This is a genomic window from Marinomonas ushuaiensis DSM 15871 (assembly GCF_000521805.1).
In the GTDB taxonomy this organism is placed as follows: domain Bacteria; phylum Pseudomonadota; class Gammaproteobacteria; order Pseudomonadales; family Marinomonadaceae; genus Marinomonas; species Marinomonas ushuaiensis.
The window spans coordinates 115,343-173,013 of the sequence record NZ_JAMB01000002.1; the positions used below are offsets into that span (position 1 = coordinate 115,343).

Annotated in this window: 59 protein-coding genes and 1 pseudogene (2 of these 60 running past the window's edge); 19 read left to right on the forward strand and 41 right to left on the reverse strand. The window is 40.9% G+C overall.

Annotated elements, in window-relative coordinates; genetic code table 11:
* The 6 genes from MUS1_RS04000 to MUS1_RS04025 all read right to left on the reverse strand — a co-directional run.
* Positions 1 to 298 carry the beginning of a YhdP family protein gene (locus MUS1_RS04000; protein WP_036159432.1) on the reverse strand. 3,530 nt of this gene lie to the left of the window's left edge, so only the first 298 of its 3,828 coding nucleotides appear in the window; it begins with the start codon at positions 296 to 298; its stop codon lies off the left edge, out of view.
* A gap of 18 nt (positions 299 to 316) precedes the next feature.
* Entirely contained in the window at positions 317 to 1,771 is a 1,455-nt protein-coding gene (gene rng / locus MUS1_RS04005; protein WP_036159434.1) for a ribonuclease G, read from the reverse strand.
* Entirely contained in the window at positions 1,764 to 2,372 is a 609-nt protein-coding gene (locus MUS1_RS04010) for a Maf family protein (RefSeq protein WP_036159437.1), read from the reverse strand. Before MUS1_RS04010 ends, rng begins: the two co-directional genes overlap by 8 nt.
* Before the next feature lie 20 nt (positions 2,373 to 2,392).
* Complete coding sequence (mreD, locus tag MUS1_RS04015) at positions 2,393 to 2,866, reverse strand: rod shape-determining protein MreD (RefSeq protein ID WP_036159439.1); 474 nt, start codon at positions 2,864 to 2,866, stop codon at positions 2,393 to 2,395.
* 2 nt (positions 2,867 to 2,868) lie between these two features.
* Entirely contained in the window at positions 2,869 to 3,648 is a 780-nt protein-coding gene (mreC, locus tag MUS1_RS04020) for a rod shape-determining protein MreC (protein ID WP_245595736.1), read from the reverse strand.
* A 68-nt stretch (positions 3,649 to 3,716) separates the two neighbouring features.
* The gene (locus MUS1_RS04025) at positions 3,717 to 4,760 is read right to left on the reverse strand and encodes a rod shape-determining protein (protein WP_036159441.1); all 1,044 of its coding nucleotides are present in this window, start codon (positions 4,758 to 4,760) and stop codon (positions 3,717 to 3,719) included.
* Positions 4,761 to 4,995: 235 nt separating this feature from the next.
* Here MUS1_RS04025 and gatC point away from each other — a divergent pair, with 235 nt between their 5' ends.
* Genes gatC through gatB form a run of 3 tightly spaced genes read left to right on the forward strand, consistent with a single transcriptional unit; the run spans position 4,996 to position 8,203 of the window.
* Complete coding sequence (gene gatC / locus MUS1_RS04030) at positions 4,996 to 5,283, forward strand: Asp-tRNA(Asn)/Glu-tRNA(Gln) amidotransferase subunit GatC (protein WP_036159443.1); 288 nt, start codon at positions 4,996 to 4,998, stop codon at positions 5,281 to 5,283.
* A gap of 11 nt (positions 5,284 to 5,294) precedes the next feature.
* Positions 5,295 to 6,755 carry an Asp-tRNA(Asn)/Glu-tRNA(Gln) amidotransferase subunit GatA gene (gatA, locus tag MUS1_RS04035; protein WP_036159445.1) on the forward strand — a complete coding sequence of 487 codons (1,461 nt, stop codon included), beginning with the start codon at positions 5,295 to 5,297 and terminating at the stop codon, positions 6,753 to 6,755.
* Positions 6,756 to 6,757: 2 nt separating this feature from the next.
* Positions 6,758 to 8,203 (forward strand): Asp-tRNA(Asn)/Glu-tRNA(Gln) amidotransferase subunit GatB, encoded by a 1,446-nt coding sequence (gene gatB / locus MUS1_RS04040; protein WP_036159446.1) that lies wholly within the window; start codon positions 6,758 to 6,760, stop codon positions 8,201 to 8,203.
* Between the two features lie 164 nt (positions 8,204 to 8,367).
* On the opposite strand, the gene MUS1_RS16170 is transcribed toward gatB, so the two are convergent.
* Positions 8,368 to 8,550 (reverse strand): hypothetical protein, encoded by a 183-nt coding sequence (locus tag MUS1_RS16170; protein WP_051436094.1) that lies wholly within the window; start codon positions 8,548 to 8,550, stop codon positions 8,368 to 8,370.
* Between MUS1_RS16170 and MUS1_RS16210 the strand changes: the two genes are divergently transcribed.
* Positions 8,477 to 8,692 (forward strand): YkgJ family cysteine cluster protein, encoded by a 216-nt coding sequence (locus MUS1_RS16210; protein ID WP_245595748.1) that lies wholly within the window; start codon positions 8,477 to 8,479, stop codon positions 8,690 to 8,692. The genes MUS1_RS16170 and MUS1_RS16210 overlap by 74 nt on opposite strands.
* Positions 8,693 to 8,705: 13 nt before the next feature.
* The gene (locus tag MUS1_RS04050) at positions 8,706 to 10,379 is read left to right on the forward strand and encodes a L,D-transpeptidase family protein (RefSeq protein WP_036159448.1); all 1,674 of its coding nucleotides are present in this window, start codon (positions 8,706 to 8,708) and stop codon (positions 10,377 to 10,379) included.
* 121 nt (positions 10,380 to 10,500) lie between these two features.
* Here MUS1_RS04050 and rlmM read toward each other — a convergent pair whose 3' ends face one another.
* The 3 genes from rlmM to MUS1_RS04065 form a co-directional block, all read right to left on the reverse strand.
* On the reverse strand, positions 10,501 to 11,553 hold the full coding sequence (gene rlmM, locus MUS1_RS04055) for a 23S rRNA (cytidine(2498)-2'-O)-methyltransferase RlmM (RefSeq protein ID WP_036159450.1): 1,053 nt from the start codon (positions 11,551 to 11,553) through the stop codon (positions 10,501 to 10,503).
* Complete coding sequence (locus MUS1_RS04060; RefSeq protein ID WP_051436095.1) at positions 11,553 to 12,272, reverse strand: TIGR01621 family pseudouridine synthase; 720 nt, start codon at positions 12,270 to 12,272, stop codon at positions 11,553 to 11,555. The genes rlmM and MUS1_RS04060 overlap by 1 nt, the downstream gene beginning before the upstream one ends.
* Before the next feature lie 102 nt (positions 12,273 to 12,374).
* Complete coding sequence (locus MUS1_RS04065) at positions 12,375 to 13,466, reverse strand: GGDEF domain-containing protein (protein ID WP_036159452.1); 1,092 nt, start codon at positions 13,464 to 13,466, stop codon at positions 12,375 to 12,377.
* 524 nt (positions 13,467 to 13,990) lie between these two features.
* Between MUS1_RS04065 and MUS1_RS04070 the strand changes: the two genes are divergently transcribed.
* The 8 genes from MUS1_RS04070 (at position 13,991) to MUS1_RS16135 (ending at position 21,612) form a co-directional block, all read left to right on the forward strand.
* Positions 13,991 to 15,535 (forward strand): ABC transporter ATP-binding protein, encoded by a 1,545-nt coding sequence (locus tag MUS1_RS04070; protein ID WP_036159453.1) that lies wholly within the window; start codon positions 13,991 to 13,993, stop codon positions 15,533 to 15,535.
* Positions 15,532 to 16,599, forward strand: coding sequence for an ABC transporter permease (locus tag MUS1_RS04075; protein ID WP_036159455.1), 1,068 nt, complete (start codon positions 15,532 to 15,534; stop codon positions 16,597 to 16,599). The genes MUS1_RS04070 and MUS1_RS04075 overlap by 4 nt, the downstream gene beginning before the upstream one ends.
* 9 nt (positions 16,600 to 16,608) lie before the next feature.
* On the forward strand, positions 16,609 to 17,541 hold the full coding sequence (locus tag MUS1_RS04080) for an ABC transporter permease (protein WP_036159457.1): 933 nt from the start codon (positions 16,609 to 16,611) through the stop codon (positions 17,539 to 17,541).
* Positions 17,542 to 17,607: 66 nt separating this feature from the next.
* Positions 17,608 to 18,675, forward strand: a complete 1,068-nt coding sequence (locus tag MUS1_RS04085; protein ID WP_036159459.1) for a BMP family ABC transporter substrate-binding protein — start codon at positions 17,608 to 17,610, stop codon at positions 18,673 to 18,675.
* Positions 18,676 to 18,878: 203 nt separating this feature from the next.
* Entirely contained in the window at positions 18,879 to 19,895 is a 1,017-nt protein-coding gene (locus MUS1_RS04090; protein ID WP_036159461.1) for an adenosine deaminase, read from the forward strand.
* A gap of 126 nt (positions 19,896 to 20,021) precedes the next feature.
* Positions 20,022 to 20,393, forward strand: a complete 372-nt coding sequence (locus tag MUS1_RS04095; RefSeq protein ID WP_036159462.1) for a DUF2750 domain-containing protein — start codon at positions 20,022 to 20,024, stop codon at positions 20,391 to 20,393.
* Between the two features lie 44 nt (positions 20,394 to 20,437).
* Positions 20,438 to 21,391, forward strand: coding sequence for a class I SAM-dependent methyltransferase (locus tag MUS1_RS04100; protein WP_036159464.1), 954 nt, complete (start codon positions 20,438 to 20,440; stop codon positions 21,389 to 21,391).
* A gap of 50 nt (positions 21,392 to 21,441) precedes the next feature.
* A complete protein-coding gene (locus MUS1_RS16135; RefSeq protein WP_169731108.1) occupies positions 21,442 to 21,612 on the forward strand; it encodes a hypothetical protein in 171 nt (56 codons plus the stop codon).
* Between the two features lie 55 nt (positions 21,613 to 21,667).
* Here MUS1_RS16135 and MUS1_RS04105 read toward each other — a convergent pair whose 3' ends face one another.
* On the reverse strand, positions 21,668 to 22,576 hold the full coding sequence (locus MUS1_RS04105) for a DMT family transporter (RefSeq protein ID WP_036159466.1): 909 nt from the start codon (positions 22,574 to 22,576) through the stop codon (positions 21,668 to 21,670).
* 340 nt (positions 22,577 to 22,916) lie between these two features.
* Here MUS1_RS04105 and MUS1_RS04110 point away from each other — a divergent pair, with 340 nt between their 5' ends.
* Positions 22,917 to 24,431 carry an alanine/glycine:cation symporter family protein gene (locus MUS1_RS04110; protein WP_036159468.1) on the forward strand — a complete coding sequence of 505 codons (1,515 nt, stop codon included), beginning with the start codon at positions 22,917 to 22,919 and terminating at the stop codon, positions 24,429 to 24,431.
* Between the two features lie 106 nt (positions 24,432 to 24,537).
* On the opposite strand, the gene MUS1_RS04115 is transcribed toward MUS1_RS04110, so the two are convergent.
* From MUS1_RS04115 to MUS1_RS04125, 4 genes are all read right to left on the reverse strand, one after another.
* Positions 24,538 to 25,230, reverse strand: coding sequence for a GntR family transcriptional regulator (locus MUS1_RS04115; protein ID WP_036159470.1), 693 nt, complete (start codon positions 25,228 to 25,230; stop codon positions 24,538 to 24,540).
* 70 nt (positions 25,231 to 25,300) lie between these two features.
* Positions 25,301 to 25,453 carry a hypothetical protein gene (locus MUS1_RS16045; protein WP_156924858.1) on the reverse strand — a complete coding sequence of 51 codons (153 nt, stop codon included), beginning with the start codon at positions 25,451 to 25,453 and terminating at the stop codon, positions 25,301 to 25,303.
* A gap of 9 nt (positions 25,454 to 25,462) precedes the next feature.
* Positions 25,463 to 25,801 (reverse strand): TAXI family TRAP transporter solute-binding subunit, encoded by a 339-nt coding sequence (locus MUS1_RS04120; RefSeq protein ID WP_156924859.1) that lies wholly within the window; start codon positions 25,799 to 25,801, stop codon positions 25,463 to 25,465.
* Between the two features lie 126 nt (positions 25,802 to 25,927).
* Positions 25,928 to 26,791 (reverse strand): fumarylacetoacetate hydrolase family protein, encoded by an 864-nt coding sequence (locus MUS1_RS04125; protein ID WP_036159473.1) that lies wholly within the window; start codon positions 26,789 to 26,791, stop codon positions 25,928 to 25,930.
* Positions 26,792 to 26,900: 109 nt separating this feature from the next.
* Here MUS1_RS04125 and MUS1_RS16215 point away from each other — a divergent pair, with 109 nt between their 5' ends.
* The 4 genes from MUS1_RS16215 to MUS1_RS04140 all read left to right on the forward strand — a co-directional run bounded on the left by MUS1_RS16215 (position 26,901) and on the right by MUS1_RS04140 (position 30,762).
* On the forward strand, positions 26,901 to 27,113 hold the full coding sequence (locus MUS1_RS16215) for a hypothetical protein (RefSeq protein ID WP_245595737.1): 213 nt from the start codon (positions 26,901 to 26,903) through the stop codon (positions 27,111 to 27,113).
* Positions 27,103 to 27,444, forward strand: a complete 342-nt coding sequence (locus MUS1_RS04130) for a GlcG/HbpS family heme-binding protein (RefSeq protein ID WP_245595738.1) — start codon at positions 27,103 to 27,105, stop codon at positions 27,442 to 27,444. The genes MUS1_RS16215 and MUS1_RS04130 overlap by 11 nt, the downstream gene beginning before the upstream one ends.
* Before the next feature lie 450 nt (positions 27,445 to 27,894).
* A complete protein-coding gene (locus tag MUS1_RS04135) occupies positions 27,895 to 29,208 on the forward strand; it encodes a malonyl-CoA decarboxylase (RefSeq protein ID WP_036159475.1) in 1,314 nt (437 codons plus the stop codon).
* Between the two features lie 12 nt (positions 29,209 to 29,220).
* A complete protein-coding gene (locus tag MUS1_RS04140) occupies positions 29,221 to 30,762 on the forward strand; it encodes a malonate--CoA ligase (RefSeq protein ID WP_036159477.1) in 1,542 nt (513 codons plus the stop codon).
* A gap of 112 nt (positions 30,763 to 30,874) precedes the next feature.
* On the opposite strand, the gene hflX is transcribed toward MUS1_RS04140, so the two are convergent.
* The 10 genes and pseudogenes from hflX to MUS1_RS04190 all read right to left on the reverse strand — a co-directional run bounded on the left by hflX (position 30,875) and on the right by MUS1_RS04190 (position 41,842).
* Positions 30,875 to 32,215, reverse strand: a complete 1,341-nt coding sequence (hflX, locus tag MUS1_RS04145) for a GTPase HflX (RefSeq protein ID WP_036159723.1) — start codon at positions 32,213 to 32,215, stop codon at positions 30,875 to 30,877.
* A 255-nt stretch (positions 32,216 to 32,470) separates the two neighbouring features.
* A complete protein-coding gene (locus MUS1_RS04150) occupies positions 32,471 to 33,265 on the reverse strand; it encodes an ABC transporter ATP-binding protein (RefSeq protein WP_036159479.1) in 795 nt (264 codons plus the stop codon).
* On the reverse strand, positions 33,262 to 34,356 hold the full coding sequence (locus tag MUS1_RS04155; RefSeq protein ID WP_036159481.1) for a FecCD family ABC transporter permease: 1,095 nt from the start codon (positions 34,354 to 34,356) through the stop codon (positions 33,262 to 33,264). Before MUS1_RS04155 ends, MUS1_RS04150 begins: the two co-directional genes overlap by 4 nt.
* 163 nt (positions 34,357 to 34,519) lie before the next feature.
* Complete coding sequence (locus MUS1_RS04160; protein WP_036159483.1) at positions 34,520 to 35,656, reverse strand: ABC transporter substrate-binding protein; 1,137 nt, start codon at positions 35,654 to 35,656, stop codon at positions 34,520 to 34,522.
* A gap of 159 nt (positions 35,657 to 35,815) precedes the next feature.
* Positions 35,816 to 36,037, reverse strand: a pseudogene (locus MUS1_RS15645) (hypothetical protein); the annotation flags it as partial.
* A gap of 176 nt (positions 36,038 to 36,213) precedes the next feature.
* On the reverse strand, positions 36,214 to 36,558 hold the full coding sequence (locus MUS1_RS04170; RefSeq protein ID WP_051436097.1) for a hypothetical protein: 345 nt from the start codon (positions 36,556 to 36,558) through the stop codon (positions 36,214 to 36,216).
* 463 nt (positions 36,559 to 37,021) lie between these two features.
* Entirely contained in the window at positions 37,022 to 37,951 is a 930-nt protein-coding gene (arcC, locus tag MUS1_RS04175) for a carbamate kinase (protein ID WP_036159485.1), read from the reverse strand.
* 14 nt (positions 37,952 to 37,965) lie between these two features.
* On the reverse strand, positions 37,966 to 38,967 hold the full coding sequence (argF, locus tag MUS1_RS04180; protein WP_036159488.1) for an ornithine carbamoyltransferase: 1,002 nt from the start codon (positions 38,965 to 38,967) through the stop codon (positions 37,966 to 37,968).
* 121 nt (positions 38,968 to 39,088) lie between these two features.
* Positions 39,089 to 40,330: an arginine deiminase gene (locus tag MUS1_RS04185; protein ID WP_036159490.1), complete on the reverse strand. Its 1,242-nt coding sequence runs from the start codon at positions 40,328 to 40,330 to the stop codon at positions 39,089 to 39,091.
* A gap of 105 nt (positions 40,331 to 40,435) precedes the next feature.
* A complete protein-coding gene (locus MUS1_RS04190; protein WP_036159492.1) occupies positions 40,436 to 41,842 on the reverse strand; it encodes a YfcC family protein in 1,407 nt (468 codons plus the stop codon).
* 409 nt (positions 41,843 to 42,251) lie between these two features.
* Between MUS1_RS04190 and MUS1_RS04195 the strand changes: the two genes are divergently transcribed.
* Positions 42,252 to 43,820, forward strand: a complete 1,569-nt coding sequence (locus MUS1_RS04195) for an NAD(P)H-hydrate dehydratase (RefSeq protein WP_084035550.1) — start codon at positions 42,252 to 42,254, stop codon at positions 43,818 to 43,820.
* Positions 43,821 to 43,832: 12 nt separating this feature from the next.
* Here the strand turns inward: MUS1_RS04195 and MUS1_RS04200 are convergent, their stop codons facing one another.
* The 16 genes from MUS1_RS04200 to MUS1_RS04275 form a co-directional block, all read right to left on the reverse strand.
* A complete protein-coding gene (locus tag MUS1_RS04200) occupies positions 43,833 to 44,735 on the reverse strand; it encodes a F0F1 ATP synthase subunit gamma (RefSeq protein WP_036159493.1) in 903 nt (300 codons plus the stop codon).
* Positions 44,732 to 46,279, reverse strand: a complete 1,548-nt coding sequence (locus tag MUS1_RS04205; RefSeq protein WP_036159496.1) for an alternate F1F0 ATPase, F1 subunit alpha — start codon at positions 46,277 to 46,279, stop codon at positions 44,732 to 44,734. The genes MUS1_RS04200 and MUS1_RS04205 overlap by 4 nt, the downstream gene beginning before the upstream one ends.
* A complete protein-coding gene (locus MUS1_RS04210) occupies positions 46,276 to 47,094 on the reverse strand; it encodes a F0F1 ATP synthase subunit delta (RefSeq protein WP_036159497.1) in 819 nt (272 codons plus the stop codon). Before MUS1_RS04210 ends, MUS1_RS04205 begins: the two co-directional genes overlap by 4 nt.
* A gap of 3 nt (positions 47,095 to 47,097) precedes the next feature.
* Positions 47,098 to 47,400 (reverse strand): F0F1 ATP synthase subunit C, encoded by a 303-nt coding sequence (locus MUS1_RS04215; protein WP_245595739.1) that lies wholly within the window; start codon positions 47,398 to 47,400, stop codon positions 47,098 to 47,100.
* Complete coding sequence (locus tag MUS1_RS04220) at positions 47,397 to 48,095, reverse strand: F0F1 ATP synthase subunit A (RefSeq protein ID WP_036159503.1); 699 nt, start codon at positions 48,093 to 48,095, stop codon at positions 47,397 to 47,399. The genes MUS1_RS04215 and MUS1_RS04220 overlap by 4 nt, the downstream gene beginning before the upstream one ends.
* Positions 48,085 to 48,441 (reverse strand): ATP synthase subunit I, encoded by a 357-nt coding sequence (locus MUS1_RS04225; protein WP_245595740.1) that lies wholly within the window; start codon positions 48,439 to 48,441, stop codon positions 48,085 to 48,087. The genes MUS1_RS04220 and MUS1_RS04225 overlap by 11 nt, the downstream gene beginning before the upstream one ends.
* On the reverse strand, positions 48,425 to 48,820 hold the full coding sequence (locus MUS1_RS04230; RefSeq protein WP_036159506.1) for an AtpZ/AtpI family protein: 396 nt from the start codon (positions 48,818 to 48,820) through the stop codon (positions 48,425 to 48,427). The genes MUS1_RS04225 and MUS1_RS04230 overlap by 17 nt, the downstream gene beginning before the upstream one ends.
* Positions 48,817 to 49,233 (reverse strand): F0F1 ATP synthase subunit epsilon, encoded by a 417-nt coding sequence (locus MUS1_RS04235; protein WP_036159508.1) that lies wholly within the window; start codon positions 49,231 to 49,233, stop codon positions 48,817 to 48,819. Before MUS1_RS04235 ends, MUS1_RS04230 begins: the two co-directional genes overlap by 4 nt.
* Positions 49,208 to 50,641, reverse strand: a complete 1,434-nt coding sequence (gene atpD, locus MUS1_RS04240; protein ID WP_036159509.1) for a F0F1 ATP synthase subunit beta — start codon at positions 50,639 to 50,641, stop codon at positions 49,208 to 49,210. Before atpD ends, MUS1_RS04235 begins: the two co-directional genes overlap by 26 nt.
* A 76-nt stretch (positions 50,642 to 50,717) precedes the next feature.
* Positions 50,718 to 51,041, reverse strand: coding sequence for a chaperone modulator CbpM (locus MUS1_RS04245; RefSeq protein ID WP_084035551.1), 324 nt, complete (start codon positions 51,039 to 51,041; stop codon positions 50,718 to 50,720).
* A 3-nt stretch (positions 51,042 to 51,044) separates the two neighbouring features.
* Positions 51,045 to 52,016, reverse strand: a complete 972-nt coding sequence (locus MUS1_RS04250) for a DnaJ C-terminal domain-containing protein (protein ID WP_036159513.1) — start codon at positions 52,014 to 52,016, stop codon at positions 51,045 to 51,047.
* A 242-nt stretch (positions 52,017 to 52,258) separates the two neighbouring features.
* A complete protein-coding gene (locus MUS1_RS04255; RefSeq protein ID WP_036159515.1) occupies positions 52,259 to 53,422 on the reverse strand; it encodes a coiled-coil domain-containing protein in 1,164 nt (387 codons plus the stop codon).
* A gap of 283 nt (positions 53,423 to 53,705) precedes the next feature.
* Positions 53,706 to 54,578: a DMT family transporter gene (locus tag MUS1_RS04260; protein ID WP_036159517.1), complete on the reverse strand. Its 873-nt coding sequence runs from the start codon at positions 54,576 to 54,578 to the stop codon at positions 53,706 to 53,708.
* Between the two features lie 254 nt (positions 54,579 to 54,832).
* On the reverse strand, positions 54,833 to 56,527 hold the full coding sequence (locus MUS1_RS04265) for an L-rhamnose mutarotase (protein WP_051436098.1): 1,695 nt from the start codon (positions 56,525 to 56,527) through the stop codon (positions 54,833 to 54,835).
* On the reverse strand, positions 56,524 to 57,531 hold the full coding sequence (locus MUS1_RS04270; protein ID WP_036159519.1) for an ABC transporter permease: 1,008 nt from the start codon (positions 57,529 to 57,531) through the stop codon (positions 56,524 to 56,526). Before MUS1_RS04270 ends, MUS1_RS04265 begins: the two co-directional genes overlap by 4 nt.
* A 9-nt stretch (positions 57,532 to 57,540) precedes the next feature.
* Positions 57,541 to 57,671, reverse strand: partial view of an ABC transporter permease gene (locus tag MUS1_RS04275; protein ID WP_036159521.1) — the end only. The gene runs 871 nt beyond the window's last position; 131 of the gene's 1,002 nt are visible here — the last part of the coding sequence; its start codon lies beyond the right edge, outside the window; the stop codon is at positions 57,541 to 57,543.

Consider the following 57,671-nt stretch of genomic DNA (forward strand, 5'->3'; position numbering starts at 1 on the left):
TTATCAGATCAACTCGAACTCGCATTTCATCAATCGAAATAGCCGATTTACCGTTTGCCTGTAAATGAAATCCACCAACAGACACCGTCGGGTCAACCCCCTCCAAACGACCATCTATCTGCTCTAAGGAAACAGCATAACCGGTAATCTGCTGTAAATTACGCTCTATTTGTGGACGATAATAATCCAAATAAGGAAGTAGTTGTCCGACACTAACTGCAAAGACTGCAATTAAACACGAAAAAACAACACCTCCCCAAAACAACGTGAGGAATATTTTACGTAATAACCAACTCATTTTAAAGCCTAATGGTTGTTAGCGAAGAACAACATCATATTGATCCTGCGTATAAACAGAATCCACTTGAAATCGGATAGTTTTACGAATAAACGCTTCTAATTCAGCCACACCTGAACTCTCTTCATCAAGAAAACGCTCAACCACAGAACTTGCTGCCAAAACAGTATAGGTTTGAGAGTCGTAGGCACGGTCTGCTCGTAAAATCTCACGAAATATCTCATAGCAAACAGTTTCAGGCGTTTTCACCAAACCACTTCCGCGGCATGACCGACAAGGCTCACACAAAGTTTGACCTAAACTTTCACGAGTTCTCTTTCTTGTCATTTCAACTAAGCCAAGTTCAGAAACACCTGTAATTTTTGTCTTAGCGTGATCCACATCCAAGATTTTTTCAAGCATTCTTAATACTTGGCGCTTATGCTCTTCATCTTCCATATCAATGAAGTCTATAATGATAATTCCGCCAAGATTACGCAATCTAAGCTGACGACCTATTGCGGTAGCCGCCTCTAGATTCGTCTTATAAATTGTTTCTTCAAGATTACGGCTACCAACAAACGCTCCGGTATTAACATCTATGGTTGTCATTGATTCAGTTTGCTCAACCAACAAATAGCCACCCGATTTTAACTGAACTTTTCGATCCAGTGCTTTGTGAATTTCATCTTCCACACTATATAGATCAAAAATAGGTCGCTCGCCAGGGTAGTACTCTATTCTGTCTGTTAACTCAGGAATAAAATCATCAGCGAAAGAACGTAACTTCGCATAATTTTCTTTAGAATCTATACGGATTTTTTCCGTCGTTAATCCAACTAGATCTCTCATAGTTCGTAAATGCAAAGGTAAATCTTCATAAATAACAGACGGCGTTTTTGCACTTTTCATGCGACGCTTTACTGATTGCCACAATCGAGTTAGGAATTTAATATCGGCAAGAATTTCTTCTTCACCTGCTCTTTCTGCAGCTGTACGCAATATATAACCACTACTTTCTTCAGCGTCTGTAAGAGCACTAGAAACAAGCGACTTAAGGCGCTCCCTCTCAGCTTCATTTTCAATTCTTTGACTTACACCAACATGAGCTTGATCTGGCATATAGACCAAATAACGAGAAGGAATAGACAAATGGGTTGTTAAACGCGCCCCTTTTGTACTGATCGGATCTTTAGTTACCTGAACAACAAGCGATTGACCTTCACGCAAATAATCGCCTATTTGATCACTCGGATTAACCGCATCACGATCTGCAACTTCAGAGACATGAATAAAGGCAGCCCGTTCAAGTCCAATATCAACAAATGCCGCCTGCATACCAGGTAACACTCGAACTACTTTTCCTTGATAAATATTACCAACAATTCCTTTTCGGCTTGAACGCTCTATGTATACTTCTTGCAGCACTCCGTTTTCGACCAGAGCAACACGAATCTCCATAGGAGTGACATTTATGAGTACATCTTCACTCATGAGACATATCCTCTAGCGAATGAATTCCAAACTGCGCCAATAGCTGCGCCGTTTCAAAGAGTGGCAATCCGACTACTGCCGAATATGAACCTGAAATAGATTGAACAAAAATCGAACCTAACCCCTGAATGCCATAAGAACCTGCTTTATCTTGAGGCTCTCCTGTTTTCCAATATTGGTCAATTTCTACATCTGAAATGTTACGAAATAGCACATCACTCACAACAAGCTTAGTAGCAACATGATCACGATTTAAATTACAGAGACAAAGAGAGGTAATAACTTGGTGAGAGCGACCGGAGAGCAGTCTTAGCATACTTTTAGATTCATCAAGCGAGTTAGGTTTACCTAAAACTTCGCCATCGATTACCACACTGGTATCTGAAGCAATAAAAAGAGTATCAATGGCTGCATTGCATTGTTGTTTGTATTTATTCACTGCTGCAGTCGCTTTTTCAAGCGCCATTCGAATAACGTAATCTTCAGCTTTTTCCTGATCATAAGGCGTTTCATCAATATCAGCGGGTAAAATATCAAACTCTTTCACCAAAAGACTGAGCAGCTCTTTTCTTCTCGGCGAAGCTGAAGCCAAAACAAGCATAAACTATTCCCAAAAAGGACTTAACGAATCGCGTACATACGACGCACACTGCGTAAAATAATAAAAGACCAAGGCCACAACAACCCTGTAATAACGGCAGGCATAAAGATCATTAAAGTAGGCTCTGCATAACCAAGATAATGATCGACCCAAAAATCTACAAGTTGATTAATACTCACAAGCACGCCAACAAAAAAAGCCTGCTGCCAAGGGTGATACATCCTCAATCTCTGGTAAAAAACAGCACAAGTATAAGCAATAATCACATAAGTAAGAGAGTGTTGACCAATAATGCCACCTTGTAACAAATCAATCATCAACCCCAAAAACCACGCCATACCAACACCAACTTTATATGGTAAAGCGATTACCCAATATAGAATAACCAACAAAGCCCACTCAGGGCGAAACCAAACAAACTCTTCTGGAAAGGGTACAGCTTCAAGCATTAAGGCAGTTAATAAGGTAGCGAAAAATACAAAAATGGGCTTCATTATCAATCTGCTTTAGATTTATCAATTAACATTACGTGTCGGCTACGACCTAATTGAGCTAAAGGTACAACACTAACATCTGCGTAAGACTTACCCTGCGTATGCTTAACACTCCTCACCACACCAACAGGGTAACCACTTGGAAAACGATTATCGAGACCTGAAGTTGTTAAAATATCTCCTTTTTTAATATCGACAGATCGAGGAACACTCATCAACTCCATCTCTTTCAAATCCCCTGTCCCTCTCAGAATCCCTCGAAGCCCTGTCCGGGAAAGTTGCACAGGAATAAAGTGGCTCGCATCAGCAATCAACAACACTCGACTACTATAGGCAGCCGTCTCAACCACCTGCCCTAAAACACCTGTAGCGTCTAATACCGGTTGCCCAACATACGCTCCTGAAGAAAAGCCTTTATCGATCATTAATCTATGACTGTAAGCATTTTGATCAAAACCAATCACTTCCGCCATAACGATTTTTTCATCAACGCGCTGAGAAGCATCCAACAATTCGCGCAAGCGAACATTTTCAGCTTGAAGAGAATCCAGCCTCTGCTGGCGACTACGCAACAATAAAATCTCAGACTGTAAAGCTTGATTTTCCGCAACCAACCCCTCTCTACTGGCAAGATGTTCACTTGACCAGTAAAGAAGTTTTTGAGGCGTATTTACTACAACTTGTATTGGCGTCACAAGTAAAGTCAAATAAGGCCTTACTTGTGAGAAAGTTGAATATCGAATATCAGCCAAAATCATTGCGACGGAAATGATAACCAGCACAAAAAAACGCGTACTAGAAACCTGACCGCCAAGTTGAAGCGCTTTATTAATGGTGTACTCCTAACCTTTTACTCATTATCTTCAGTAAAAAGCTCGGACGCATGTTTATCCATCAACTCTAGCGCCATACCGCCACCACGAGCAACACAAGTAAGAGGATCATCCGCAATAATGACAGGTAAACCTGTCTCTTCACTGATTAGACGATCTATCTCACGCAATAAAGCACCACCGCCAGTTAGGACTAAACCCGTTTCACCAATATCTGCAGCTAATTCTGGTGGAGATTGTTCAAGTACACCTTTAATTGCTTGAACGATTTGAGCTAATGGCTCTTGTAAAGCTTCAAGAATTTCAGTGCTACTCAACGTAAATGAACGAGGAATACCTTCAGCTAAATTACGACCACGCACATCGATCTGTAACTCTTCGCCGGTGTGATAAGCCATACCGATTTCTGTTTTAATACGTTCTGCGGTTGCATCACCAATCAAGCTACCATATTGACGACGAACATAAGTCGTAATCGCTTCATCAAAACGGTCACCACCGACACGAATAGATTCAGATGTCACAATACCATTTAAAGAAATGATTGCGATCTCGGTTGTACCGCCACCGATATCAATAACCATAGAGCCAGAAGCTTCAGCAACAGGAAGCCCTGCGCCTATAGCTGCCGCCATAGGTTCTTCGATGATATACACTTCACGTGCACCAGCGCCTAAAGCAGACTCTTTAATTGCGCGACGCTCAACTTGAGTTGATTTACAAGGCACACAAACTAATACACGTGGGCTTGGTTTCAAAAAACTGTTTTCATGTACTTTTGAAATGAAGTACTGAAGCATTTTTTCTGTCACATGAAAGTCAGCAATAACGCCATCTTTCATTGGTCTAATAGCTGTAATATTGCCAGGTGTACGACCTAACATACGCTTTGCATCAGTACCTACCGACGCCACTGTTTTTTGATTTCCATTATGACGAATAGCCACCACAGACGGCTCATCAAGCACGATTCCGCGATCACGAACGTAAATAAGGGTATTTGCCGTCCCTAAGTCAATGGACAAATCACTTGAAAACATTCCCCTGATTTTCTTAAACATGAATTCTTACACCCTGATAATACGATACGAACAGTGACAAAATGTATCAATCACTTGCCCAATGGGCAAGTTGATTCAACGTAAATCTCAAAAAACTTCCTATGTTCCCCTCTGTTTAGCGTTTTTTTAAAACAATCTAAAAATAAGTTAGGTTTTTCACGCTGTTAGCTTTATAGGAAATTAATGAAGAGATACAATGTTAACCATTTAATGACAATCAAAAATCAGGTGAAACATGTCCATAGATAAACAAGACGTGCAAAAAATTGCACACTTGGCACGCCTCGCCCTTACAGAGGAAGACGCCGATCAATACCAACACTCTTTATCCAGTGTTTTATCATTAGTCGAGCAAATGCAATCAGTGAACACAGATGGTGTAAAACCACTATCCAATCCACTTGAAATGACGCAAAGACTAAGAGACGACGTAGTAACTGAAGAAAACCGTCGTGATGCTTTCCTAGCGAACGCCCCTCAGACCGAAGCCGGTCTTTTCCTAGTACCGAAAGTGATCGATTAAGAGAGAGACACATGTTTGAACAAAGTATCTCGGCATTAGCACAACAATTACGTAACAAAGACATCTCCAGCGTCGAATTAACACGCCATTTTCTAGACCGTATTACCAAGCTTGATCCTCAGTTAAACAGTTATATTACCGTCACTGAACAATTGGCTCTGAGTCAGGCTGAAGCGGCTGATAATTTATTGAAAAATGGAAAAGGCACCAGCCTAACGGGCATCCCAATCGCTCATAAAGACCTTTTTTGTACTGAAGGCACCTTGACCACTTGCGGGTCAAAAATGCTAAACAACTTCATCCCGCCTTATGAATCGACAGTTACGAGTCGCATTCAACAAGCTGGCGCTGTTATGTTAGGTAAAACCAACATGGACGAATTCGCCATGGGTTCATCTAACGAAAACAGTTTTTATGGTGCCGTTAAAAACCCTTGGAATGTAAACACAGTCCCGGGTGGCTCATCAGGTGGCTCCGCTGCAGCTATCGCTGCTGGACTTGCTGTTGCTGCAACAGGCACAGACACTGGCGGCTCAATTCGCCAACCGGCTTCTTTCTGTGGCATTACAGGCTTAAAACCGACTTACGGCCGAGTGTCTCGTTTCGGTATGATTGCTTATGCATCTAGTCTAGATCAGGGCGGCCCAATGGCGAAAAGCGCCGAAGATTGCGCACATTTAATGCAAGCCATGGCAGGTTTTGACGAGAAAGATTCAACGTCTGCAGAAAACCCAAATGACGATTACCTTACGAACATAAACGCCCCACTTACCGGTTTGAAAATTGGCCTTCCGAAAGAATATTTTGGTGATGGCCTCGATTCAAAAGTAGCGGATGTCATTATGGCAGCTGTTAAAGAGTTCGAAAAACTTGGCGCGACAATAAAGGAAATCTCTTTACCAAACTTACAACTTAGCATCCCGTCTTATTACGTCATTGCACCTTCAGAAGCATCGTCAAATCTATCTCGCTTTGATGGCGTACGATTTGGCCATCGCTGTGACGATCCAAAAGATTTATTAGATATGTATATGCGTTCACGTGCGGAAGGTTTTGGCTCAGAAGTACAAAAACGCATCATGGTCGGAACTTACGCATTATCTGAAGGCTACTATGACGCTTACTATCTAAAGGCTCAGAAAATCCGCCGCCTTATTAAAGAAGACTTTGTGAAAGCACTTAGTGAAGTTGACGTGATTATGGGCCCAGTCGCCCCAACCACAGCATTTGATCTTGGCAGCAAGACAAGCGATCCAGTCGCCATGTATTTAGAAGATATCTACACACTGTCCGTGAACCTTGCTGGCATTCCCGCTATGTCAGTTCCTGCTGGCTTTGTTGATGGCATGCCGGTTGGCCTTCAAGTAATGGGCGATTATTTTGCCGAAGCCAAGCTACTTAACGTAGCACACCAGTATCAGCAACATACTGACTGGCATTTACAATCACCAACAATGGCAAAAGGAGCATAAGCATGAATTGGGAAGTCGTTATTGGTCTTGAGATTCATACTCAGCTCACCACGAAATCAAAACTATTCTCTGGCGCTGCCGTTGGCTTTGGCGCTGAGCCCAACACTCAAACCACGTTAGTGGATTTGGGGATGCCTGGCGCCTTACCGGTATTCAATAAAGAAGCATTACGAATGGCCGTTATGTTTGGCCATGCTATTAATGCTGAAATAGGTATGACATCTGTCTTTGCACGTAAAAACTATTTCTACCCTGACCTACCAAAAGGCTATCAGACGAGCCAAATGGATCACCCTATTGTGGGCATTGGTCATCTTGATGTCACACTGGAAGATGGAACTACATCTCGAATAGGCATCACACGCGCTCACCTTGAAGAAGATGCAGGCAAATCTCTGCATGAAGACTTTCAAGGCATGACAGGGATAGATCTAAACCGCTCTAGCACGCCACTACTTGAAATTGTATCAGAGCCAGACATTCGCTCTGCAAAAGAAGCTGTGGCTTACGTTAAAATGATTCACTCTATCGTGACCTATCTTGGCATCTGCGATGGAAACATGGCCGAAGGTTCAATGCGTTGTGATGTCAATATTTCACTGCGACCAAAAGGCCAAACCGAATACGGCACTCGCACAGAAATCAAAAACGTCAACTCATTCCGCTTTATTGAAAAAGCGATCTACACTGAGATTGAACGCCAAGCCGACATACTAGAAGATGGTGGTCGAATCATTCAGGAAACACGTTTGTATGATCCTGAGAAAAACGAAACTCGCAGCATGCGTTCTAAAGAAGACGCAAATGACTATCGCTATTTCCCTTGCCCAGACCTATTGCCAATCGTTCTAACGCAAGACTATGTAGACGAAATAAAAGCAACTCTTCCTGAACTCCCTAGCCAGAAAGCCGCACGCTTTGAAAACGAGTACAAACTAAGCGAATACGATGCTCATGTGCTTTCTTCTACTCGACCTATGGCAGATTACTTTGAGAGTGCAAACACTATAGTCAAAGATGCGAAACTAACTGCAAACTGGGTAATGGGTGAATTAAGCAAACTACTCAACCAAGAACAGCTAGAGATCGAAAATAGCCCCGTTAACGCTCAGGCTTTTGGTGAACTACTCGTTCGCATAAAAGACAACACAATCAACGGAAAAACGGCCAAAGATGTTTTTCAAGCGATGTGGGAAGGAGAAGGATCTGCAGACGACATCATTGAATCTAAAGGTCTAAAACAAGTTACCGATACCGGTGCTATCGAAACCATGATTCAAACAATACTTGATGCAAATGCAGCACAGGTTGAACAATATCGTGCAGCAGAAGAAGACAAACAGAAGAAGATGATCGGCTTCTTTGTCGGACAAGTAATGAAAGCTTCCCAAGGCAAAGCAAACCCTGGGGTAGTCAATCCAATCCTTGTCAAAATGCTTAAAGGTTAAACAGCTCTTCTGAGCCAGTAAAAGAATGCCCGCCAAGTCGCTTAATGACTTGGCGGATTTAAAAAAAGACATTTAAGATTTCTAGTGTTTTTATCCATTCATATGAAAAGGATACAAAGCTCTCAACAACAACCTAAGATCCTATTCAATAAATAAGTTATATATTAAACAACAGTTTTATTTATACTCTTTTGACGTAATACAAGGTTGTAGACTATGCAATGCAGACCAGATTGCGGAGCATGCTGCACAGCACCTTCTATTTCATCGCCAATTCCAGGGATGCCAAATGGAAAGCCTGCAGGTAAACCTTGCATACAATTGCTCAGCGATTTTAGCTGCGCCATATTTGGAGACCCCTCTCGTCCACAAGTATGTGAGAAATTTATGCCAGAAGAAGACATATGCGGAAAGAACAAAGAGGAAGCCACAACCATTCTGGCTTTTTTAGAAGACTACACATGCACGACCAATACAAAAAGCCCATAAACAAGGAACACCTATGACGACATCGGCGAAACAACTACTTCTACTAATCTGTACCAGTCTGGCACTTAGCGCCTGCTCAACACCTCAATCTGGCAAACAGTTTATTGTTGAGCCGCCAAGCGAATCTCAAATAAAAAGCAGCGTAAAAGAGCAAGTCTCACTCACATTAAATGCCTTCACCCCTGTCGCAGGTCAAGCCCTTCCAAATAACAGTGTACTCGGCGCTTATGAAGCTCGTGACTATGACCCCATTTGGATCAAGAATAAAACCCTCAACATGTCGATCTACAAGCTTGTTGATATTCTTGAGCAGTCTTACACTCACGGTCTAAGCCCTATTCATTATCATGCCGAAATCATCAAAGAATATTTAGCGCTAAAAAATCCGACGCCACAACAGCTGGCTGAAATGGACGTTATAGCAACTATTGCCTTAGCAAGCTATGCCCATGATTTAAGCAACGGTCGTTACGAGCCACAACTTATTGATCCGAACTGGCAACTGGATGCGCCAAACAACAACTGGAACGACTTACTACACCTTGATTCAGCAACCGATATGGTGAATTATCTTCAATTACTTGCTCCTCGAAGCCCACAGTACCAAGTACTTCAGAAGTGGCTGGTTTATTACCAAGATTTATCTCTAAAAGAAAAAGACATCTTTGTTACTCCTGGCTCTCTCTTGACGGCTGGCGATGAAGGTCCACGAGTAGCACAATTAAGGGCGCGCCTTGTACAGCTTGGCGACATTCGCTTCTCCACTCGAAAAGTCAACGAAGAGCAATTTGACATTCGACTAAAAGATGCCCTCAAACGTTTTCAACGTCGTCACCATTTATCTGCTGATGGCTCAGCAGGCTCTCAAACAATAGAAATGCTTAATGTCCCTTTAGAAATGAGAGCCAAACAAATAGCTTATAACTTAGAAAGATGGCGCTGGCTACCAAGTGAATTAGAAGCAAATCGTATTTGGGTAGATCTAACTAACTACACAGTAGATATGCACCTAAATGGCGAACTCACCTCAATGAAAGTTGTTATAGGTACAACAGAGAGAAAAACACCGGTATTTAAAGGCTTAATGACCTACATGGTTACCAATCCAACTTGGCGCGTACCACACCGCATCGCCAGAGAAAATCTATTGCCAAAATTACAAGCTGACCCAAACTACCTGGTTAAACATGGCTACAAGGTCTTCTCTAGCTGGAGCATTGGCGCAAAAGAACTAGATTCCACACAAATTAACTGGAAAGAAATTAAAGAAAATGAAATGCGCTTTCGTTTTGAGCAAACACCTGATGAAGACAATGCAATGGGGCAATATAAATTTATGTTCCCAAACAAAAACGACATCTATTTGCACGACACACCAGCAAAACACCTATTTAGACAAACTGAAAGAGCTTTCAGTTCTGGCTGTATACGCCTAGAAAATCCTGCGGAATTTGCACAAAAAATAACCAAGGGAAGCAATCAATTTAATCAAATGAGAAAAACTCTAAAAGAAGGCAGCAACTCAGTCATTTCATTACCGACATACATTCCTGTGTACCTGATCTATTTCACAGCTGCAGCAAATGCGAATGGCATGCCAGAATTCCGCAACGACATTTATGAAAGAGATCCATTAATGGAAGAAGCAATGGGCTACAAACCTTTTAGAGTAAAGGATTCCATTTAACCTACAACACCACAGAACGTCATTGCATCAAATAAAAAGCCCTATAAATCACGATGATTTTATAGGGCTTTTTATTGTTTACTTAAGAAACTAACCACAAAGACATTCGTCAGTATTTTAGTTACTTAACCATAATACAAACAGTGATTTCCTCACGGTCATGATAAAGGTGCTTAACTTGATAGTTGTATCGAACACCCGCTTTTTTCAACAAATCATCAATAGCCTGCAAACACAAAGACACTTCTTGATAACGTTTCTTCATCGGTAATTTCAAGTTAAAAATGGCTCGTCGAGTCCAACCACTTGCCAACCACTTAGCCATTAATTCAGCCACCTTGATTGGGCGCTCAACCATATCACACACCAGCCAATCTACAGTATAAGGTGGTTCATACTTAAAACCATCCGCTTTTTCGTGCTCCACCAACCCGGTAGACATCAATTCTTTTTGCATTGGACCATTATCAATCGCAATAACATGAATGCCTTTTTTAACAAATTGATAAGTCCAACCTCCTGGCGCAGCACCCAAATCAACCGCTGTCATCCCTTCAATAAGATCCTCTTCAAGCTTTTGCTCTGGAACAAACTGCAAAAAAGCCTCTTCTAATTTTAAAGTAGAACGGCTTGGCCCCGCTGCTGGAAAACGTAAGCGACGAATCCCCATAGGAAACTCACTACGACAAACAGCATAAGACACCCCCAAATAAGCCGCCTCTCCGCTTAACATGAAAACATGATGCCTTACTCCAACGGCTTTATTGCGTAGCACGCCCGATTTCTTCCAACCTTCTTTCAGAGGTTTATCAAGCTTTTTAATCAGCCCGGATAGCGCTTTTGCTTCATTCGTATCTGCAGTTTCGATCCAAATTTCTTCAGCCAAAGGCAAAGCTCTAGCGGCCTCCAGTAAAGACTCAACACGCTTGCCCTGCTCTAACTCAATAACATCATTTACCGCAATAATCTGACGAGCAAAAATAAGACGATTAAATCTCAATTGCTGAATAAGCAACTCACCGGCATCTGCTTGGTCAAAGTTATAAACAACATAACCCGCGTCAGGTACCACCTTTGCGTAGCCATAAAAGCCTTTATTGCTGGCAACTTCCGCTAATTCTGCCGCGCAATCTTTTTCAAAACCTTGACGACAGTAAACCAATACATTCTTCATTAAATTTCCTTCTCAGTCCGAGCTAACGGATGCTGAGTTATATTAATTACCTTCTTAGAAGGCCACTTCAATAGCGACTCATCAAAATGAGCAACAACAAAACTAGATAACTCAGGTGAAAAACATTCACCTGAGGTTGGAAGGCAAAGGTATTTTTTAGTCTCCCCATCCCATTCAAACTGTATAGAGTAAGCATGTAAATACCCTCTATCGGATACTGAACCACCATATCTAGCATCACCTAAAATAGGAGAACCTACGCTTTTCAATGCAACTCGTATTTGGTGTGTTTTACCGGTTAAAGGCCTAATAATAAAAAGTCTTATCCCTTCAAAAGAAGTCGAAAAAAACTGACTGACCGCAAGATTTTCATTTTGCTGAGTCAACTTCCACTGACCTCTTCTACTTGTCGCCATGCCACCAGAAACAGTACCTTGTTTCTTTTTAGGCTTACGTTCTGATAGCGCTAAATACCGTTTTTCCATCTCATGCTTTTCAAACATTTTACCGAATAAAGATGCGGCCTGAACATGACAAGCAACGATAAGCAAACCAGAAGTCAATTTATCTAAACGGTGAACAGGAAAAAAGGTATTGTCTGGGTAAGACATCGATAAAGCCTGCATCACACCAAGCTCTTCGGACTCCGCATGAAAACTCATGCCCGCAGGCTTATCAATTACCCAATAATCATCACAACGAAATAAAATCTGGAGCAAACTTGCCTCATCACGAATAAATAAAGGAAAAATTGATTAGCTAACAAGCTTATCCACAGAGAAAGTGGACAACTCATATGTCAACAAAGAAATAAATATTTTTTAGTATTCAGACTGAATAAAAATTCGATTTCGTCCATTACGCTTGGCACTGTATAGGCCTTTATCTGCCTGAGCCAATATTTCTTCATAACGAGACACATCAGGGGTAATCGCGGCTAACCCAGCACTTATAGTAACTGGAATAACAACACCTTGTTCGGTTTCAACAAGCATTTCCTCAACACTTTTACGTATATTTTCTACAACTACTTCAGCCTGATTCAAGTTGATATCACGCATAATAACAATAAACTCTTCGCCGCCATAACGGCCTATTTCATCTTGTGGACGTATAGCAGAACTCATGACTTTCGCGATTTGAGACAATGCTAAATCACCAGCTTCATGCCCATAAGTATCATTGATTTTCTTAAAATGATCCAAATCAATAATAGCGAAGACACACGACAATCCATTGATAACGGAATCTGCAAAAATATTTACGGCATCAGCCAATACTTTTCGTCGATTAGACAATCCTGTTAATTCGTCCATCTCAGCTAATGTTCGTAAATGACTATTAACCGATTTTAATCGGCTTATAACCAAGTTAATAACGACAGCCACATAAAAAGAAACAAAGAGAAACACCGTGACCGCAACAACGTTTTGACTTTCTGCTGTTATATGCAATCCTTCTATCGTTAAAAATTCACAGATTAGAAAAAGAACCACGGAACTAATAACAACAGAATGTTTAATAAAGCGCTGATCAGCCCTAAAAACAATCACACCATAAATAAGAACATTCACAAAAAGCCAATGAAAATCACTGCTATCACCAAAATAAAAGAAACTTAGAACGAACACCTGAACACTAGAAACAATCGGCATTAATACCTGCGCGCGCTCATAGTATCCACTATAGCTATAACGCCAACCAAGCAACCCTAACGATAAACAAACGAAGGAAAAAGAAGCTAAAAAAAACATTTGAAAGAAAACGAATAAAAAAAGTACGATCAAGCAACCAGAGCAAAAAGCCAAATAAGAAAAGCTTACGACATGCTTCTGATTAAGATCATTGCCAAAGTCATCGGCAAAACCAAGATTAAGCAATTTATCTATTAATTTTTTAATTGTGTTAAACACAGCATTCCTAATTAAAATCAAACACGTACTAATGCATTTGATAAGAGATAAATTTTTGTTAAGTATATTGAAGGCAAAATTCTACAGAATCACGCTCGATTTTTCTATTAATTCAAACGCAATAACAACTTAATCAAAGCACTAATTGAAAAATTGAGGCCTAGAAGGCATATTCGCACCTTCCTTAGAGACAAGTAGATTCAGTTTCCGTATCCTACGCACCCAAAAACAGACTTACAAATTAATATTGAACTGTATTTACAATATCATTGGCATGGATATTGATTAAAGCAATTACATATTAAAGAAGAGATTCGAAAACATTAACTAATCGGTCAACAAAACAATTTTCGCACCATTATAAACCTAAAGATGAAGCGGAAGTCCAAAGTGGTGCGGTTTCTGTTTTGTAGAAACTGTCTTTTTAGCAAATAGCTAAATCGTCGATTATCTCAGTTCAGAATCTAAAAACAGTAAGAGCATTTTCATATAACACTTAACTCTGAAAACAAGGTGCTAAGACATTGAAAAAAAATAATCCGATATCGCGCCTTGAACTTGCGAATATCACCAAGCAATACCCTGGGTGCCTCGCGAATGACAATATCAGTATCACTCTAATGCCTGGTGAGATACATGCATTATTAGGTGAAAACGGTGCTGGTAAAAGTACATTGGTCAAAACAATCTACGGTATTGTTGCGCCAGACAAGGGTGACATTATTTGGGATGGGAAAGAAGTTAGTATAAAGTCACCTTCTGTTGCTCGTGACCTAGGCATTGGTATGGTGTTCCAACATTTCTCTTTATTCGAAACCATGACTGTCAGCCAAAACATTGAGTTATGCCTTAGTAAAATACAACTGAATAAAATTGGTGATCTAGCCAAAAGAATCACTCAACTCTCAGAAGAATATGGCTTAAACGTTGACCCAAATCGATATGTACACTCTCTTTCTATTGGCGAAAGACAACGTGTTGAAATCATGCGCTGCCTTGTTCAATCGGTAAAGCTGCTTATTTTAGATGAACCAACTTCCGTTCTAACACCACAAGAAGTCTCTGGACTGTTTAACGTCTTACGTACCCTTTCGAAAGAAGGCTGTAGCATTTTATTTATCAGCCACAAACTTCATGAAGTTACCGAGGTTTGCCATAAAGCAACCATTCTTCGTGGAGGAAAAGTTGTCGACACTTGTATTCCGAGTGAAGAAACTCCTGCCACTATTGCTAAAATGATGGTTGGCGACCTGGCAGATCAAGACGCTGGTTATTCGAAAAAAGAAGGTACTATTACAGTTTTTAATGTAACCGACTTGTCTTTACCTTCTAAACAACCATTTGGCACAGAGCTAAAAAACATCAACTTTGATCTAAAAGCTGGCGAAATATTAGGTATCGCTGGTGTTGCAGGTAACGGCCAAGACGAATTAATGGCGATCATAAGTGGTGAAGACGAACGAAATGTCAAAAACGCCTTTACATTAGGCAAGCTTAAGATTGGACATTTACACGCTGGCGAAAGACGACAGTTAGGCATGGCCTACGTACCAGAAGAAAGACTTGGTCGTGGTGCAGTGCCAGACATGAGCCTAACAGAAAATACGCTACTAACTCACAGTACAGGCTTTGTTAAAAACGGTTTAGTGCAATGGCAGAGCATCAAAGAATATACGTCTGAGCTTATCAGTAAGTACAAGGTCAAATGTCACGGTGAATTTTCCGAAGCTCAAAGCTTAAGTGGCGGTAATTTACAAAAATTCATCATGGGTCGAGAAATTGGCCAGCATCCCAAAGTATTAATCTGCGCTCACCCTACATGGGGAGTTGATGTTGGTGCCGCACTTGCGATTCACCAAGCATTGCTAGAGCTTCGTGATCAAGGCGCAGCGATTCTACTTATTTCAGAAGACATAGATGAGCTTTTTCTCTTAGCCGATCGAATGGCCGCTGTCTGTGATGGCTATTTGTCGCCATTGATAAAAACAGAGGAAACCAACATTGACCAAATAGGCCAATGGATGGCCGGTACCTTTATTAACACAGCAGTCCAAGAGGCTCAGGCATGATCCGTATTCAAGCTCGCACAGAGCCAAGTTCTTTAATGAAAGTAGCTTCACCGCTGCTCGCTATCGTACTGACCTTAATCTTTGGTGCTATTTTATTTTCTGCCATCGGGAAATCACCGGTACAAGCCTTGCAGGTTTTGCTCATTGCGCCATTAGCAGACAGCTACAATATTGGTGAAATGTTCGTAAAAATGGGCCCTCTTCTACTCTGTGCAGTAGGCTTATCATTATGCTATCGCGCTAACATGTGGAATATAGGTGCAGAAGGTCAGCTGCTAGCTGGCGCATTAGGCGGTTCGGCTATGGCGCTTTACTTCATCGATTCTGAATCCACATTTGCACTTCCAATTACCTTATTGGCTGGTATTGCTTCCGGTATGATTTGGGCAGCGGTTCCGACTTTCTTAAAACTGCGCTACAACTCAAACCTGATCTTAACCACGATTATGTTTAATTATATCGCTCTGTATCTTCTTATCTGGTCCGTTCATGGCCCACTAAGAGACCCTGATGGTTATGGCTTTCCAGAATCTGCTCTGTTTTCTGACATCACATTACTGCCAACATTATTTGAAGGCAGTCGAATTCATCTTGGCATTCTGTTCGCTGTTCTTTCTGGCATCATAGGTTGGTTTATTCTAAGCAAAACACATCTTGGCTTCCAAATACGTGTTTTCGGTGCTGACGAGCCAGCGGCAAGATACGCAGGTTTTAGCGGTAAGAAATTAAGCTGGTTTGTGATGTTATTCGCAGGTGCTTTAGCGGGTTTAGCCGGTGTAAGCGAGACCACAGGCCCAATTGGCCAGCTCACACCTAATATTTCCCCTGGTTACGGTTATTCCGCCATCATTGTTGCTTACCTAGGTAGATTACATCCTATCGGCGCCATTATTGCCGCTGCTTTTATGGCGGTACTTTATATGGGAGGTGAGCTGGCTCAAATCGAAATGGGTATTCCAGTCGCTGTTATCAGTATGTTTCAAGGCGTTTTATTGTTCTTCTTACTGGCTTGTGACTTTTTCATTAATAATCGCCTCTCACTCACTAACCAAGCGACAAACTAGGAGCTTATTTTGGACGCAGATCTAATAGTACAAATATTATTTGCCGCCATTAAAACTGGCACCCCTTTACTTTTTATCGCTTTGGGCGAGGTTATTTGCGAAAAGTCTGGCGTATTAAACCTTGGTCAAGAAGGCATGATGCTTATGGGCGCGGTGGTTGGCTTTCTTGCTGCGTATGGCTCAGGAAATATGGGCTTTGGTATTCTCGCAGCTATGGCGATGGGTTCTATTATGAGCTTAATTTTTGCCGTGTTAGTTCTTCATATTGGTGCGAATCAAGTAGCAACCGGCCTTGCCTTAACCATTTTTGGTACTGGACTAAGCGCCTTCATTGGTGCGGACTTTGTTGGTCAAACGATTCAAGGTTTCCAGCCAATCGCTATCCCATTACTTTCTGATATTCCTTATGTTGGTCGAATTCTGTTTAGTCACGATATCTTGGTGTATTTTTCTTTCTTCATGACCGCTCTATTGGTTTATGTTGTTAACAAGACGCGTATTGGCCTAACTCTCAAAGCGGTAGGTGAAAACCCTCATGCGGCTAATGCCATTGGTATTAAGGTACTAAGAGTCCGCTATTTATCCGTCATGTTCGGTGGAGCAATGGCTGGAACCGCCGGCGCTTATATGTCTTTGGTTTACACACCGATGTGGGTAGAAGGTATGACGGCTGGACGTGGCTGGATCGCATTGGCTCTTGTTGTCTTCGCATCATGGCGTGTAGGTCGCATTATGCTAGGCGCTTACTTATTCGGACTGGCAAGTATTATGCATTTGGTTTTACAAGGTCTAGGCTGGTCTATCTCTCCTAACTTACTTGCCATGCTGCCTTATGTCGCAACCGTCCTAGTCATGGTTATTATTGGCGCGGATCACTTTAAAGAAAAGCTACTTGCCCCTCGGTCTCTCGGCAAGCCCTTTAACCCAAGAAACATGGCATAACGCCTACTTTTTCAATATCACTTCATGATTGAAGAAAACGCCTTCGGGCACAAATAGGAGCTAAAAATGAAATTTAAAAGTTTACTAGTTGGTCTAGGACTTTTAGCAGGAGCAAGTGCTGCTCTGGCTGAAGATCCATTAAAAGTTGGGTTTGTTTACGTTGGCCCTGTTGGCGATTTAGGTTGGAGCTACGAACATGATTTAGGCCGTAAAGGTCTAGAAGAGTTCTTCGGTGACAAAGTAGAAACGACTTTCGTTGAGAACGTTCCTGAAGGTGCAGACGCTGAGCGTGTTATTACTCAATTAGCAAAAGCGGGTAATGACTTAATTTTCACAACCTCTTTTGGTTTCATGAATCCAACGATCAAAGTAGCAAAACGCTTTCCTAATGTAACGTTTGAACATGCTACAGGTTACAAACGTTCTAAGAACGTAGGTACTTATGTACTACGTACTTATGAAGGTCGTTATGTTTCTGGTACAGCAGCGGGAATGATGACGAAAACTGACACTATCGGTTACATCGGTTCTTTCCCAATTCCTGAAGTTATTCGTGACATCAACTCAACTTTCATGGCCGCTAAAAGCGTTAACCCTAATGTAAAAATGAAAATTGTTTGGGTTAACTCTTGGTACGATCCAGGTAAAGAAACCGATGCAGCAAATGCTTTAATGGACCAAGGTGTTGATGTTCTAATTCAGCATACTGACAGCCCTGCGCCACTTATCGCAGCGGAAAAACGTGGTTTACGCGCAATCGGTCAAGCATCAGATATGAGCCAATTTGCACCAGAAGCCCATATGTTTTCTGTTCGTGATAATTGGTCTCCTTATTACATAAATATTGCTAAAGCGGTAATGGAAAAAACTTGGGCACCAAAAGATTACTGGGGCGGATTTTCTGACGAGATTTTAACCATTGAATCTATCAACCCAAATCTTCCAGAAGCGGTTAAAGCAAAAATCAACTCTACTTTTGCTGCGATTAAATCAGGTGAACTTAAACCATTCACTGGCCCGATCAAAGACAACAAGGGCAACTTAGTTGTTGCTGCTGGCCATTCGTTAACTGACGTCGAGCTTGCTCAAGTCAACTGGTATGTTGAAGGTATTACTGACGAAATTCCTCACTAAATAACACTCGTTTATTGTTTTGTACAACCAGCCTTGCTGGTTGTACATTTCACTCTTCCACGTCTAAATGCATTACATAATGCATCAAAGAATCTATTTTTATATTCATTTTTTTTCTTATACTTCATGTCAAAAACCAATATAAAAAAATTTTCAAAAACGACTAAACATTCTTAATCAAAAACACATTACATGGGCATTTTATGAACACAGTAAAAACATTAGTTGCCTTAGCGCAGAAAATGCCAAAAACCGAACTTCACTTACACATTGAAGGCACCTTTGAGCCAGAGCAAATGTTCGCCATAGCACAGCGCAATCAGGTTGAATTAACCTACAAAACCGTTGATGAATTAAAAGCTGCTTATCAATTTACCCAACTTCAGGATTTTTTAAATCTGTATTATCAAGGCATGTCAGTACTGTTACATGAAGCCGATTTTTACGACCTAACCATGGCTTACCTAACAAAAGTACACAGCGAAAACGTGGTTCATGTAGAAATATTCTTCGACCCTCAAGGGCATTTGTCTCGTGACGTTCCTTTTGAAGTACAAATCACAGGTATTTATAACGCATTACGAGACGCAGAAAAAAAATGGGGAATAACATCAAAACTCATCATGTCATTCTTGCGTCATTTAAGTGAAGAAAGTGCCTTTGAGACACTAGAGCAAGCAAAACCTTTTCTTAAATGGATTGATGGTGTTGGCCTCGACAGTTCCGAACTCGGCCATCCGCCCGAAAAATTCATCAATGTGTTTCAAGCGTGCCGTGATTTAGGTTTGAAAATAACGGCACACGCCGGCGAAGAAGGCCCTCCAGAATACGTCTGGCAAGCTATTAACCTTATAAAAGTAGATAGAATCGATCATGGCAACAGAGCCTTAGAAGACGAAACACTGATAGCTGAAATTAAAAAACGCGACCTCACACTGACTGTCTGCCCTCTTTCTAATTTGAAACTGTGTGTTGTCACAGATATGAAGCAACACCCAATAAGAGCCATGCTAGAACTTGGTCTAAACGCCACGGTAAATTCAGATGATCCTGCCTATTTTGGTGGCTACATGAACGACAACTACACCGCTCTCATAGAAAAAACTGGCATCAACAAAGAAGAACTTTTCCAACTGTCTAAAAACGGCATTACTTGCAGTTGGATGGATCAAATAACGAAAGAAGCCCACTTGAAACGCCTAGATAATTTATTTCATTAATGACACCCAGTTACCCCTCTATCTTGTAGATTAAAATTTCAAAGAATGGCCCTATCGCCATTCTTTTTTTAATCTATTGTTTTCAATATGCTAAGATCCTTCTTTTTTATAATTCGAGCTGAATCCATGACTGCAATAACAACTTTTAATGATACTTTCTACCGTCTACCAAGTAGCGAACGTTACGACCAAGTTGTTACGGCCATCAAAAAAGGCCAATCAATCTGGGCTCTGGCCGATGCTGAAGGCTGTTTAATCATCGATCTAGGCAGTGACAAAGTATTGCCTGTTTGGCCATCACAAGACCTTGCCGCTGACTGGGGCAAAAAAGACTACGAAGGATTCAATGCATTAGAAATCAGCGCTGTTGACTGGCCAGAAAAATGGCTTCCAGGTATGCAAAGTGATGGTTTCATGGTGGGTATCGCACCTAACTTAGCAGGAGAATGCATTGTTTCTTCTGCTGAAGAACATGCTGCTGATCTTCTGGCAAAATAAAACGCTAAAAACCTCTATTTACTTTCTACCAGAATACGACTTTTATGGACACAAACGCGACATCAAGCCTCACAGAACACGTTATCCTTAAACTAGATCAGCAGCCAAAAGGTGCTCTACGTCTGTTTCATGGTCGTGGTAAGTGTTTTCCTGGCTTAGAACACATCACGGTTGATTGGTTAGAAGGACAAGTGCTGGTCTCTCTGTTTAAAGAACCCTCTTCAGATGAATTAGACAATTTAAATAAAGAAATCATCAATTGGACAAAGAAAAGTGAATGGACAACCTGTGGCGCTCAATCCCTTTTATTGCAACATAGAAGTCGTGATAGAAGCCCGACTGAATGTTTATGGGGAAATTACCAAGAGCATCAAGTCGTTTCTGAAGAAGGGTTACTTTTTCAATTAGATTTAGGCAAAAACCAAAATTCAGGCCTTTTCTTAGACATGCGCTATGGTCGTCGTTGGGTAAAGGAAAACAGCCAAGACAAACGTGTACTCAATTTATTCGCCTACACTTGTGGGTTTTCTGTAGCTGCAATCGCTGGCGGAGCTGATTTTGTTGTTAATTTAGATATGGCGAAAGCGGTACTTAGTCGTGGTCGAGAAAATCACCGCCTTAACAAACACGACCTCACCAATGTAAAATTCTTTGCTCATGATATTTTTAAGTCTTGGGGAAAAATCAAGAAATACGGTGAATATGACCTTATCATCATTGACCCACCAACATTTCAGCGTGGCAGCTTTGCCATCACTAAAGACTATCAAAAAATATTACGACGCCTTCCAGAATTACTAAGTGAGAATGGTCAAGTGCTCGCTTGTGTTAATGATCCAACATTACCTGCGCAATATTTAATAGATGGAATGAAAGAAGAAGCACCAAGTTTGACATATCAATATCGACTGAATAATCCTCCCGAATTTCAAGATATCGACGTTGAAAGCGGCCTTAAGGCTCTAATTTTTCAGAAAACACTAACGACATATAATTAGTAGCCCAAAAATTCAATACGAACATTGATTTAATTAATAAGGAAAACATCATGTCTAAAACGACTGTCACTTTTGAATATGAAAAAGAAACAAAAAATAGCGTGCGTTACCAAGAAATTCCAGAAGAAGGGAAAGCGCCGATTATGGGTAGTTTATATGTTCAAAAATGGTTTGCAGGGAATTCAAAATCACTTGAAATCACAATAGAGAAAAAAGATTAGGCCAAAGCTGACGAAGAAACAGCAACAGATAAACTTTTCTGCTGCTGTTTTTCGATTATTTTACTTTTAATATAAGACTCCGAATAGGTAAAGTGGTACCAACAATCGTTCCTAAAACAATACACACCAAAGCAACAATCAAACCCATTGTTATCTGCTCATCAAACAAAGGCACAGCCAAAACACTTGCCAATAAAGGCACGATCGCCATTAATGCTCCCATTTTAGTAGCGCCTAAAATATGCACCGCCTTACCATAACAAACAAACTGTATAGCGATGGCCATGACGGCTTGATAGAAAGCTTGTAAACCAATCATGCCATAGGAAACACCTTCAAACACGGTTGGAAGCAGAGTCAAATAATAAGGAGTAAACACCAAGGTAGTAATAGTAATAACGCCTAATGTGGCATGCCACGGTGCAAATTTCCAACGTCTTAGTAAGACAGTAAAAACCCCCCAGAAGAAACAAGCAACAACAAAACTGATGTCTCCCAATAAATACGACACATCAGAAAAAATTGTTTCAAGCAGCAAAACAAGAATCCCTAAACTGCTGATTCCGATGCCCATCCAAGCAAACCGAGAATGCCGCTCACCTGCTAGATAATAAGCCAATACAGCGATCATTATTGGCATCAAACCAGGTAACAACAAAGCACCATGTGTTGCAGGAGCATATTGAAAACCATTAAAGACGGACAGCGAATACGCCAGCCCTCCTACACTTCCCAGAACCATCATTCGCCATTTAAAAACGATCTTTCGATTCATCCAGATAGAAGGTGAAAACAGCACAAAAGCGGTACCGAAGCGCACCATCATCATGTCAGACAAGGACAAAGACGCCAGCGCACCCGCTCGTGAAATCAGAATAAATCCAGTCCAAATGAGGACAGCGACTAAAGCATAAATATAACCATACGCTATTTTATTGCTATCATTTTCTCTCTGTCCATTCATGCTTATCAGGCCTTCTATATCGGTAAATTTAATAAGTGGTATATATTTCACATTCAATAATTACCAGAATAAAGCACTACAAAATAACAAAAAAACCATCGAAAATCCTTTTTTATTACAAATAAAAAGCAGATTAGCCTACATCATATTTAAAAATAGATTCGCCTTATTTTTCATGCTAGATTCGCCCCGTCATAGTGCATTGCAGCATTTAGTAAAACCTAATTTTAGGTAGAAAAAGTGCTTAAACTAAAATTACCGCTGATGACGTATAGAAAAACTTAGCCATTAATATAAAAACTAATAACGCTCACCGAGCTAATTTATTCGAGGACTATCTATGCAAGCATTCATTGATTTCTTAAACGGGATCATTTGGAGCCCTGCTCTAATCTATCTCTGCCTAGGAGCAGGCCTGTTTTATTCCATCTTGACGCGTTTCGCCCAAGTACGCCACTTTAAAGAAATGTGTTCACTTCTATTTAAACCAAATGAATCTGAAAAAGGGATTTCATCTTTCCAAGCACTCGCTGTTTCTTTATCTGGCCGTGTTGGTGTTGGTAATATCGCTGGTGTTGCTGCGGCTATTGGCTTTGGTGGTCCTGGTGCTATTTTTTGGATGTGGGTTGTAGCATTTCTAGGCGCAAGTACGGCTTATGCTGAATCGACATTAGGCCAACTTTATAAAGTCAGTGAAAACGGACAATATCGTGGTGGCCCAGCTTATTATTTTGAGCGTTGTCTTGGCTTTCGCTGGTTAGGTGTTTTGTTTGCTCTAGCATCTATCTTAGCTTGTGGTGTTTTCCTACCCGGCATACAAGCAAACTCTGTTGGTAATGCGGTTGTACAAATCTTTGGCGAAGGAACTCTCATTTCCAGCTCATTTGGTGAAGTCGGTTCAACGAAACTCGTTGCCTTGGCAATCATTTTAATCGTTTTAGCGTTTATCATTTTTGGTGGCATCAAACGTATCGCCAACTTTACTCAAGTTGTCGTACCTTTCATGGCATTAAGCTACATTGTGATGGCTTTAATTGTTGTTTTTCTCAACATAGATAAAGTGCCAGGCATCTTTGGTTTAATTTTCTCTGATGCTTTCACAGCACAAGCAGGCTTCGGTGCTGCAATCGGCTGGGGAGTTAAACGAGGCATTTATTCCAATGAAGCAGGTCAAGGTACCGGCCCTCATGCAGCGGCTGCAGCAGAAGTGCAACACCCTGCACAGCAAGGTTTAGTACAAGCATTCTCAGTGTATGTTGATACTTTATTCATCTGTACAGCAACTGCATTAATGATTTTGATTACTCAACAATATAACGTACAAGGTACATTACCAGACGGTCAATTCCTTGTTCAAAACGTTGACCCATCAACCATCATCTCTTCGCCAGCATTTACACAAATGGCATTAGCAAGTGTATTTGGAAGCATAGGTCCAATATTTGTCGGCATCGCTCTTTTTTTCTTTGCGTTTACAACTATATTGGCTTACTACTACATAGCAGAAACCAATGTGGCTTATTTACGCAAGGCATTGAAAGTAGACATTCCATTGACTCTAGTGAAATTGTTGATCATGTTTATGGTTGCTTATGGCACAGTTAATACGGCAGGTTACATCTGGAACTTAGGTGATGTCGGTGTCGGTCTTATGGCTTGGCTGAATATCGTTGGTATTCTTGCTATTTTCTTTATGGCAAAACCAACAATGAAAGCATTAAAAGATTACGAAGATCAAAAAGCATCTGGCGTAACAGACTATACTTTCAACCCTAAAGCTCTTGGTATAAAAGGAGCAGAGTTCTGGGAAAAGCGCTATGACGAACAACAAGCCAAGAAAACAGAAACTAAATAGTTTTTGTTTTACTGCTTTTTGAGTTTTTAAAGAAAGTCAGCATTAAATAATATGGGTCAGCTCGTGATAACGGGCTGACCCATTTTTATTTTTAGCGGTGGGAAGGTTAACGAGACGCCATACCACCCGTTTTGAAAGACTCACGAAGAAAGGCGCCCGTATCTGTGTAATGTCTAAGTAATATTTCTACCGCCAAATCTGCTTTACGATTGATTGTGGCATTAAATACTTCATCATGTTCATGACGAACATCACGAGAATTATAATTCGAATTTTTCTCAGCTAAAAAGCGATAACGAATGTTCTGATCGTACAAATTATTGCAATAACTCAATAAAATTGGCGACTGACAAGCCTCTAACAAACACATGTGAAATGACTTGTGCATGGGCTCCCAAACGTCAAAATCTGCCATGCTGGTTCTTGATAATCGATGATGAAGTAAAACAAGTTTTTCTTCCCAAGCATTATCGCCTAACTCAATACTTTTACGCAGAGCCAAACTTTCTAAATTGCAGCGTAGCATAAAAATTTCATTAAAATTTTCGGCACTGACAGCAGAAACACGAAAACCTTTCTGATCAATTCGCTCAACCAATTTATTGGATGTTAAAAGACTCAAAGCTTCACGAATGGGGGAAGCACCAGTATCAAAAAGCGGCTTTAAAGTTTCTACTTTAAGCCTTTCACCAGGAGAAAACTCTCCTTTAATGATTTTTTGTCTTAACTCCTGATACACCCTATCAATGGCTGTTTTTGTCATCGATTTTGTGTCGTTTTGAATGATGTCTACATCCATAATTATCTCTAATTCTCAAAGTGATTCGGTCTTAGAAAAATCAATAAAATTTCACTAAGACCGAAATATTTTATTTACTGTCAGCGGGCCAAATGCCCATTTCTTTATACGCTTTAATCGCACCCGTATGGTAAGGGACTACCTTCTTTTGAACCATATTTTCTGGGAAGTATTTATTAAATGCACCAAAAGATTTGGCCAAAGCAGCTTTATTTGACGCCATTATTTTTACTTATTTGTACACTACATCATCTGATACATCTGCACCAGTGATCAAGAAGAAGTCTACTTCAATCATATTCGTTGGGTTTTCAACTACACCCGTTAAGGAAGCTGATGGTTTCATACTAACGATACGAGAAGATGGGATTTTTTTCTCAACTTCTGCTCTTGCCAGTTCATTATCATTCAAACTAATGTAACGCCAGCCATCACTCATTGTTGCCATGGCTTTTTTACCAGCAACTACGTTCATTGGAACCAAAGCCCCATCCACTCGATTCTCTTCCAAAGCAGACAAAGCCGTTACAAAATTTGGCGTAGGTACTTTTCTTGTATCATCAATATTCACAAAACCTGAAGCCAAGGCCGCATTGGAATAAATTTACATAAGTTCATTATGAGACAATGGCACAACCATTAGTAACACCTAAACACGTGCCATTGCTCACATCAACCTATCAACGAACCTAACACTTTATTCATCAGCAACGGTATTCACCAAAATACCTAAGCCTTCAACTTCAATTTCACACACATCACCCGGCTTCATAAACACAGGTGGTGTTCTAGCATAACCAACACCCGCTGGTGTTCCAGTAACAATGACATCACCCGGCATCAGTGTCATACACTCACTCAAAGTCGCAATTAAGTAATCAACTGGAAAAACAAGATCTCTTGTGTTCGCGTCTTGCATCACCCGACCATTTAAGCGAGTTTGAATTTGTACCTCTTTCATGCCAAGAGGCAATTCATCACTGGTCACCAGTTCTGGACCAAAAGCGCCTGTTCCATCAAATGTTTTACCAATTGTCCACTGGGAGCTTTTACGTTGATAATCCCGAATCGTCGCATCATTAAAAATGGTATAACCAGCAATATGATCAAATGCGTTTTCTTTTGTGATATGACGACCTTTTTTGCCAATAATAACAGCAACTTCACCTTCGTAATCCAATCGATCAGAACATGTCGGTCTAATAATGTCTTGCTTATGACCAATTAATGATTCAGCACCGCGGAAGAATATTTCTGGATAAGTTGGCGTCGCTGCACCACCCTCTGCAGCATGAGCTGCGTAGTTTCGGCCAATACAAATAATTTTAGATGGTCGAGCAATAAGAGGAGAAAATTCTATATCTTTATAAGCTTTTCTAGCAGATTGTGGCGCGTCTTTGATTTGTGCTTCAATTTTAAGCATTAATGCAGGATCGGCTTGTAACACTTCAAGTAGATCCTTAGGTAGATCAGGTAAAGCAATACTCAAATCAATCACTTCGTCTTGGTTGCGCAAACCAATTTTGCTAACACCGTCTTGAACAAACGAAAGTATTCTCATATCCATTCCTCTATTATCGATTTTTTATATTATTATTAAAAAATATAGAGTATTACAAACAATATGCAAATAAAAACGTTATTTTAATATAATTTAATTAATATCGATTTTGACGTGTGAAATTGTCATCATTAAAATAAGAATTGAATACGGAGAAAGACATGGCAGATTACTACGTAAAAAATTATCAGTCGCATTAAAGCTAGACGATACATCTAAGATTCTAGATACGACACTAAAGATTGGACAAGAAGCAGGCATGCTGCCTTTAACCGTTGTTGTACTGGATGCAGGTAGGCCACCTATTAGCCATGAAGCGTGAAGACGGCAGTGGAATAATGCGTGTTGATATCGCAACAGGCAAAGCATGGGGCGCACTCGGCATGGGGGGTTCCAGTCGTACCATTCGTGATCGACTAGCAAACCGCCCTTCTTTCCAAGCCTCATTAGGCAGTGCATCACAAGGTCGTTTTGTGCCTGTTCCTGGTGGCGTGCTTATTTGCAATGCGAATCAAGAAGTCATCGGTGCAGTGGGTGTGAGTAGTGACGCGTCAGATAAAGACGAATACTGTGCCATTACCGCCATCAACCTTTGCCAATTAACCTCTCACCCAGAAAAACCTTCTGAAAGTTGGTCACAAGCAGGTCTTTAAACAGTGACATTGTTTAAGAAGGCACTAAACCACCATAGCGACTAAAGCTCTGGTGGTAACCTTGATATTCAATTTATTTAACGGCCTTGCCTTAACGTTCTATAGCTTACTACAAGGCCATTTGCCCTCTCTTCCCCAGAGAGATGACCTGAAAATAATTAAATAACCTCCTTTGAAATAATCGATATTTTGTTTTTCTTTGTGATTTTAGCGATATTATTTGATTTAAAACTCTTAAACCGCTACTTTTAGTTTATTGCATCGAGTCAAAAAACCTTTGCTCACGATGCAGTGTCGATAACAAAAATAATAAGAGTGTATTGCCCTAGCTTCATTTATAAACTGAGATCCCCAATAAAATGGCGAATCTCAACACAACAGCCAAAGCTCGAAAAACAATTTGGCTATTGCTACGGCCAATACCTCTATCCAAAAATGTGGAGGGTCAAAATGTCACGCTGGACGAATATTATTGAAGACTTGCTGTCTCGGGTAACTGATATAGGCAATACAATACTCGTTAACTCTAATACCGATTCTGAGACACTGTCCTTGTCAGAAAAATGCAAGGCTCTGCTTTCGAATGTGGGTGAAGCAACTGGACTAGCACGCTCCCGAGATATTTTAGAAGACTATAAAAATTTAGATAAAGCAGAGCAACTTGCTTTCTTCCAACAAATTTACGCAGACTGTGGTGTAAATGAAGATTTACTACGCAAATCGGTCAGTGAATGGCTTAAACATCCAAGCAAAGTCGAAGCAAGGTACATTCATTCGATTTCAGAGCCACGCTCCCAAGAACTTATTCGACGACTCAATCTTGCTTACGGCGGTACCGCAGCATTGGTTAAAATGCGCGAAGACCTGCTTCAACACACAAAAACAGACCCGAGTCTTGTTGCCCTAGATAAAGACTTTCAGCATTTATTCACTTCTTGGTTCAATAACGGCTTCTTACGCTTAGAACGAATCAGCTGGTCAACACCAGCTTCTATTTTAGAAAAAATTATTGCTTATGAAGCGGTTCATGAAATCCAAGGTTGGGATGAATTAAGACTCAGAGTCGCGGCTCACGATCGTCGCTTATATGCTTTTTTCCATCCGTCATTATCTGATGAACCACTGATTTTCGTAGAAGTTGCCTTAACCGATGACATGCCAGATAACATTTCCAGCATTTTATCTGGCGACAGAGAAACGCTTGACCCGCATCTAGCCAGTACCGCTGTGTTTTATTCCATCTCAAACTGCCAAACCGGTTTGCGAGGTATTTCATTTGGTAACTTTCTTATCAAGCAAGTGGTTGAAGAACTCAAACGAGAACTGCCAAATTTAAAACGTTTTGTGACCATGTCACCGGTTCCAGGATTACGTCGTTGGATAGATTCAAAACCAGCCCTCGAACCAACGATGCAAAAACTCGTAGACGAGTTAACGCCGCTGCATAACAAACCTGACAAAGTTTTTATCGAAGAAAACCAGCGTCTTCTGTACAAACTCGCAGCTCATTACCTACTCGAAGCAAAGCATAAAAACGGAGGTCCATTTGACCCTGTTTCTAAGTTTCATTTAGGCAATGGTGCGAGGCTTGAACAAATCAACTTATGGGCAGATGAATCGAAACGAGGATTCGCTGGATCTTGGGGCATCATGGTGAATTATGAATATGATCTCAACAGCATCGAAATAAACCATGAACATTTCTTACGTGAAGGCACCATCAGTACTTCACCAACCGTTAAGCGTTTATACACAAACTCATAGTGGAGAAGAACATTGTATCAATCTAATTATTTAGCTAACCAACTTAGCAATGCTTCTGAAAACAACAAGCAAAGCGTATTTGCTATTTTACCTGATCATTCAGAAATCACTTATGCAAGCTTATTTGAAAATGCAGAAAAAGTCGCAGCCGCTCTAGTAGAAGCGGGATTAAAGTCAGGTGACCGAGTCGCTGTTCAAGTCGACAAATCCATTACAACCATTCAGCTTTATTTAGGTTGTGTGATTGCAGGTGGTGTTTTTTTACCACTCAATACAGATTACACCCCCTCAGAAGTTGAATATTTTCTAGTGGATGCCAGCCCAGCTATTTTCATTTGTGATCCGACAAAAGAAGCATCACTAAAAGCGGTTGCTGATAAAGCCAACGTCGCCCGCGTTCTCACCCTATCAGCAGATGGCAAGCAAGGCTCGCTTATCGAAGCCATCGCTCGCCATAAAGCAGGTTTTGAAGCAGTACCACGAACGGCGGATGATCTTGCTTCAATTTTGTATACTTCTGGCACAACAGGCCGCTCTAAAGGCGCAATGTTAACGCACAAAGCCTTAGCGTCAAACGCTCAAACCTTAGCGAAAGCTTGGCACTTTACATCGAATGATCGACTAATTCATGCCTTGCCTATTTTCCATATTCACGGACTTTTCGTTGCCATAAACGTTACTTTGAGTGCTGGTTCGTCCATGTACCTGCTTCCTAAGTTTGATGTAGAGAAAATTATCAATTTATTTTCTGATTCTACCGTTTTAATGGGTGTACCAACTTTTTATGTGCGCCTTCTTAAAAGTGAAAACTTGAACCAAGACCAAGTTCAAAACATGCGCCTGTTTATTTCAGGTTCTGCGCCATTACTGAGTGAAACTCACGCCCAATGGCAGGACAAGACAGGTCATGCGATTTTAGAGCGTTACGGCATGACAGAAACAAACATGAACACATCAAACCCTTATGTAGGTGAACGTCGCCCAGGAACCGTTGGTAGACCGCTTCCAGATGTTGAAGTAAAAATCACCCATCCAGACACAGGTGAAACCTTACCTGTTGATGGCATTGGCCACATTCAAGTTCGTGGACCGAACGTATTTTCCGGTTATTGGAAAATGCCAGAAAAAACAGCAGAAGAATTGAGTGCTGACGGGTGGTTTTTAACAGGAGACATTGGCGTATTGGATAGCAGTGGTTATTTATCCATCGTAGGACGATCTAAAGACTTAATCATTTCTGGTGGTTACAACGTTTACCCGAAAGAAGTCGAATTAGTCATTGATGACGTCGCCAATGTTGTTGAATCCGCTGTAATTGGTGTGCCTCATCCAGATTTTGGTGAAGCCGTTGTTGCTGTCGTAATCACCAAAGGCGAAATAACCAAAAGTGAAATGACAGAAGACGCGATTAAAACCGCGACTAAACAGCAATTGGCAGGCTACAAACAACCTAAAAAAATCATCTTCTTAGATGAACTCCCAAGGAACACAATGGGAAAAGTGCAAAAGCTGGCCCTAAGGGAACGCTTCAATGATCTTTACCCTAAAAAATAATTGAGCCACAGAAGCCGCTGAACCACGAAAAACACAAAAGCCGATTAACGTCATGTTAATCGGCTTTTTGTTTTAACGAATTAAGAGTGAGTTAAGAACCATTAAGAGTGCATTACAAATCCAACATTTTCTTTTTCAAACGCGCTAAGCCAATCTCACTTGTGCGTACCGTCAGCTTAATATGATCAAATTCATATTCTTCTTTGGTCACGCTCATGCTATTACGAATTTCACCGACAATACCGTTAGCGGTATAAGGGATAACAATCTCTTCTTGAAGCATTCCTTCTTCGGAAATACCAACAATATACTTATGCAGTTTAGCAATATCTTTAGGGTCGCGAGCGGAGGTTAGCATGGCCTCTGGAAACTCGATCATTAGCTCAGCTTGTTGTTCAGCGCTTAGTTGATCTGACTTGTTTAATATCAGTAACTTCTTACTGTCTTCAACACCCACCTCTTCCAGTACTTCGTGTACTACATCGAGCTGTTTACGAAATGAAGGATCAGAGGCATCAACCACGTACAACAATAACGATGCATCGTGTGCTTCGGCTAAGGTTGAATGGAACGAAGCAACTAAGTCATGTGGCAGTTTTTTAATAAAACCAACCGTATCAGACACCAATATTCTTGGGTGCGTGATTGGAAACAAGGCACGAACGGTGGTATCTAGCGTAGCAAACAGCTTGTTTTCACCTTCTACATCACTGCCCGTAATCGCACGCATCATCGACGACTTACCCGCATTGGTATAACCCACCAAGGCAACACAAAAATTCTCAGAACGTTGTGTACGGCGGCCTCTCATTTCTTCTTGAACACTGACAAGTTGACGTCTTAATTCGGCTAACTGGTCTCGCACATTACGGCGGTTTAGCTCTAGTGTTGTTTCACCAGCACCTTTACCCATTTGGTGTTCTCTATCGCCTGTAGAGGTTTCACGTAATCTTGGTGCGACATAATTAAGGCGGGCAATTTCAACTTGCAATTTAGCCGTTTTGGTACGCGCATGACGGCTGAATATCTCGATAATCACGCCAGTGCGATCATATACTTCTACGCCTAATTGGTTTTCAACATTACGTAACTGAGAAGGACTTAAGTCACAATCAAATACCACTATGTCAGCACAAGCTAATGGCAAGTTATCCGACGGTACACTGGTAATGTCTAAGTCGTAATCCAGTTCATCTTCGTCTTCTTGTGCTTCTATAACACCTTTGTTACCGGTAAGTTGCGCTATTTCAGCCAACTTGCCTAAGCCTAATACATTCACTCTGTTCGTTGAGCTCTGGTTTTGCGATTGAGTGCCGACGACTTTAAAGCCTAAAGTTGTTACCAAACGCGCAAGCTCGGCAAGCGACTCTACGGCCTCTTCCCCTCTGAATTCAGGAGTACAAACAGAAATAAGTAACGCGTTATTAAGTGATGGTTTTGCTGTTAACTGCATAAAAGATTTTGATTCATGCACTGTTTATTTGAAGTGTAAAAATAAACAGTGCAAGCCTAATGATAAATATGGGTAGACGACAAGTTTACGTGGTTATAGAGGAATAAGCATTAAAAGTCGGAGGTCATAAGCTCTACCTAATTTCAAGTTCGAAGAGTGACTCTTTTCATTACAGGAAGCTAACACAGCGATAAAAAATAGAAAGGCGCTTAAAGCGTCTTTCTATTTCTCTTATATTTGACTCTTGTTTATTCTTTATGCCATCGCTTGTGCTGAGTCATTCAGCAGTTTCGCATCAAGGTATAATTGCCCTGAGCTACTACGTTCAAGGCTGGTTTGAACCTTATACGCCTTCCCTAATAACGGCATCGCCAAGACATTATGGGCATCGCCTTGAGTCTGTATCGAACCTTTATCAAGCAACATAATTTGATCGCAAAATTTAGCGGCTAAATTAACATCATGCAATGCTGCAACCGTAATAAACTCTCTCTCTATGGTTAGTTTTTTAATAACAGTTAAGATAGAAAGTTGGTGATGTAAATCAAGTGCGCTGGTTGGTTCATCCAACAAAATAACTTTGGGCTTAACCACTAAAATACGAGCCAAAGCTACGAGTTGTTTTTGCCCACCACTGAGTTCACCGATATTTTTTGCCGCAAGGTGCCCAATATTCAGCAACTCTAATACTTCAGCGACTTTCTTTATGTCTTCAGGTCTAACTCGCCAACCAGAATTTTGCTTGAGAGATACAAGTATTGATTCAAACACCGATAAAGCGAGAGTGCTGTAAAGAGCTTGAGGTAAGTAAATGACATCACGGGCACGTTCCATTTTTGAACATTTTTTCAGGTCTCGACCGTTTAGGCTGACTGCCCCGCTCTTTGTTTTAATTAAACCTGCAATGGATTTAAACAGAGTCGATTTACCCGCTGCATTTGGACCTAAAAGCGCTGTAAAACTGCCTTTTTGTAAATCTTCAATATTCAGCTCATTCAGTACAGTATGATCACCGTAATTAACCGTTAAATTGGTAACAGATAAACTCATACACTCTGCTCCTTAGAATGTTTCAAAATGATGGCTAGAAATACAGGCACACCAATCAAGGCAGTTATAATACCAATAGGGTAAATAATGCCAGGGGTAATTGATTTACTCACAATAGAAGTAACGCTTAACATTAACGCGCCCAGCAAGGCCGATAATGGGATGAAGTAACGTTGATTTTCACCTACTAATAAACGAGAGATATGCGGACCAACTAAACCTACAAAACCAATCGTACCCACAAATGCGACACCTGTTGCAGCGAGTAACGAAATACAAATAAGTATTTCAACACGCAAACGTGCAATGTTAATCCCCATACTCAAGGCACTCTCTTCGCCTAACCTTAGCGCGGTTAATTGCCAAGTACGCATCATGCAGAAAGGTATAACAACGAATAATAAACTGATGCCTAAAAGTATTTGCGTCCAACTCGCTCTGGTCAAAGAACCTAGCATCCAAAAGACAATACGCTGCAATTCTGTTTCAGAAGCACCGTATTGCATGATGGCTAATAACGCATTAAAAGCAAAAAATATGGCGATACCAAAAAGGATGGTTGTTTGCGTACCGACGCCTTTTAAACGCATAAGCAGCAATAACAAACCACAAGTACCTAAAGAAAAAACAAATGCATTCAGTGTGACCAATAAAGAACCGATATTTGCTGAAAAACCAACACCAAACACAATCGCCAATGCGGCACCAAAACTCGCCGCTGATGACACTCCTAGAGTGAAAGGTTCAGCCAAAGGATTGTTTAATAATGTCTGCATTAAAGCGCCAGCCACACCAAGCATCGCCCCAACAATAACAGCTGTTACCGCAATGGGCATACGATAGTCCCAAACAATAACTTCTAGTTGAACACCATGAGATGCTTTATCCCAAAGTACGTCAATAATGGTAGAGAGTGGAAAATTACCTGGACCAATGCTGATATCTAATAAAAAACTAATAACCAGCAAAACAACAATCAGCATTAATATTTGAACTTTTTTACTTTCACTGGCCACAAAACCATGAATTAAATCGTTTTGTTTTTTCAATACACTATGACTTTCTATGGTGAGTTGAGTTGCACTGTCCATAAGACAAACCTAATCTAAAAACAAAATTGAGAATTTAACGAAGATATTGAGGGTATTGAAAAGACATCAAAAAACGCTCCCCCAACACTTAAAAGTCCCCTTCCACTAAAGCCTTAATAAAGCAGGCTGTAGGGAAGGAAATTGACTTAATATCTGACTGTATTTACTTCAGTGTTTGCCAGAAAACACCGCTGTAATCAATAGGAAGGAAACGGTCATGTAACTCTACGAAATTTGCTTCAGTATCCAAATCTTTAAAGTCATCAGGATAGAACCACTTAGCAAATGTTTGCAACGCAATGAAGTGATATGGGCTGTTATAAAACTGATGGTAAACAGAGTAGAAATTCTTCGATTTAACGGCATCTAACTCTGACCACCCTTTGCGATCGGCCAATGCTTGTAAGCGTTCTTGAGCAAGTTCAGATGTGGCTTCATAACCTAAAAGTACTGCCGTTGTATTTGGATTGGCTTCAGACCAATTCGCGCCAGTACCAATGATATAATCAAGCTTTTCAGTTAAAATCACTTCAGGGTTCACTTTTCCACTAAATCCCGAAATTTTACGACTACCCCAATTAATGCCGCCCGCTTCATCTACTAATCGACCTAAGTTAGCAGCACCAAATGTATTACAACATTTATCTGGATCATAACCTGCTGCACTTTCGATAAATACAATCGGACGCTCTTCTTGTTTTTTAGTTAATACAACCGCGCTTACTAATCGCATTTGTTCAACGTAATAATCAATAAACTCGTTAGCTTCTTTCTCACGGTTTAGTACTTTACCCAACATCAACAAACTAGGAACGGTATTTTGTGTTGGTCTTTGGCGGAAGTCGACAAACACAACTTTAATACCCGCTTTCTCAAGCTTCGTTAATAAGCCGCTCTCTTGTGCTTGGAGCAAGTTCCCCAAGTTTAGAATAAAAAGATCTGTATCAAGAGTAATGATTTTTTCTAAACTGTAATCACCAGAATAAGGACTACCAAGATTTTCAATATCTGCGATTTCAGGGAACGCTTTCAAATATTTACGATAAGCATCAGGGTCGTATTGAATTAAATCGTCTTTCCAGCCAACCACTCTTTTAAGTGGATTACTTTTATCCAATAACGCTAATGAATAAGTTAAACGTCCTTCACCCAAAACAATATTTTCAATTTTTTCTGGGTCTAGGCTGACTTTACGACCGGCGATATCCGTGACTTCAATAACAGCAGCAGATGCACTAAAAGCAGTAACTAACAAAGCAGGCGCTAATAACTTTTTAACAAACGAACAATTTAGACTCATCTCTTTTTCCTTAACGAATGGATAATTTCGAAAGGAATCCTACATGCTAAGTATAAACATGTAAATACAAACAGTAACCATAATCATTTATATTTACATCCGGTGCGTTACTTATTTTAATGCACCTTCATTGTTTTTAGTCCTAAAAAAGCTCTCAATTTACTGACTTAAACGCAAAATCAGAATTCCCGCGAGTGCTGCGATCAATCCCAAGATTTCTTGACGACTGAAGGTTTCTTTAAAGAACTCTCGTGAATACAACAAAATGATCAAGATATTCATTGCTGCGATGGCAGAAACCAAGCCTGTGGTACCAATAGCAAAAGCAGATAATATCGCCATCATCCCTGCCACATTTGTTAAACCAACAAGCATGCCACAACCGAATGTTTTTACACCGTATCAATGAGGAACAACATCCTTGCCATCGTAATCTGTGATTCGATGATGCTTCAACCAGCTCATGGCAAATAAGAAACTACAAAAGCCAAACATAAGCGTTAATGTCGCGAACATATCAGCATTAAGACGAGTTAATTGCTTACCAAATAAGTCATTTAAGGCAATGGAGCATTTATGGGTAATGAAGTAGTTTTAGCTAATTCACCAATTTCAGAGTTACCTCCTGATATTGCTTGTAAGATATTTTTTAACTCTTCTGATTTATCTGGATCTAAAATTCCATCTTCAAGCATAACCACTACTTTTTGGAGTAAGTTATCGATTATAGGATTTCCTGAATCAGGTTGGTTTTGAATTAACCAAGATAAAAGAAATTTAGCTTCACTTTGATTTACAGTTCGATCAGCTACTAAACCTTTACTTAAGCCAATTAATGTATCGACTTGTCGATCTTCGATATTTTTTATTGAATCGTGTGAAAATCTCCATATTCTCTCCAAAGTTGAGATTCACCTAACATTATTTAATATAGTACGTATGCACGTTTACACATTTTCAAAACTCTCTAAATATCTCTATAACCAACTGAATTTAAGTTTTTATATAGCTATCCACAAAACCGAAATTTGGCTATATGAGCGTGCGTGTTATCACTTCTTTCTAAATTAAAAAAACCAGCACGTTATCTCTACACTGAAAACCCTTATCCATTGATACAAAGAGACTTTTTATTTATCTACCAATATAAACGCGCAAAACATTGATTATTTTTTAGACAAAACAAGCAATCTCTTCATCACAATGGGTCAAAGCCCTTTTTGATAAGGCTGTTATATCAAGAAGGTATTCTGGTCAAAAAGGGGTTCGACCCTTGGCTACAGTGGGAACAAGGAAAAATTAAAAGCCATCTTAATGGCTTAAGATGGCTTTGTTGTTTTCTGGATTAGGTTACAAGCCAATTGGTCAATACGTTTCCATTTCTTCAATCAGTTTACTGACTCTGGTTCCCGCTGTGCCAGCCACTATTTTTTCTAAATCCTCTAACGATCCAATGGCCGCGACTTTACCTGCCTTTTCGGTAAATTGACAAGCGGCGCTGACTTTTGGGCCCATGGAACCCGCGGCAAATTCATATTCTGCTAAATGGCTTGGATTGGCACATTTAATCCCTTTCTGCTCAGGTGTGTTCCAATCAAGAAACACAGCGTCAGCATCCGTGGCCATAATATATAAATCTGCACTTAATTCACGCGCTAGTAATTCACTGGACAAATCTTTATCTATCACGGCTTCGACGCCCTGAAGCTGGCTATCGGCATCGTACATAGTCGGTATTCCACCACCGCCACTGGCAATCACTATGGTATTTTTTTCTAATAACCAGCGAATCGGACGAATCTCAAAAATACGTTTTGGTAAAGGCGAAGGCACAACACGACGCCACTTATCACCATCAGGTTTTATACTCCAATGATTGTCTTTGGCTAATTTTTTGGCTTCTGCTTCTCCATAAACAGGACCAATGAATTTAGTTGGATTACTAAATGCAGGGTCTTTGGGATCAACTTCAATCATGGTCAACAGGGTTGCTAAAGGTCGTTCGAATGGCACCAAATTACCCATTTCTTGTTCTATCATATACCCAATCATCCCCTCGGTTTCTGCACCGAGGACATCAAGAGGATACAATTCATCCGGCTTATAAGCGTTGCCCTGTAGAGCCAATAAGCCGACTTGAGGACCATTGCCGTGGGTAATAATCAACTCGTTATCCATGGCAATTTTTGCCAATGCCTGTGCTGCGATTTTAATATTGTCTCGCTGCGTTTTCGCGGTTAATGGCTCGCCACGCTTGAGCAAGGCGTTACCACCCAATGCGACTACGATTCTCATATTAACGCTCCTATTTAATTACCCAGTGTCGCTACAAGCATCGCTTTAATAGTGTGCAAACGGTTCTCTGCCTGATCAAACTGAATGCCAGCAACTGACTCAAATACCTCTTCAGACACTTCCATTTCAGTAATACCAAATTTTTGGAAGATTTCTTCACCTACATCCGTATCGCGATTATGGAAAGCAGGCAGGCAATGCATAAATTTAGTAGCACTATTGCCTGTGGCCTTCATTAAGTCACTGTCCACTCGGTAAGGCGTTAGCAGTTTGATTCGCTCTTCCCAAACAGAATCTGGCTCTCCCATAGAAACCCAAACGTCTGTGTGAATAAAGTCACAGCCTTTAACCGCTTCTTTAGGGTCTTCCGTAATGGTGAGCTTTGCGCCGTAACGTTTTTCTAACTCACGTGCGGGTTTTAAAAACGCCTCGCTTGGCCATAATGATTTAGGCGCGGCAATACGTACATCCATGCCCATTAAACAACCTGCGATCATCAATGAATGCCCCATATTAGAATGAGCATCACCCACATAGGCGTAACTGATTTCACTTAGTGTTTTACCACTGCTCTCTCGCATGGTTAACAAATCAGCCAGCATTTGAGTTGGGTGGAATTCATCCGTCAAACCGTTGTATACAGGTACGCCAGCGTATTTAGCTAACTCTTCTACTACGTCCTGACCAAAACCACGATATTCAATCGCATCGAACATACGGCCTAATACACGAGCCGTATCTTTCATGGACTCTTTCTTACCGATTTGTGAACCCGATGGTCCTAAATAAGTCACCTGTGCACCTTGGTCAAAAGAAGCCACTTCAAATGCACACATAGTACGAGTCGAGGATTTTTCAAAGATCAAACAAATATTTTTACCTTTTAATCCCTGTTGCTCCATTCCGGTATATTTTGCGCGTTTAAGATCTCGAGCTAGATCTAATAAGAAAGTCACATCACGCTGAGTAAAATCTAATAGTTTAAGAAAATTTCTATTACGTAAATTAAATGCCATGTTTAAATTCCTTGAATAGAATCAACTGAATTCTAGCCGTAGAGTTTTAGAAATAAGGTTCTAGAGAGAAAGTTCAGTTGATTTAAATAATTTCTATGTGAATGAAATTAATATTTAGTCTTTAATATTCAACTGGATCACGCCAAACTGGACACGTCATACAATGACCGCCACCACGTCCTCGACCTAATTCAGCACCACTAACGGTAATAACTTCTACACCCGCTTTACGTAACAAAGTATTGGTATATGTATTACGGTCATACGCAACAACAACACCTGGCTCTAATGCCACAACATTATTACCGTCATCCCATTGTTCTCGTTCTTTTTGATAACTATCTCCACCAGTTTGCACGACATTAAGTTTTTTAATGTCTAAACATTCCGCTGCGACGTCAAACAAATGTTTCTTTTCTTTACGAAAATCAATGTTGTCAGCATTATCATTTGGTCTTAAGCTATAACATTCAATTTCATCACAGACATCGGTAAAAGCAGTAACGACATCTCGATTGCAGTGACTAAACACCGTATCCAAATGCATGGCTGCACGTGATCGTGGCATTTGACAGGCAACTACTCGAGTCGCGGCGCCCTCTTCAAACAATTTTTTAGCTATTTGCCCAACGGCTTGAGGCGAAGTACGCTCTCCCATTCCTATCAATACACTGCCATTGCCCCACGCCATGACATCTCCGCCTTCAGCGGTTGCTGGGCCATGGTCTTGGTCTGGATCACCCCACCAAATTTTAAAATCCCCATTATTAAACGCCGGAGCAAAAGCTGGGTGAAATCTGTAAATTGCAGTGACTAATAATGTTTCTGGTTTACGAGCTGACCAATACATAGGATTGACTGTCACCCCATTATAAATCCAGCTGCTGTTATCACGAGTAAACTGCGTATTAGGCAATGGAGGGATAACAAAACCATCCTTTCCAAGATAATTACCAAACATGCCGTGAGGCTTAAATGGTAATTCATGCGACGCAATACCACCGATTAAATACATGGCCAATTGCTCAGCAGGCAAACCATCAAGCCAACTCCGCAACTCATTTAACATACCTACACCGACCTGATTTTCATTAATGCGTCGATTTAGAATCCAAGCTCTCGCCTTTTTGTTCTGCACTGTTTCTTTTAATAACTGACCGAATTCAAGTACCTGAACGCCTCGACTTTCCATTTTCATGCAAAAGTCCATATGATCTGTGCGGGCCTGTTGTACCCACAAGACATCGTCATACAATAATTCAGCCGCATTACCTGGTGTTAGACGTGAATGGGCAAGCCCCGGCTGACATACGATGACTTTACGCAATTTACCTACTTCAGAATGAACGCCAAACTCAATCATTTTCGTGTCCTTATTATTATGTAAAAAAGCCTCATCGCTACGCAGAAATACAACTAAACAGAGGCTAAGAAAATATGACCAAACTACTATTTATGCAATGAATGCTTATGCAATGAATGCCGCAACACTAAGAGAACCCATAATAATCAGGCAAAGAATTAACAATAATGGCCAAACAAAACGTAACCATCTTTCATATGGCACTTTAGCAATAGCCAGCCCACCCATTACTACGGCAAAAGTAGGGTTAAATAAATTCACTAAACCGTTAGCAGACTGATAGGCCGTTACGACCAATTCTCGACCCACACCAGAAAAGTCGGCTAATGGTGCCATAATTGGCATACTCAACACTGCCAAACCGGATGAAGAAGGCACAAAAAATGACATAAGAACTTCAATACCAAACATCGCATTAATAAAAACGACTGACGATAAACCACTTAGTGTTTCTTCACCTAGGTGCAAAATGGTATCTGTCATATTGCCGGCATCCATGACCACAACGATGCCTCGCGCAATACCAATAATAATAGCGACACCTAATAGATCTCGAGCACCATTAATAAAGACTTCAGTAAAACTTTTTTCCCCCATTCGGGTCACAAAACCGATTAAAATAGCAGACGCAATAAAGAGTGCGCCCATTTTCGCCATCCACCAGCCTTGGCTTGATACACCCCAAATCATGACGGCAAACGTTAAGGCAAAAATCACCAACACAATTTTATGAGAAAGCGTTAATATCGATTCATTATCAGCATGCATTTCTTTACTGAATTGCGCTTCAATTTCATCTCGATGATCGGCAACAATAGAGAGAGAAGGATCTTTATGAATTTTTTCGGCATAACGCATCACATAAATAACACATGCTAACCAGCCACTAAATAAGATAAACAGACGCAAGCCAATACCCTGAGTAAAAGGAATATCTGCCGCATTGGCAGCAATGACGGTTGCAAATGGATTAATGGTGGAACCAAGACAACCAATCCCAGCCCCTAAAAGAATGATAGCCACCGCCACTAAAGAGTCATAACCCGCTGCGATCATGATAGGAATAAGCAAAGCATAGAAAGCCAATGATTCTTCTGCCATGCCATAGGTACTACCACCCAGTGCAAATAACGCCATCAGAATGGGAATCATCCATTTTTCATGGCCTTTAAATTTCACCATCGCTTGCGAGATACCCGTATCAATAGCTCCAGTATTTGTTACCACACCTAAGAAACCACCAATAATCAACACGAACAAAGCCACATCAATTGCCGCCGCTTCGTAACTGTCTGGATTATAAAAACCAGCAATCGGTGCAAGAAGTACATCAACCACCCCTTGAGGGTTAGCATCAACTTGTTGATACGTTCCCGGAACCGGGATTTCCTTTCCTAACACTACGTTTTCAACGCGTTCATACTGTCCTGCGGGCACAACCCAAGTGCCAGCAGCAAGTAATGCAATTAATAAAAATAGAATGGTATAAGCAGTTGGAAATTTAAAAGTCATTATTAGCGTCCTTTCCCAATAAAGTAATTTTGTTTGCTATTTTTTATTTTTAACAATACCTATTCGAAATCAACCTATAAATAAAAGTATAAATATGTATTTTTATTTAAAAATTTTATAAATAACTGAACCCATATCACAAAAATATTATGCATCTTTTTAATAGCATTAAGCATTGTCTTAGATCAGTAAATAATCATTACTAGATTTATTTAAATCCGATGGAAGATGTAAACAATTTCTTTTTCCTTATCTTTTCAACAACCTAGCTAATAGCTTGATTATTCGGTTTGTATTAATTTAAATAGAGGATTGATAAAGAATGCTTCTACTAAAAATTAAATCGAAAACATAATAAAGTGATTAGACAACTAGCCCGGAGCAAAAAAACTAATTTTGAGGATTCCAAATGACTTCAATATCAACACCTCAAAGAGACGCTTTGAAATGCGACCTTCATTCGTCACGTAGAGACGAGCAACTGTTGCACGCCCTACTCACCACAAATCAGATGGCGGAAGCAGACCGATTGACTATCGACTATGGCATCACTGCAGAGACCTTAATGGAAAATGCGGGCCGTGCAGTAGCAACGGCTATTATGAATCGGTGGAATATTTGTCCTGTAGTGGTGCTTTGTGGTCCCGGTAATAATGGTGGTGATGGCTTTGTGGTGGCACGACTCTTAGCAGAAGCAAACTGGCCAGTACGTGTGGCTTTGCTTGTTCCTTTAGAGAAAATTCAAGGCTGTGCGTCTTATCATGCTGCACGTTGGAATGGGCCAATAGACACCTTAACCACGGCAACACTAGAAGGTGCCGAATTAATTGTCGATGCACTCTTTGGTGCGGGGCTAAGTCGTTCTTTAGAAGGCGTTGCGGCCCAAGTATTAACCGCAGCGTCGGCGAAAAACACACCGATTATTGCTGTCGATGTTCCAAGTGGATTAATGGGCGATACAGGCGAAAATATGGGAGCCGTACCTTGTGTATTAACCGTGATGTTTTTCCGAAAGAAAATTGCTCATCTACTGCAACCGGGGAAAAGATTGTGCGGAGATCTAATCGTAGCAAACATAGACACCCCCTCTTCAGTGTTCGACTGCATTTCTCCAGATTGCTATGAAAACCACCCTTCTTTATGGGTGAACGCCTTGCCTATTCTTAATGTTGATAGTCACAAATACAATCGTGGTCACGCTTTGGTTTGGGGTGGTTGGCCGATGACAGGAGCGGCTCGCATGGCCGCACTTTCTGCCGCTCGTGTTGGCGCAGGGCTGACGAGTGTCGCAGTGGATACCAGTCAAAATGACATCGCATTATCTGTCTATGCGATCACTCTCACCAGCATTATGGCCAAGCCTGTTACGACTCAGCAAGATTTAGACACAATTTTGTCCGATAAACGCATTACCGGACTCCTTATAGGTCCTGGCGCCGGTGTGGGTTCTGATACCAAACTAAGGGTCTTGTCCATGCTAAAATCAGGGCAAGCGACGGTGCTTGATGCCGATGCTCTTTCATCATTTCAACAAGATCCTGAATCCTTATTTCAGGCCATTAATGGTCCATGCGTACTGACACCACATGAAGATGAATTTAGCCGTTTGTTCGCAGATCTCGTTCCTACCAGTGACAATAAACTCGCTCGTGCTCGCGCAGCAGCAAAAATAAGCAGAGCCATTGTGATATTAAAAGGCAATGATACCGTAATCGCGGCACCGGATGGTCGTGCCATCATCAATGCCAATGCACCATCGACCTTGGCAACAGCAGGGTCAGGCGATGTTTTGGCGGGGATTACACTGGGATTACTAACGCAAGGAATGGAACCCTTCCTTGCCTCTGCAGCCGCGGTTTGGTTACATGGTGCAGCCGCAACACATTTTGGCTTAGGGTTAATTGCTGAAGATTTACCCGATCAATTACCCGCTGTTTTAAAACAATTAGTACAGCTTAAAAAACAACCTGATACTTAATTAAGCACAAACTTAATTAAGTATTTCAAAGCCCGAAATCACATCAAACAATTCTGCATCAATACCACTTTGACGCAAGCTATGAAACGTTCTATTTAATTCTTCTTTCAGCTCATCAATATTCTTTTCAGCCCGTTGCATGGCGGCTAAGCGACTGGCATTTTCACTGGCTAATGACTCAGCACAGGCCCTAAAAAGACTCACAAAAAGATATTCTCGTACAAATGCTCGTAACGTTTGATCTTGTTCAGGCATCACTTCAGCGAGATTATTCGTCGGCCATTCAGTGTCTGCTAGATGATTTTCCCAAATAGCGTCTAGAGGTAATAGTTGATGACTGACAGGCCGATAAATAGAGCCTAATTCAGGTCGATGATAAAAAAGATACACTTTATCAATCGCTCCACTCTCTCGTTGTGCTTCCACTTCGTTCAAAACCTTTCCCACTAATTCGGTAATAGTATTAATAGAGCTAGGTAGAACAAAGCTTTTGCCTGTTTTCAATTTTGTATCGAGCAAACGAGATTCTATCCGTTCACCTACTGCCCATACGATTTTTTCAGCGGGTAAATTAGCTAATGATTCGACAAGAAATTCGACCATGACCTCATTAAATTGGCCAACTAAGCCCTGATCAGAACCAAAAACAATAACCCCAATTGCGGGTGGCTTTTTCAGGGATGAGTTGATCGCGACTGGAGGCAAATCAAGTGATGATTTAATTCGTTGATTACTCGCTGATAGACAAGCCACCAGCCCAAGCTGTACCGTTTGATAATAATCATCCAATGAATGCACCGCTTTTTCGTATTGCCCTATACTCGAAGACGCAATCGTTTTCATACTGCGCACAACAGATTGAAGATCTTGAGCACTGTTAATTTTATGGCGCAAACTGGCAATACTATCTCTCATATAGCGTCACCAGAAGTCTGATCTTTGACGACCAAATCAGATGAAAACGCGATAAGAGCTTGGCGTGAAAGCGTGAGGATAGTGTTTTTATCTTCTTCGTTTAATTTATTGACGCTATTTAATCGTTCAATCAGTTCATCCGAAACGTTAACAGCGGCATCACGTACTAATTTCTCTGCCGCTGGCATATCCTCTAAGATGATGTCATCGAACAAGTCGGCCGTCAAAGCGACCAATACAAAAATCTGCTCCACCATGGAAACCGGTGCAAATTCTGGTTGCATCAAGCAGGCTCGTATACGTCGACCATGCTCAATCATTTTGAGTGTACTGTCGTCTAACCTTGCACCAAAACGAGCAAACGTTTCTAACTCTTCAAATTGCGCATAGGACAATTTAAGATCGACGGTTACACCTCGGTACGCCGCTCGTTGAGCTTTACCACCCACACGAGATACAGATTTACCCACATCAACAGCAGGCAAAACACCCAACTCAAACAAAGCAGGTGAAAGATAAATTTGACCATCCGTTATCGAAATTAAGTTAGTTGGAATGTAGGCAGAAATATCCTGAGCTTCCGTTTCAATAATCGGCAAAGCCGTCAAGGAGCCGCCACCAAGTTCCTCACTTAGATGTGTCGCACGCTCTAAAAGCCGTGAATGAATATAGAAAATGTCACCGGGAAAAGCTTCTCGACCCGGAGGACGACGTAACAATAAAGACAGTTCACGATACGCTCGCGCATGATGAGTCAAATCGTCATACACGATTAATACATCACGCCCCTGCTCCATGAAGAATTCCGCAATACTTGTGGCCGCATAAGGAGCAAGATACGCAAGGCCTGGTGGATCATTGCCTTCTGTTACCACCACAATCGTGTATTCCAATGCGCCTTGTTCGCGCAATGTCGAAATTACTTTTGCAACACCAGAAGCGCGTTGGCCAATAGCACAATATACGCACAAAACATTCTTGCCACGCTGATTCAAAATCGTATCCAACGCAATGGCCGTTTTACCCGTTTGTCGATCGCCCAGAATTAATTCTCGCTGCCCAAGTCCAACCGGAATTAATGCATCAATGACCTTAATCCCTGTCTGCAAAGGCACACTTACCGCGGCTCTATCCATTATGGCGGGAGAGGGTCGCTCTACAGGCCGACGCTCCGTCGTTACCAGTTTTCCTTTACCATCTAGTGCTTCTCCGATCGGATTAATAATTCGTCCAATCAAGTTTTGTCCAACGGGCACATCGACAACATGACCCATTCGTTCAACTTCATCTCCTGCTTGCAAATGCCAATAATCGCCCAGCAGAACCACGCCGATTTCATTTTCATCTACATTAAAAGCAATACCATAAATCTCACCAGGGAACTTAAGCAGCTCTTCATAGCCAACACCCGGCAAACCAGACACTTTGGCAATACCAGTCGCAATACTCGTGATAACACCCACCTCACGGGGTGCTAATTCAGGCTCAAATGATTCCCTAGCCTGCGTTAGTCCTGAGAATAACTCATCAAACATTGACTTCATGAGACTGTCTCTTTGTTCTGATCTTTTTCAGATGAATAGTCTAGATTCTGAGCTTCATTACGTGATTCAAGCACTTCATTTACATGTTGCGTCAATGTCGTGAGGTACTCCGCGATACTCCAACCTATTTTCTGACCATTGGTATTAATCTCGATACCACTAATTAGCGTTGGCTCAATAGCAAACTGAATCTCAACTGAATCGCCCACAATGGCGTGAAGCGCCTTTTTAACAAGTTCACTTTGCTCTTTTGGTAGTTCAAATGCGGTATGAACAATTAAAGGCTGGTTAACCTCTTTAAAGGCATTCTTTAACGTGTCTTTTTCTTCCTCTTTTAAATCAGCCAAGCGCTGGGCAAAAACAATTGCCATACTCGATTCTAAGCTAGTTTCAGCAAGATCATTGAGTGTTTTACGAACGATCAAAAACACCTCTTTTTGCGCTCTCTCACTGAGGGAACCCTGTAAGCTAAGTTGTTCTTGTTTCAATGCTAATTCAAGCTTGTTACGCAGTGCATCGGCTTCATGTCGTACTAGACCAAGCAGGCGTATCTTTTCAATTTTAGCTTCTGCTGTCGCTTGCGCCATATTTGTCGCAGCGTAGTTATCGAACTCAACATTCTTCTGTTGAAATAAAGCACGTTGCTGCTCGGCTTCCACTCTTTTTTCATCCGCATCAGCAAGTTCATCTGCAATATGTTTCTCACGAGCATCAATCGCATCAAGAATAGGACGATACAAAAATCGCTTCAACAACCATACGAGAACAAGAAAGTTGATAAGTTGCGCGATAACGGTAAACCAATCAATCAGCATAATTTATTGACCTATAGCTTGGGCAACGCCGTAGTTCCAGAAAGGGTTGGCAAATAATAAAATCATTGATACCACAAAACAGTAAATCGCAGTGGATTCAATCATTGCCAAACCAACAAACAAGGTTCGTGTAATGGTTGCTGATGCATCTGGCTGTTGAGCCAATGAAGACAGCGCAACGGCAACAGCTCGACCTTCTCCTAATGAAGGACCAATAACGCCAATCGCAATAGTTAGTCCTGAGGTAATAATTGATGCCACCGCAATAATCGTCATGTAATCCATAGTCACTCCGTAAATAGTCATAAAGTTTCACTGGGCGTAACTGCCGCAGTTTTTTGAGTACTCGTAGCCGCCGCGATATACACGGTTGCCAGAACAAAAAAGATATAGGCCTGCACAATACCCGTTAATAAACCAAGTAAAGTCATTACAACAGGAAATAAGAAAGGGGTAATGGTAAGCAGGATCGCAATAATCATCGCGCCACTCATCATGTTGCCAAATAAACGTACCGCCAACGCCAAGGTTCGAGATACTTCGCTGATAATATTAAAAGGCAGCATAATGATGGTTGGTTTGGTATAGGAAGCAAGATAGCGCCACAAACCTTGTTCTTGAATACCGAATAACGGCACAGCCACCAAAACACATAAGGCCAATGCCGCTGTGGTAGAGAGGGAGCCCGTCGGTGGCTCAAATCCTGGAACCACCGTACCAAGAGCACATAACGCAATAAACAAAAATAACGAGCCTAAAAAACCAAGGTATTTATGAGGCTGACTTAAACCGACTTCTTCAATCTGTTTATTAATGGTGATCACCACGACTTCCAGCACGTTTTGCCAGCGAGAGCGTTGTATACCAGAAGATAACTTTCGCGTAATTAACATAGAGCCCAGTACTAACACTAAAATGATCAACCAAGTAAAGACAATGGTGGCATTTAGTTTTAGAAAACCCATTTGCCAGTAGAGAATTTGATCCGGACTAAGGTGCATTATGCTCTACCTCTTGAGTTGTGACCCTAGGCTCTACCTTAATCAAAGTATTCTCCTTCGATTTAATGAAGCGCGTAGCAAATAGCCGCAACACCATAAACCCAAGCAAACCTAGCAGTAATTGCTGCCAACTATTTCCTAGCAACACATAAAAACCAGCGACAACAACACTAATACGAAACAACATACTTACTAGGAATAATAAGGCAACAGATGGACTGGTACTTAACCGACGTACCGTCAACCAAAGACCTCCAAAATAAAAAGCGCCTAGAACTAAACCTACAAAAACGGCAAATACACCACTAACCCATAGGTTATCGCCAAAATTAATTAGCATCATCATTCCCCTCATCTTGATGAATATCTTTTTCTTCCTTTGCAACCCAATGCCATGCATTAAAACAACCAAGACAAAGACCAACAACCAGCAACGCGAGAGTCCATGAACGATCTTGCGGATAAACATCATCTAACCAAATACCAAGCGCGGCACCGAGTAAAGTAGGTATCGCTACAGACCAACCCACTAACCCCATCATGCCTAAACCAGACCATACGGTTTTAGTCACATCACGTTGTGCTTTGAGTTTACGCTCGGCCATATCACCGACATGTTGACTGTAGTTTTGTTGGCTATCACTACTGCTCGTCTTGCTTTCATGTTTAAGGTCTTTTTGTTTAATACCTTCTTGCTTAAGATCTACATTTGGCTCTTCTTTCATAATGCGGTTGTATCCTGTTTAAAAGCGGCTAAACGTTGGACAAAACTGCCTTCCATTTTGGTCAAAACAGAGCGCAATTTTTTTTCTTGTTCGTTGAGTTGCATAAATTCTTTCTCTACCGCCAATCGTAATTCATCCAACCCCATTCCACTCATGGCATTACGTACAGAAACCCGCACATCCAATCCCGCTTTTATTAACACACCTTCATCAATAGCGAGATACACTTCCTTTTCATCTTTTGTTTCAAATACGAGTATCCCCGCAGACAAAGAAGCCACACAATCCAATCGATGTGGCAATATGCCAAATGCCCCTTGATGAGTCATGGCGACAATCCGCAAGACCTCATGCTCTTCAGCAAACACTTTATAAGGTAATAAAACCTTAAGCGTCATGTACGCTGGTGGCATTTTTGTCCTCCTCAACGGCTAGCTTTTTATGCGCTTCATCAATCCTACCTATCATATATAGAGCACTTTCAGGATAGTCTTCAAATTCATCATTCAAAATTCGTTCACATCCGTCCAACGCATCCTCTAGGCTAACCAATTTTCCAGACATACCCGTGAATTGCTCAGTCGTAAAAAACGGTTGCGTTAAAAAACGCTCTAATCGTCGTGCACGACCCACCACCTTGTGATCTTCTTGGGATAATTGCTCCATACCCAACATAGCAATAATGTCTTTTAGTTCGCCATATTGCGCCAAGGTACGACGAATATCTTGTGCAAGGTCATAGTGCCTTCTGCCGATAACGCTGGGCGTTGCCATTTTCGAACTTGACTGTAATGGATCAATGGCTGGATAAAGCCCTTCGCTGGCGCGTTTTCGAGATAACACAATAGAGGCAGAAAGGTGCGAAAAAGTATGTACGGCTGCAGGATCCGTAAAATCATCGGCAGGCACGTAGACGGCCTGAATTGAAGTAATTGCACCACTTCCTGTATTGGCAATTCGCTCTTCTAATTGAGACAACTCAGTGCCCATAGTAGGCTGATAACCAAGTCGTGCTGGCATTTTCCCCATTAATCCGGATACTTCCATTCCTGCTTGAATAAAACGAAAAATATTATCCATCAATAGCAATACATCACGCTGTTCATCGTCTCGAAAGTATTCCGCCATGGTTAATGCCGCATGTCCAACTCGAAAACGTGCTCCAGGTGGCTCATTCATTTGGCCAAACATCATGACCATGTTGTCCAATACGCCAGCGTCTCTCATTTCACGGTAAAGCTCCTCGCCTTCTCGGCAACGCTCACCAATACCACAAAATATACTGACACCCGCATGTTGGCCGACCATGTTATGAATCATTTCAGTCAGTAATACTGTTTTGCCAACCCCTGCGCCACCAAATAGTCCGGCCTTACCGCCACGTTCCAGAGGCATCAAAACATCAATCACTTTAATACCAGTCTCAAATACTTGAGTTTTAGTCGAGCGTCTTTCCAGTGCTGGTGGCTCATTATGAACAGAGCGCCATTCGACATCAGTCAGCGCTGTTTTTTTATCGATGGTGTTACCAAACACATCAAACATGCGTGACAAGATTTCTTTTCCAACAGGAACTTGTAGAGGCTTGCCTGTATCTTCAACCAACATACCTCTTGCAAGGCCTTGTGTTGGCGTCAGCGCAATACCACGAACTCTCTGCGTATCTAGTTGAGAAAAAACCTCAATGGAAATCTGATTATCTGCGCCGGTTTGCAATAAAGAACGGATAGGAGGCAAATATTCTTCGAATAATATATCGACGACACTACCGCGTATTGAGATTACCCTACCCGTGTTATTCGACCTGATTGCTGATGTCATATGCTTCGACGATCCCTTTTCAATGGCCCTTTATTGCAAGGGTTACGGTTATTGGAGAGCTATAAAGATCTAGTTCTCAAAGTAACTGATTCTTGAGTACAGAAATGTGCTTTTGTAATCCGTCGATCTCATCCAGTAACTCTAAGCTCAAAGCAACGCCAGACAAGTTCAACTTAAGTCCATCCATCAATCGCTGTGCACGCTGTACTCGTACTAAAGCTTGGCTATTAAAATACCAAATATCGAGTAATGGCTGCTCAATCGGATCAACGATTCCGTACTCCACCATTTCAATAATCATGTCGGTATGAGCACCACAACGCTCACATACTTCCGCCAAGGTAAATAATAAATGCTCATGCTGAGAATTAATCACTACTATCTCTGATTTAGACATCATTATTTACCTCTCAAGAATTTGACGTGGATTAAAGTTGGATTCACACTCAGCCAGTTTCTGGTAGAGCGCCTTAGCGTCAGCGTTGTGCTCCTTAGGCAAATTAACTTGTAAGGTGACAATCTGATCACCAGATGCTTTTTCACCCTTACCAACCAAACCTTTGCCTTTAATACGCAATTTGTTTCCACTATTTGAAGCGGGCGGGATTTTTAATTTCACTTTACCGTTAATAGTCGGCACCTCTACCGTCGCGCCTAATACGGCTTCCCAACAAGTGACTGGCAATGTCAGTAAAATATTCACACCATCAACGGCAAAATAAGGATGCGGTGCAAACTCAATTTCTAACAGTAAATCGCCTGCTTTGCCTTGACCAACACCCAACTCTCCCTGCCCTGCCAAACGGATATGCTGACCTTCTATAACGCCAGCGGGGATTTTTACATTTAGTGTCTTGTCTCTTTGCTTTATCTGGCCATGTTCATCAGGTTCAGACACTCGTAATGATATTTGTCGCTGGCAACCTTGATAAGCTTCTTCGAGAAACAAAGCAATTTTATAGTATAAGTCTCGTCCTCGGCGATTCGCATTTCCTGAGCGTTGAAAATCATCAGATTGATGAAAACTTGCACCATTAGCACCAAAAATCGAATCGAAGAAATCACTAAAATCACTGTCCGAATGTTGGCTGTGTCCACCACCCGCATGAGAAGATTGCCAATCAGGAGGCGGTTGATATCCACCACCAGATCGATACGTACCTTGTGCTCGTAATGCATCGTATTCAGCACGTTTTTCTTTATCTTTTAAAACAGCGTAAGCTTCACCTACGTCTTTGAATTGCTGTTCAGCATTGTCGTCTTTGCTGACATCAGGGTGATATTTTCTGGCAAGTTTACGGTAGCTTGCTTTTATTGCGGAAGCGTCGGCTTTTTCAGTGACGCCCAGAATTGTGTAATAGTCTTTAAACTCCATACAACCCCACTTAACATCGTAACCAATTTTTCGAATTAGTTAATTTGGTGTATTAATCTTACAACCATCATAAACCTTTCTTTATTAATTACTGTGCAATATCAAATAAAGCTGATCTAGATCTAAAAAATACATGACCTTCTTCTTTTCTCATAGTATCGAGCAGTGGTGTAACTAGCGAGTTACACAGGCCCTTTAACACCATGGTTAATGAAACCCTTACGTTTCTACCTCATATCATCTTATGAAGAGCGAATTTTTCTTATACCAGTGGAAGGCGTTATTCCCCAAATCGCCTTGAAAACTTTATACATTCCTAATAAAAATAGGACAGGGATCAACATGGTTTTAAAGATGAATAAGGCCATAAGATTCAAAAAATTATCCATCGCTAAATTCAGAGAATCAACAAAACCAACAATCTTGTTTTTCGCGGCAAACGCTAAGTTATTAAAACCATTTTTGATGTTCTGAAATGTGCTGACATTGTCATTTTCATACTGTTCTTTAAGGGATTCATAATCACCTCGATGGTCATCTAGGTCATTTTGAAGATCTTCAATATCCCCTTCTGTCATATAAAGTTCATGACGCAGTAGACTACTTTTTTGTTGTAACTGTTTTAATGCATCGGAAGGGTTAAGCAAATTATTGATGACCGAGGTCTTGGCTGATTGTTCCTCAATTCGACGTTCCGTCTCAACAAGGTCAGATTCGATAGTGCGTTTTTCTTTTTTAAGTGTGTTTATATCAATAGAAAGACGCAATGCTTGCTCTTCTTCATGGTCCATATCCAGCTTGATTTGCTGTTTAATTTCACTGGTCAAATCAAGGTTCTGATTCAGCTGTGAAGAAGAAATAGGAAAAGTATTCAGAGTTTTGTTTTCTTTTTCTATCGAGTCATTTAAAAACGCACTGTCCACGAAACTCGTCGCTATTGCCACCAGCGCAATTGAAAACTTACAGGCTAACGCGAACACAAAGACCTTGTAACTCAATACTCTGTATTCTCTAAGCATGTATTTTGTCGTAATAAAAACCAAACCTGAAAGCGTTAAGAAGACCTTGAAATGAATCGTTTGCAGTATTTCAACAATAAGTTTTTGAATTAATAAAGAAGAAATGGAATATTTCATAATGGTAGAAAAATCTTCTACCAAATCATTCAAGGGATCAAGCAATTCACCAATTTGTATAGAACCCACAAACGGCGCTTGCAACGTGATCGTCGACAACACAGAAACCGTCGAGTTAAATGCCTTTGCAATCCCAAATGACACCAAAGACGTCGCGATAGAGGCATTAATGTATTCCTCTGCGTATTGGTCAATAAAACCAAACCAACAGATAAGAATCAAAAACATCACCGCCAACATATCTCGGTTGCTCTTAACGAATTTCATCATCTTTACTGTCCTTAAAAATAAATACTGCCATCAAACACGTTACCATTGATTACTGCTTATTTTAAACTTTTGTAAAGTATAGCGGAGGTTTCATCAATCTCTGCTGTAAAGCTGACATTGAATAAATGTGCTTATTTGCTTGGAATGAAAGGTGTCGCACTTTGCGACTTGATTCAGAGATAACTAAACCGTTATCTAAATGAACGACAAGATATAAAAAGTAAAAAAAAGCCTGATATCAGATCAGGCTTCATGTTTTCAGTCCTAAGAAAAAACTCTCAATTTACTGACTTAAGCGTAAAATCAGAATTCCCGCGAGTGCTGCGACCAACCCCAAGATCTCTTGACGACTGAAGGTTTCTTTTAAGAAAACTCGTGAATACAACAAAATGATCAAGATATTCATTGCTGAGATAGCAGAAACCAAGCCTGTGGTACCAATAGCAAAAGCAGATAATATCGCCATCATCCCTGCCACATTCGTTAAACCAACAAGCATGCCACAACCGAATGTTTTTATATTAGACCAATGCGGAATCACATCATTATTATCATGGTCCATCACTCGACGGTTTTTCAACCAGCTCATGGCAAATAAGAAACTACCAAAGCCAAACATAAGCGTTAATGTCGAAAACATATCGGCATCAAGACGAGTTGATTGCTTACCAAACAAGTCATTTAAGGCAAAACATATTGCTGCAAGTAACCCCCATTGCGCGCCTTGTAAGTTACGAAATGAAATATCATTCGAATAACGTATGGTATAAAGCCCAACAAAAATAACAACGAAACCAATTAGCTGTTGAGTGGTTAGCGTCTCACCCCAAAATAAGAAAGCAAGCAATACAACAAAGAGTGGTGGCAACCCTGACAAAATACTGATGAGAGAGGCTTTACCGACTGAAAAACCTTTGTGTAACGCCGCATTAGCAGCAAAAGAACCAAACCCCATTGCTAGACCGACTGCAACATCTGTCCATGCATACCACTGCTGATCCAACACTAGCATCGCAATAGAACTAATAACAAAACCAACAAAAAACACACCGAATAACATTAAGTTTCGGTTAATATTTTTTTGCGATGTCCATTGATACATCACCCCCCTCATGCCAAAAAATAGAGCCGCTAGTAACGCATAGATAATCCACATGATTGATTCCTTATATTTATTTTTAGATCACTTTGTACAGGTTGCAAGTATTAAGCACTCTCACATTATTAGGTAGAGTGTATCCGTTGGTTTTAAAAACAAAGCGCCATTGTACATAGTTATTTATATAATTCTGCATACTAAGCGTTTTTTGATATTAAAATCATACAAATAGAAATATCACATGGAAATATTCAATAGAGTGTTACGTCATTATGAGATTACTGGGAATATAAACATCCCAGTATGGTTGATTATAAAGAAAGGATTAAATCACGCCATTGCTGACGATAAAGGTTTAATAATGGTTTTATTTGGGCATCGCATATAGCCAGACTGAGACGGCCCTTAAGTTTTAAACTTTTATTAGAGAGTAAAGCTGCACCACCAGAGGTTCCTGTTACATCACGAGATGCATAGATTTCATTTTGACTACGCATACATGCAAGTAAGGTAAGGAAGTTTATGTTATTACTAAAGGCTCCTTCAACAATCACTGTTTCACTAGTGTCCATCAGATCAAGACAATAATCCGTCATCAAGGCCACATAAACATCCGCCAAAGCCGACTGCTGGGCTGACGTCAGCTCCATACCCCGATCAATAATACGCCCCTCATTATGAGCAAATGGTCCACCACCTTTAGCAAAGGCTGGAATAGCCAGTATGCCATGCTCCAAAATAAAACTTATATCACTCAAACTTGCCTTGGCATCACTACGAAGTTGCTCCCACTCACGCCCCCCCATAAAGCGGATTGTGGGTGTAGCACGACCAAGCGCGTCAACATTGGCAAGCATATCCTTGTCTTCCCGTAATAAATCCAACTTGCCATTAATGGTGGCTATGACCGTCCAGGTACCACTTGAGACAACCGTAAGTTTTTCCATCGGTTGCCCAATGTAAGGTACAAGTGAGGCATTGGAATCATGTATACCGTTAAAAATAACACAGCTGGGTGGCAAGCCTATTTCATCTGCTAATTCAGGTAATATCACTCCAAGTTTAGCACCAGTTTCCATAACTTCAGGAAAAAGTCCCGCCCACTTTTGTTGTTCACAAAAACCAGAAAATTGACAACTGGTTGGGTTCCAAAGATCCGTATGACAACCTAGTGAAGTGACTTCTGATACTTTATTGCCACTGAGTTTAAAGCCCCAATATTGCGGATATAAGAGTAATGAATCAATCGTTTCAAATTCAGTCGAAAATCGTTCTTGCTGCCAAAATAATTGCGCGCCCAAGTTCAGCCCTTGAGGTAGCCTTGGACTAAAGGATTCACTGAAAGCAGGACGCACTGTATCGTATTTTTCTTTAAATTCGGACACACCATCGTATTCATAATCCAAAATTGGCAGAGCCAATTTGTCGCCACTCATACAGGCGATGGTGGCGCCATGAGTTGTAATAGCAATGCTGGTAATGAAATACCCTTGTGCTAAATCAGCTAAAGTATCTTTGATCCAACGCCAAATAGAATCCTCATCTACATGGGGATAAGGTGGAGCATCGATAACGACATTTGTACGTTTTGCAATATGTAATAACGCTCCCGTTTGTCCATCCATCAAACATATTTTGATGTTAGTTTTACCAATATCTAATACAGCGACTACTCGATGCTTATCAGGTTGCTCAATATTAAACTGAAAGACTTCTTCTAAAACATCAGCCACGGGTTCAAAGGATGGTACCTTGGTTTCCATAATATCCGCCATGTACTCCCACCAACGCTGCATAACAGGATGGCTAGCCAAGGCTTCAATATCTAGATCATCCGCATCGAAAGTAGCGTAAAGCCGATTCTCATTACGATCCAAATGAATATAATAATTGCGAATACCATGTTGTTTAAGGTGCTTAGCCAATTCTGGCCATAAATCACTATGGCGTTGCCTATATTCCTCTTCACAACCCTCATGCAAATACATTACCGAGGCGTATCTCATAACACTTTCGCCTTCTTGCATTTATACATGGTAATCAACACAGGTAAACTCACCACAGTAATCAGCATGACACCAACAATAATGGTCATTACAATGCCTGGAATATTCAGTAGCCCCATCCCAAAGGTTACTAATCCCATTAAGATTACAGCCAAAACAACGCCAGCAATGGTACCGCTTCCTCCCAGAATACTGACACCGCCCAATACGACCATGGTGATAATGCTTAACTCCCACCCCATGGCAATGCTTGGACGTGTGCTTCCTAAACGAGAAGTTAATAATACGGCTGCAACTCCAGACATAGCACCAACCAAGGTAAACAGAATCAAACGGTGTTTATCTACCTTAATACCGGAAAAATAAGACGCGTCTGGATTATTGCCGATCGCATAGGTATAACGACCAAAAGTGGTTCGATGTAATAGCCAATAAAATACTAAGGCAAAGAAAGCAAAAAGCACCAATTCAAAAGAAAACACCCAGTACACATAACCTTGGCCAAAAAACTCAAAGCCGTCTGGGTAGTCACGAACCACTTGATCCCCCAATAGAATATAACTAATGCCACGAAATAAACTCATCGTACCTATCGTTACCACAATTGAAGGAATCTTAAAGCGCGTCACTAAGAGACCATTAACCAAGCCACAAACAGCACCAACAAAAACACCAACCAAAACCACCATATAAATCGGTGCGCCCATTTGCGCAACCAATCCCATAAAAGTACTGGACAGTGAGATAATAGCAGCCACAGATATATCAATTTCTTTGGCTATAATCAGCATTGCCATTGGCAAAGCAATTAATGCTTTTTCCGTGAAATTAAAAGTCGCATCCGACAGATTCCAAGGATCTAAAAAGTAAGGTGATAAATATGAATTCATCACAAAGACGAACATGACAATCAGAATTAAAAAGGTCTCCCAACGAAAGAGCTTCTGCAATTTACTGGTTAACAGTACATCTGGTGTGGCTGTTTTTTTTATTATTGTGTCCATGAAAGCCTCTTAATTGACCTGTGCAGAGTCGGCTGACTCATCCGATTTACGAAGAATAATGCGCGCTTTGTTTTTGTCTGAACTCGCATTAGCAATGACGGCTATAATAATCACCAATCCTGAAATTGCCATTTGCCAAA

What these genes read in the sequence shown, in the direction of transcription:
- MUS1_RS04105 (WP_036159466.1), bottom strand. Translation starts at nt 22,576, where the DNA reads ATGAATGGACAGAGAGAAAATGATAGCAATAAAATAGCGTATGGTTAT.
- MUS1_RS04270 (WP_036159519.1), bottom strand. Translation starts at nt 57,531, where the DNA reads ATGGACACAATAATAAAAAAAACAGCCACACCAGATGTACTGTTAACC.
- MUS1_RS04205 (WP_036159496.1), bottom strand. Translation starts at nt 46,279, where the DNA reads ATGAAGTCAATGTTTGATGAGTTATTCTCAGGACTAACGCAGGCTAGG.
- MUS1_RS04185 (WP_036159490.1), bottom strand. Translation starts at nt 40,330, where the DNA reads ATGATTGAGTTTGGCGTTCATTCTGAAGTAGGTAAATTGCGTAAAGTC.
- MUS1_RS04255 (WP_036159515.1), bottom strand. Translation starts at nt 53,422, where the DNA reads ATGATGAAATTCGTTAAGAGCAACCGAGATATGTTGGCGGTGATGTTT.
- MUS1_RS04090 (WP_036159461.1), top strand. Translation starts at nt 18,879, where the DNA reads ATGAACACAGTAAAAACATTAGTTGCCTTAGCGCAGAAAATGCCAAAA.
- MUS1_RS16170 (WP_051436094.1), bottom strand. Translation starts at nt 8,550, where the DNA reads ATGGCGCAGCTAAAATCGCTGAGCAATTGTATGCAAGGTTTACCTGCA.
- MUS1_RS16135 (WP_169731108.1), top strand. Translation starts at nt 21,442, where the DNA reads ATGTCTAAAACGACTGTCACTTTTGAATATGAAAAAGAAACAAAAAAT.
- MUS1_RS04085 (WP_036159459.1), top strand. Translation starts at nt 17,608, where the DNA reads ATGAAATTTAAAAGTTTACTAGTTGGTCTAGGACTTTTAGCAGGAGCA.
- MUS1_RS04155 (WP_036159481.1), bottom strand. Translation starts at nt 34,356, where the DNA reads ATGGACAGTGCAACTCAACTCACCATAGAAAGTCATAGTGTATTGAAA.
- MUS1_RS04220 (WP_036159503.1), bottom strand. Translation starts at nt 48,095, where the DNA reads ATGCACCTTAGTCCGGATCAAATTCTCTACTGGCAAATGGGTTTTCTA.
- MUS1_RS04265 (WP_051436098.1), bottom strand. Translation starts at nt 56,527, where the DNA reads ATGAGATACGCCTCGGTAATGTATTTGCATGAGGGTTGTGAAGAGGAA.
- arcC (WP_036159485.1), bottom strand. Translation starts at nt 37,951, where the DNA reads ATGAGAATCGTAGTCGCATTGGGTGGTAACGCCTTGCTCAAGCGTGGC.
- gatA (WP_036159445.1), top strand. Translation starts at nt 5,295, where the DNA reads ATGTTTGAACAAAGTATCTCGGCATTAGCACAACAATTACGTAACAAA.
- MUS1_RS04025 (WP_036159441.1), bottom strand. Translation starts at nt 4,760, where the DNA reads ATGTTTAAGAAAATCAGGGGAATGTTTTCAAGTGATTTGTCCATTGAC.
- MUS1_RS04195 (WP_084035550.1), top strand. Translation starts at nt 42,252, where the DNA reads ATGACTTCAATATCAACACCTCAAAGAGACGCTTTGAAATGCGACCTT.
- gatC (WP_036159443.1), top strand. Translation starts at nt 4,996, where the DNA reads ATGTCCATAGATAAACAAGACGTGCAAAAAATTGCACACTTGGCACGC.
- hflX (WP_036159723.1), bottom strand. Translation starts at nt 32,215, where the DNA reads ATGCAGTTAACAGCAAAACCATCACTTAATAACGCGTTACTTATTTCT.
- MUS1_RS04235 (WP_036159508.1), bottom strand. Translation starts at nt 49,233, where the DNA reads ATGCCACCAGCGTACATGACGCTTAAGGTTTTATTACCTTATAAAGTG.
- MUS1_RS04225 (WP_245595740.1), bottom strand. Translation starts at nt 48,441, where the DNA reads ATGATGATGCTAATTAATTTTGGCGATAACCTATGGGTTAGTGGTGTA.
- MUS1_RS16045 (WP_156924858.1), bottom strand. Translation starts at nt 25,453, where the DNA reads ATGGCGTCAAATAAAGCTGCTTTGGCCAAATCTTTTGGTGCATTTAAT.
- MUS1_RS04230 (WP_036159506.1), bottom strand. Translation starts at nt 48,820, where the DNA reads ATGAAAGAAGAGCCAAATGTAGATCTTAAGCAAGAAGGTATTAAACAA.
- MUS1_RS04160 (WP_036159483.1), bottom strand. Translation starts at nt 35,656, where the DNA reads ATGAGTCTAAATTGTTCGTTTGTTAAAAAGTTATTAGCGCCTGCTTTG.
- MUS1_RS04100 (WP_036159464.1), top strand. Translation starts at nt 20,438, where the DNA reads ATGGACACAAACGCGACATCAAGCCTCACAGAACACGTTATCCTTAAA.
- atpD (WP_036159509.1), bottom strand. Translation starts at nt 50,641, where the DNA reads ATGACATCAGCAATCAGGTCGAATAACACGGGTAGGGTAATCTCAATA.
- rng (WP_036159434.1), bottom strand. Translation starts at nt 1,771, where the DNA reads ATGAGTGAAGATGTACTCATAAATGTCACTCCTATGGAGATTCGTGTT.
- MUS1_RS04250 (WP_036159513.1), bottom strand. Translation starts at nt 52,016, where the DNA reads ATGGAGTTTAAAGACTATTACACAATTCTGGGCGTCACTGAAAAAGCC.
- MUS1_RS04125 (WP_036159473.1), bottom strand. Translation starts at nt 26,791, where the DNA reads ATGAGAATACTTTCGTTTGTTCAAGACGGTGTTAGCAAAATTGGTTTG.
- gatB (WP_036159446.1), top strand. Translation starts at nt 6,758, where the DNA reads ATGAATTGGGAAGTCGTTATTGGTCTTGAGATTCATACTCAGCTCACC.
- MUS1_RS04135 (WP_036159475.1), top strand. Translation starts at nt 27,895, where the DNA reads ATGTCACGCTGGACGAATATTATTGAAGACTTGCTGTCTCGGGTAACT.
- MUS1_RS04210 (WP_036159497.1), bottom strand. Translation starts at nt 47,094, where the DNA reads ATGCTGATTGATTGGTTTACCGTTATCGCGCAACTTATCAACTTTCTT.
- MUS1_RS04010 (WP_036159437.1), bottom strand. Translation starts at nt 2,372, where the DNA reads ATGCTTGTTTTGGCTTCAGCTTCGCCGAGAAGAAAAGAGCTGCTCAGT.
- MUS1_RS04200 (WP_036159493.1), bottom strand. Translation starts at nt 44,735, where the DNA reads ATGAGAGATAGTATTGCCAGTTTGCGCCATAAAATTAACAGTGCTCAA.
- MUS1_RS04075 (WP_036159455.1), top strand. Translation starts at nt 15,532, where the DNA reads ATGATCCGTATTCAAGCTCGCACAGAGCCAAGTTCTTTAATGAAAGTA.
- argF (WP_036159488.1), bottom strand. Translation starts at nt 38,967, where the DNA reads ATGGCATTTAATTTACGTAATAGAAATTTTCTTAAACTATTAGATTTT.
- MUS1_RS04110 (WP_036159468.1), top strand. Translation starts at nt 22,917, where the DNA reads ATGCAAGCATTCATTGATTTCTTAAACGGGATCATTTGGAGCCCTGCT.
- MUS1_RS04245 (WP_084035551.1), bottom strand. Translation starts at nt 51,041, where the DNA reads ATGATGTCTAAATCAGAGATAGTAGTGATTAATTCTCAGCATGAGCAT.
- MUS1_RS04260 (WP_036159517.1), bottom strand. Translation starts at nt 54,578, where the DNA reads ATGTGGATTATCTATGCGTTACTAGCGGCTCTATTTTTTGGCATGAGG.
- MUS1_RS04115 (WP_036159470.1), bottom strand. Translation starts at nt 25,230, where the DNA reads ATGGATGTAGACATCATTCAAAACGACACAAAATCGATGACAAAAACA.
- MUS1_RS04215 (WP_245595739.1), bottom strand. Translation starts at nt 47,400, where the DNA reads ATGACTATTTACGGAGTGACTATGGATTACATGACGATTATTGCGGTG.
- MUS1_RS04095 (WP_036159462.1), top strand. Translation starts at nt 20,022, where the DNA reads ATGACTGCAATAACAACTTTTAATGATACTTTCTACCGTCTACCAAGT.
- MUS1_RS04130 (WP_245595738.1), top strand. Translation starts at nt 27,103, where the DNA reads ATGAAGCGTGAAGACGGCAGTGGAATAATGCGTGTTGATATCGCAACA.
- MUS1_RS04150 (WP_036159479.1), bottom strand. Translation starts at nt 33,265, where the DNA reads ATGAGTTTATCTGTTACCAATTTAACGGTTAATTACGGTGATCATACT.
- mreD (WP_036159439.1), bottom strand. Translation starts at nt 2,866, where the DNA reads ATGAAGCCCATTTTTGTATTTTTCGCTACCTTATTAACTGCCTTAATG.
- rlmM (WP_036159450.1), bottom strand. Translation starts at nt 11,553, where the DNA reads ATGAAGAATGTATTGGTTTACTGTCGTCAAGGTTTTGAAAAAGATTGC.
- MUS1_RS04050 (WP_036159448.1), top strand. Translation starts at nt 8,706, where the DNA reads ATGACGACATCGGCGAAACAACTACTTCTACTAATCTGTACCAGTCTG.
- MUS1_RS04190 (WP_036159492.1), bottom strand. Translation starts at nt 41,842, where the DNA reads ATGACTTTTAAATTTCCAACTGCTTATACCATTCTATTTTTATTAATT.